At 42.5% G+C, this 57,671-nt stretch carries 53 protein-coding genes and 11 tRNA genes (1 of these 64 only partly in view); 40 read left to right on the forward strand and 24 right to left on the reverse strand.

Going from position 1 to position 57,671, the window contains the following annotated elements; genetic code table 11:
• The 15 genes from HRU23_00965 to HRU23_01035 all read left to right on the forward strand — a co-directional run.
• Positions 1 to 534, forward strand: partial view of an FAD-dependent monooxygenase gene (locus tag HRU23_00965; GenBank protein ID NRA52699.1) — the 3' end only. It extends 633 nt beyond the left edge of the window; only the last 534 of its 1,167 coding nucleotides appear in the window; its start codon lies off the left edge, out of view; the stop codon is at positions 532 to 534.
• Positions 535 to 719: 185 nt separating this feature from the next.
• Positions 720 to 804, forward strand: a tRNA-Leu gene (locus HRU23_00970).
• Between the two features lie 47 nt (positions 805 to 851).
• Positions 852 to 926: transfer RNA gene (locus tag HRU23_00975), tRNA-Gln, on the forward strand.
• Positions 927 to 1,001: 75 nt separating this feature from the next.
• Positions 1,002 to 1,078: transfer RNA gene (locus HRU23_00980), tRNA-Met, on the forward strand.
• Positions 1,079 to 1,125: 47 nt separating this feature from the next.
• Positions 1,126 to 1,200: transfer RNA gene (locus HRU23_00985), tRNA-Gln, on the forward strand.
• A gap of 79 nt (positions 1,201 to 1,279) precedes the next feature.
• Positions 1,280 to 1,364: transfer RNA gene (locus tag HRU23_00990), tRNA-Leu, on the forward strand.
• Between the two features lie 381 nt (positions 1,365 to 1,745).
• Positions 1,746 to 2,258, forward strand: coding sequence for a paraquat-inducible protein A (locus HRU23_00995; GenBank protein NRA52700.1), 513 nt, complete (start codon positions 1,746 to 1,748; stop codon positions 2,256 to 2,258).
• A gap of 290 nt (positions 2,259 to 2,548) precedes the next feature.
• Complete coding sequence (gene purH / locus HRU23_01000) at positions 2,549 to 4,135, forward strand: bifunctional phosphoribosylaminoimidazolecarboxamide formyltransferase/IMP cyclohydrolase (GenBank protein NRA52701.1); 1,587 nt, start codon at positions 2,549 to 2,551, stop codon at positions 4,133 to 4,135.
• Between the two features lie 200 nt (positions 4,136 to 4,335).
• On the forward strand, positions 4,336 to 5,619 hold the full coding sequence (gene purD / locus HRU23_01005) for a phosphoribosylamine--glycine ligase (protein ID NRA52702.1): 1,284 nt from the start codon (positions 4,336 to 4,338) through the stop codon (positions 5,617 to 5,619).
• Between the two features lie 249 nt (positions 5,620 to 5,868).
• Positions 5,869 to 6,492, forward strand: a complete 624-nt coding sequence (locus HRU23_01010; GenBank protein NRA52703.1) for a 50S ribosomal protein L25/general stress protein Ctc — start codon at positions 5,869 to 5,871, stop codon at positions 6,490 to 6,492.
• A 15-nt stretch (positions 6,493 to 6,507) separates the two neighbouring features.
• Complete coding sequence (pth, locus tag HRU23_01015) at positions 6,508 to 7,092, forward strand: aminoacyl-tRNA hydrolase (GenBank protein NRA52704.1); 585 nt, start codon at positions 6,508 to 6,510, stop codon at positions 7,090 to 7,092.
• Between the two features lie 43 nt (positions 7,093 to 7,135).
• Entirely contained in the window at positions 7,136 to 8,227 is a 1,092-nt protein-coding gene (ychF, locus tag HRU23_01020) for a redox-regulated ATPase YchF (protein ID NRA52705.1), read from the forward strand.
• A 104-nt stretch (positions 8,228 to 8,331) separates the two neighbouring features.
• The gene (locus HRU23_01025) at positions 8,332 to 8,934 is read left to right on the forward strand and encodes a 2OG-Fe(II) oxygenase (GenBank protein NRA52706.1); all 603 of its coding nucleotides are present in this window, start codon (positions 8,332 to 8,334) and stop codon (positions 8,932 to 8,934) included.
• 477 nt (positions 8,935 to 9,411) lie between these two features.
• Positions 9,412 to 9,948 carry a hypothetical protein gene (locus tag HRU23_01030; GenBank protein NRA52707.1) on the forward strand — a complete coding sequence of 179 codons (537 nt, stop codon included), beginning with the start codon at positions 9,412 to 9,414 and terminating at the stop codon, positions 9,946 to 9,948.
• A gap of 640 nt (positions 9,949 to 10,588) precedes the next feature.
• Positions 10,589 to 11,569 (forward strand): hydrolase, encoded by a 981-nt coding sequence (locus HRU23_01035; protein ID NRA52708.1) that lies wholly within the window; start codon positions 10,589 to 10,591, stop codon positions 11,567 to 11,569.
• A 51-nt stretch (positions 11,570 to 11,620) separates the two neighbouring features.
• On the opposite strand, the gene HRU23_01040 is transcribed toward HRU23_01035, so the two are convergent.
• The 3 genes from HRU23_01040 to HRU23_01050 are packed head-to-tail and all read right to left on the reverse strand — an operon-like array spanning position 11,621 to position 14,116.
• Entirely contained in the window at positions 11,621 to 11,941 is a 321-nt protein-coding gene (locus tag HRU23_01040) for an AzlD domain-containing protein (protein ID NRA52709.1), read from the reverse strand.
• Complete coding sequence (locus HRU23_01045; protein NRA52710.1) at positions 11,941 to 12,684, reverse strand: AzlC family ABC transporter permease; 744 nt, start codon at positions 12,682 to 12,684, stop codon at positions 11,941 to 11,943. Before HRU23_01045 ends, HRU23_01040 begins: the two co-directional genes overlap by 1 nt.
• Positions 12,685 to 12,712: 28 nt before the next feature.
• Positions 12,713 to 14,116: a cobyric acid synthase gene (locus HRU23_01050; GenBank protein NRA52711.1), complete on the reverse strand. Its 1,404-nt coding sequence runs from the start codon at positions 14,114 to 14,116 to the stop codon at positions 12,713 to 12,715.
• 168 nt (positions 14,117 to 14,284) lie between these two features.
• Here HRU23_01050 and HRU23_01055 point away from each other — a divergent pair, with 168 nt between their 5' ends.
• Both HRU23_01055 and HRU23_01060 read left to right on the forward strand, forming a co-directional pair.
• Entirely contained in the window at positions 14,285 to 15,169 is an 885-nt protein-coding gene (locus HRU23_01055; protein ID NRA52712.1) for a hypothetical protein, read from the forward strand.
• A 101-nt stretch (positions 15,170 to 15,270) separates the two neighbouring features.
• Positions 15,271 to 16,902, forward strand: coding sequence for a diguanylate cyclase (locus HRU23_01060; protein ID NRA52713.1), 1,632 nt, complete (start codon positions 15,271 to 15,273; stop codon positions 16,900 to 16,902).
• Positions 16,903 to 17,376: 474 nt separating this feature from the next.
• On the opposite strand, the gene HRU23_01065 is transcribed toward HRU23_01060, so the two are convergent.
• The 3 genes from HRU23_01065 to HRU23_01075 form a co-directional block, all read right to left on the reverse strand.
• The gene (locus HRU23_01065) at positions 17,377 to 18,696 is read right to left on the reverse strand and encodes a hypothetical protein (protein ID NRA52714.1); all 1,320 of its coding nucleotides are present in this window, start codon (positions 18,694 to 18,696) and stop codon (positions 17,377 to 17,379) included.
• 72 nt (positions 18,697 to 18,768) lie between these two features.
• Entirely contained in the window at positions 18,769 to 19,077 is a 309-nt protein-coding gene (locus tag HRU23_01070) for an EscU/YscU/HrcU family type III secretion system export apparatus switch protein (GenBank protein ID NRA52715.1), read from the reverse strand.
• Positions 19,074 to 21,770 (reverse strand): hypothetical protein, encoded by a 2,697-nt coding sequence (locus tag HRU23_01075; protein ID NRA52716.1) that lies wholly within the window; start codon positions 21,768 to 21,770, stop codon positions 19,074 to 19,076. The genes HRU23_01070 and HRU23_01075 overlap by 4 nt, the downstream gene beginning before the upstream one ends.
• Positions 21,771 to 21,924: 154 nt before the next feature.
• Between HRU23_01075 and HRU23_01080 the strand changes: the two genes are divergently transcribed.
• The 3 genes from HRU23_01080 to wecC all read left to right on the forward strand — a co-directional run bounded on the left by HRU23_01080 (position 21,925) and on the right by wecC (position 25,203).
• Entirely contained in the window at positions 21,925 to 22,674 is a 750-nt protein-coding gene (locus HRU23_01080) for a VacJ family lipoprotein (GenBank protein ID NRA52717.1), read from the forward strand.
• Between the two features lie 127 nt (positions 22,675 to 22,801).
• Positions 22,802 to 23,932: a UDP-N-acetylglucosamine 2-epimerase (non-hydrolyzing) gene (gene wecB / locus HRU23_01085; protein ID NRA52718.1), complete on the forward strand. Its 1,131-nt coding sequence runs from the start codon at positions 22,802 to 22,804 to the stop codon at positions 23,930 to 23,932.
• Complete coding sequence (gene wecC / locus HRU23_01090) at positions 23,929 to 25,203, forward strand: UDP-N-acetyl-D-mannosamine dehydrogenase (GenBank protein ID NRA52719.1); 1,275 nt, start codon at positions 23,929 to 23,931, stop codon at positions 25,201 to 25,203. Before wecB ends, wecC begins: the two co-directional genes overlap by 4 nt.
• Here the strand turns inward: wecC and HRU23_01095 are convergent, their stop codons facing one another.
• The 7 genes from HRU23_01095 to mutY all read right to left on the reverse strand — a co-directional run bounded on the left by HRU23_01095 (position 25,204) and on the right by mutY (position 28,813).
• Positions 25,204 to 26,538, reverse strand: a complete 1,335-nt coding sequence (locus tag HRU23_01095; GenBank protein NRA52720.1) for a diguanylate cyclase — start codon at positions 26,536 to 26,538, stop codon at positions 25,204 to 25,206.
• Between the two features lie 262 nt (positions 26,539 to 26,800).
• Positions 26,801 to 26,876 (reverse strand) — tRNA-Phe (locus HRU23_01100).
• Between the two features lie 129 nt (positions 26,877 to 27,005).
• Positions 27,006 to 27,081: transfer RNA gene (locus tag HRU23_01105), tRNA-Phe, on the reverse strand.
• Positions 27,082 to 27,156: 75 nt separating this feature from the next.
• Positions 27,157 to 27,232, reverse strand: a tRNA-Thr gene (locus HRU23_01110).
• Between the two features lie 48 nt (positions 27,233 to 27,280).
• Positions 27,281 to 27,356 (reverse strand) — tRNA-Phe (locus tag HRU23_01115).
• Between the two features lie 125 nt (positions 27,357 to 27,481).
• Positions 27,482 to 27,754, reverse strand: a complete 273-nt coding sequence (locus HRU23_01120) for an oxidative damage protection protein (protein ID NRA52721.1) — start codon at positions 27,752 to 27,754, stop codon at positions 27,482 to 27,484.
• Between the two features lie 9 nt (positions 27,755 to 27,763).
• Positions 27,764 to 28,813: an A/G-specific adenine glycosylase gene (gene mutY / locus HRU23_01125; GenBank protein ID NRA52722.1), complete on the reverse strand. Its 1,050-nt coding sequence runs from the start codon at positions 28,811 to 28,813 to the stop codon at positions 27,764 to 27,766.
• Between the two features lie 107 nt (positions 28,814 to 28,920).
• Here mutY and trmB point away from each other — a divergent pair, with 107 nt between their 5' ends.
• The 4 genes from trmB to HRU23_01145 all read left to right on the forward strand — a co-directional run bounded on the left by trmB (position 28,921) and on the right by HRU23_01145 (position 31,397).
• The gene (gene trmB / locus HRU23_01130; protein NRA52723.1) at positions 28,921 to 29,649 is read left to right on the forward strand and encodes a tRNA (guanosine(46)-N7)-methyltransferase TrmB; all 729 of its coding nucleotides are present in this window, start codon (positions 28,921 to 28,923) and stop codon (positions 29,647 to 29,649) included.
• A gap of 103 nt (positions 29,650 to 29,752) precedes the next feature.
• Entirely contained in the window at positions 29,753 to 30,085 is a 333-nt protein-coding gene (locus HRU23_01135; protein ID NRA52724.1) for a YggL family protein, read from the forward strand.
• A gap of 143 nt (positions 30,086 to 30,228) precedes the next feature.
• The gene (locus HRU23_01140; GenBank protein NRA52725.1) at positions 30,229 to 31,002 is read left to right on the forward strand and encodes a DUF2884 family protein; all 774 of its coding nucleotides are present in this window, start codon (positions 30,229 to 30,231) and stop codon (positions 31,000 to 31,002) included.
• A gap of 95 nt (positions 31,003 to 31,097) precedes the next feature.
• A complete protein-coding gene (locus tag HRU23_01145) occupies positions 31,098 to 31,397 on the forward strand; it encodes a hypothetical protein (protein NRA52726.1) in 300 nt (99 codons plus the stop codon).
• A 6-nt stretch (positions 31,398 to 31,403) separates the two neighbouring features.
• Here the strand turns inward: HRU23_01145 and HRU23_01150 are convergent, their stop codons facing one another.
• The 7 genes from HRU23_01150 to HRU23_01180 form a co-directional block, all read right to left on the reverse strand.
• On the reverse strand, positions 31,404 to 33,167 hold the full coding sequence (locus HRU23_01150) for a DUF885 domain-containing protein (protein NRA52727.1): 1,764 nt from the start codon (positions 33,165 to 33,167) through the stop codon (positions 31,404 to 31,406).
• Between the two features lie 70 nt (positions 33,168 to 33,237).
• On the reverse strand, positions 33,238 to 34,383 hold the full coding sequence (gene hemW, locus HRU23_01155; protein ID NRA52728.1) for a radical SAM family heme chaperone HemW: 1,146 nt from the start codon (positions 34,381 to 34,383) through the stop codon (positions 33,238 to 33,240).
• A gap of 6 nt (positions 34,384 to 34,389) precedes the next feature.
• The gene (locus tag HRU23_01160) at positions 34,390 to 35,004 is read right to left on the reverse strand and encodes an XTP/dITP diphosphatase (protein NRA52729.1); all 615 of its coding nucleotides are present in this window, start codon (positions 35,002 to 35,004) and stop codon (positions 34,390 to 34,392) included.
• 173 nt (positions 35,005 to 35,177) lie between these two features.
• Positions 35,178 to 35,564: a DUF4426 domain-containing protein gene (locus HRU23_01165; protein ID NRA52730.1), complete on the reverse strand. Its 387-nt coding sequence runs from the start codon at positions 35,562 to 35,564 to the stop codon at positions 35,178 to 35,180.
• A gap of 296 nt (positions 35,565 to 35,860) precedes the next feature.
• Positions 35,861 to 36,409, reverse strand: coding sequence for a YggT family protein (locus HRU23_01170; GenBank protein NRA52731.1), 549 nt, complete (start codon positions 36,407 to 36,409; stop codon positions 35,861 to 35,863).
• Between the two features lie 22 nt (positions 36,410 to 36,431).
• Positions 36,432 to 37,250, reverse strand: coding sequence for a pyrroline-5-carboxylate reductase (locus HRU23_01175; protein ID NRA52732.1), 819 nt, complete (start codon positions 37,248 to 37,250; stop codon positions 36,432 to 36,434).
• 13 nt (positions 37,251 to 37,263) lie between these two features.
• Positions 37,264 to 37,953 (reverse strand): YggS family pyridoxal phosphate-dependent enzyme, encoded by a 690-nt coding sequence (locus tag HRU23_01180; protein NRA52733.1) that lies wholly within the window; start codon positions 37,951 to 37,953, stop codon positions 37,264 to 37,266.
• Between the two features lie 32 nt (positions 37,954 to 37,985).
• Here HRU23_01180 and HRU23_01185 point away from each other — a divergent pair, with 32 nt between their 5' ends.
• Together HRU23_01185 and HRU23_01190 are read left to right on the forward strand one after the other, a co-directional pair.
• Positions 37,986 to 39,020, forward strand: a complete 1,035-nt coding sequence (locus HRU23_01185; protein NRA52734.1) for a type IV pilus twitching motility protein PilT — start codon at positions 37,986 to 37,988, stop codon at positions 39,018 to 39,020.
• Between the two features lie 8 nt (positions 39,021 to 39,028).
• Positions 39,029 to 40,156 carry a PilT/PilU family type 4a pilus ATPase gene (locus tag HRU23_01190; protein ID NRA52735.1) on the forward strand — a complete coding sequence of 376 codons (1,128 nt, stop codon included), beginning with the start codon at positions 39,029 to 39,031 and terminating at the stop codon, positions 40,154 to 40,156.
• A 49-nt stretch (positions 40,157 to 40,205) separates the two neighbouring features.
• Here HRU23_01190 and ruvX read toward each other — a convergent pair whose 3' ends face one another.
• The 3 genes from ruvX to yciH form a co-directional block, all read right to left on the reverse strand.
• Positions 40,206 to 40,619, reverse strand: coding sequence for a Holliday junction resolvase RuvX (gene ruvX, locus HRU23_01195; protein NRA52736.1), 414 nt, complete (start codon positions 40,617 to 40,619; stop codon positions 40,206 to 40,208).
• A gap of 72 nt (positions 40,620 to 40,691) precedes the next feature.
• Positions 40,692 to 41,255: a YqgE/AlgH family protein gene (locus tag HRU23_01200; protein ID NRA52737.1), complete on the reverse strand. Its 564-nt coding sequence runs from the start codon at positions 41,253 to 41,255 to the stop codon at positions 40,692 to 40,694.
• Positions 41,256 to 41,295: 40 nt separating this feature from the next.
• Positions 41,296 to 41,625: a stress response translation initiation inhibitor YciH gene (gene yciH, locus HRU23_01205; GenBank protein ID NRA52738.1), complete on the reverse strand. Its 330-nt coding sequence runs from the start codon at positions 41,623 to 41,625 to the stop codon at positions 41,296 to 41,298.
• Between the two features lie 660 nt (positions 41,626 to 42,285).
• Between yciH and ftsB the strand changes: the two genes are divergently transcribed.
• The 9 genes from ftsB (at position 42,286) to rpoS (ending at position 48,615) form a co-directional block, all read left to right on the forward strand.
• Positions 42,286 to 42,555: a cell division protein FtsB gene (gene ftsB / locus HRU23_01210; GenBank protein NRA52739.1), complete on the forward strand. Its 270-nt coding sequence runs from the start codon at positions 42,286 to 42,288 to the stop codon at positions 42,553 to 42,555.
• Positions 42,556 to 42,571: 16 nt separating this feature from the next.
• Entirely contained in the window at positions 42,572 to 43,291 is a 720-nt protein-coding gene (ispD, locus tag HRU23_01215) for a 2-C-methyl-D-erythritol 4-phosphate cytidylyltransferase (protein ID NRA52740.1), read from the forward strand.
• Positions 43,288 to 43,788: a 2-C-methyl-D-erythritol 2,4-cyclodiphosphate synthase gene (gene ispF, locus HRU23_01220; protein NRA52741.1), complete on the forward strand. Its 501-nt coding sequence runs from the start codon at positions 43,288 to 43,290 to the stop codon at positions 43,786 to 43,788. The genes ispD and ispF overlap by 4 nt, the downstream gene beginning before the upstream one ends.
• Complete coding sequence (locus HRU23_01225; GenBank protein NRA52742.1) at positions 43,785 to 44,828, forward strand: tRNA pseudouridine(13) synthase TruD; 1,044 nt, start codon at positions 43,785 to 43,787, stop codon at positions 44,826 to 44,828. Before ispF ends, HRU23_01225 begins: the two co-directional genes overlap by 4 nt.
• A 1-nt stretch (position 44,829) precedes the next feature.
• Positions 44,830 to 45,576, forward strand: coding sequence for a 5'/3'-nucleotidase SurE (gene surE, locus HRU23_01230; GenBank protein NRA52743.1), 747 nt, complete (start codon positions 44,830 to 44,832; stop codon positions 45,574 to 45,576).
• Positions 45,577 to 45,587: 11 nt separating this feature from the next.
• Positions 45,588 to 46,220: a protein-L-isoaspartate(D-aspartate) O-methyltransferase gene (locus tag HRU23_01235; GenBank protein ID NRA52744.1), complete on the forward strand. Its 633-nt coding sequence runs from the start codon at positions 45,588 to 45,590 to the stop codon at positions 46,218 to 46,220.
• Positions 46,217 to 46,795: a DedA family protein gene (locus HRU23_01240; GenBank protein ID NRA52745.1), complete on the forward strand. Its 579-nt coding sequence runs from the start codon at positions 46,217 to 46,219 to the stop codon at positions 46,793 to 46,795. Before HRU23_01235 ends, HRU23_01240 begins: the two co-directional genes overlap by 4 nt.
• 14 nt (positions 46,796 to 46,809) lie before the next feature.
• Positions 46,810 to 47,649 (forward strand): peptidoglycan DD-metalloendopeptidase family protein, encoded by an 840-nt coding sequence (locus HRU23_01245; GenBank protein ID NRA52746.1) that lies wholly within the window; start codon positions 46,810 to 46,812, stop codon positions 47,647 to 47,649.
• Between the two features lie 63 nt (positions 47,650 to 47,712).
• Positions 47,713 to 48,615, forward strand: coding sequence for an RNA polymerase sigma factor RpoS (gene rpoS, locus HRU23_01250; GenBank protein NRA52747.1), 903 nt, complete (start codon positions 47,713 to 47,715; stop codon positions 48,613 to 48,615).
• Between the two features lie 86 nt (positions 48,616 to 48,701).
• On the opposite strand, the gene mutS is transcribed toward rpoS, so the two are convergent.
• Positions 48,702 to 51,284 (reverse strand): DNA mismatch repair protein MutS, encoded by a 2,583-nt coding sequence (gene mutS, locus HRU23_01255; protein ID NRA52748.1) that lies wholly within the window; start codon positions 51,282 to 51,284, stop codon positions 48,702 to 48,704.
• 209 nt (positions 51,285 to 51,493) lie between these two features.
• On the opposite strand from mutS, the gene recA reads away from it, so the two are divergent.
• From recA to HRU23_01280, 5 genes are all read left to right on the forward strand, one after another.
• Positions 51,494 to 52,534, forward strand: coding sequence for a recombinase RecA (gene recA, locus HRU23_01260; protein ID NRA52749.1), 1,041 nt, complete (start codon positions 51,494 to 51,496; stop codon positions 52,532 to 52,534).
• 440 nt (positions 52,535 to 52,974) lie between these two features.
• Positions 52,975 to 55,569, forward strand: coding sequence for an alanine--tRNA ligase (gene alaS / locus HRU23_01265; GenBank protein NRA52750.1), 2,595 nt, complete (start codon positions 52,975 to 52,977; stop codon positions 55,567 to 55,569).
• Positions 55,570 to 56,200: 631 nt separating this feature from the next.
• Positions 56,201 to 56,389 (forward strand): carbon storage regulator CsrA, encoded by a 189-nt coding sequence (gene csrA / locus HRU23_01270; protein NRA52751.1) that lies wholly within the window; start codon positions 56,201 to 56,203, stop codon positions 56,387 to 56,389.
• Positions 56,390 to 56,613: 224 nt separating this feature from the next.
• Positions 56,614 to 56,705, forward strand: a tRNA-Ser gene (locus tag HRU23_01275).
• A 19-nt stretch (positions 56,706 to 56,724) separates the two neighbouring features.
• Positions 56,725 to 56,801, forward strand: a tRNA-Arg gene (locus HRU23_01280).
• Positions 56,802 to 57,671: the final 870 nt, after the last annotated feature.

A 57,671-nucleotide genomic window follows, 5' to 3' on the forward strand; every position in this document is an offset into this window, starting at 1 on the left:
TTATTGCCTTTAGCTGGCAATAAAGCCTCATTAGTGTGGTATGACAGTCCTGCGACGATCAGGCGTTTATCAGCTTTACCATTGATCCAGCTTAAGCAGAAAATCATTAATGAGTTTCCAGATCGGTTGGGACAATTTGACGTTGATGATCGCGGCTCGTTCCCGTTAACCCGTCGTCATGCACATACTTACTATAAAGATAACTTAGTCTTGTTGGGGGATGCCGCTCATACGATTAATCCGTTGGCCGGGCAGGGTGTCAACTTAGGCTTTAAGGATGTCATCAAATTAAGTGAGCTAATTCATCACGCTCATAGCCAAGGTAAATGCTGGTGGCATGTCGATACACTAAATGCATATCAAAAATCGCGTAAGCCAGACAATTTGTTGATGCAAAGCGCGATGGATGTATTTTATTTAACCTTTAGCAATCACCGTGGCCCAATTAAGTTACTGCGTAATACTGCTCTTAAGCTGGCTCAGCAGTCACACTGGGGTAAAAAACAGGTAATGAAGTACGCAATGGGCCTATAATTGCTTTGTTATGGCACGTTTTATGTGCGTTATGTCTACAAAATGGACAGACGGTAACAAAGTCGATAAAAAGCGAAAAAAAACTATTGACGGTTGCGTGCTTCATCCGCATAATACGCCGCACTTAAAGAGAACGGCGCAGCGATGTGGTCTTTGACCTGTTGAGCTCTATCTTGAAGTATTGTGCGGGGGTGGCGGAATTGGTAGACGCGCTAGATTTAGGTTCTAGTATCCTAGGGTGTGAGAGTTCAAGTCTCTCTTCCCGCACCATTTATTTATTCAAGGTTTACTTTGAATAAGTAGATAAACATTTTAGTTGGGATATAGCCAAGCGGTAAGGCAGCGGGTTTTGATCCCGTCATTCCAAGGTTCAAATCCTTGTATCCCAGCCACTTTTTTAAAGTGGAGTTAACCTCGGTTAACATTAGAATGACGACAGCGTGAACGGCTGTAAAACGTTTAGTGATGGCTACGTAGCTCAGCTGGTTAGAGCACATCACTCATAATGATGGGGTCACAGGTTCGAATCCCGTCGTAGCCACCATATTTCTTTTATGTTATCTCAACGTATTAGAAATGAATAAGTTTAGTTGGGATATAGCCAAGCGGTAAGGCAGCGGGTTTTGATCCCGTCATTCCAAGGTTCAAATCCTTGTATCCCAGCCAACTATTCTTCTCGTTAAAAGCGAGTGATGTTATAAGAAATTCACCCTTTTTATAATGTTAAGCAGTAAAACTTTGTTATGCGGGGGTGGCGGAATTGGTAGACGCGCTAGATTTAGGTTCTAGTATCGCAAGGTGTGAGAGTTCAAGTCTCTCTTCCCGCACCATTTATTAAAAAAGAACGAACTAAAAGACAGTCGCTTAATTGCGATTTTTTTTGGTCTATAGAAAAGTAACTTTCTCAAGTAGCTTAAGTAAAGAAAGGCGAAACGAAGTTTTGCGAACACCCTCAAGTGATCGTAAATGCTACCGCGACGCGTGAGAGTTCAAGTCTCTCTTCCCGCACCATTTATTACAAAAGTACGAACTAAAAGACAGTCGCTTAAATGCGATTTTTTTTGGTCTGTAGAAAAGTAACTAATACGGTTGATATGTTATACAAGGCTCCTTTGTGAAGACTAAGCCGTGCTTAGGAATATGCTACTATTCGTCTATCGACAGCTAATCTAAGATTAAGTATGCAGGACGCCAAGAAAACAGGGGCCAAGATGAGCGATATTTTACCAAGTGATAATCAGGCGCTCGAGATCCCTCAAAGACAGGCAAGATGGTTGCTATTTTTATTATTGCTAGCGAGTGTCTTTTTTGCATTCGGCATATTCTTGCCGATGATCTCTATTACTAAATTTATGATAATCAGTAATGATTTTTCTATCATATCGGCAATACTCGAGCTGTGGCGAAATGGTCAAATACTGTTATTTATTGCAGTTGCTGGGTTTAGCGTGGTGCTGCCAATAATGAAAATTATGGTGCTGTTTAAATTACTCTCGATAAAATTAACCAACAACCTCAAAACACAACGTTACCTCCACTTAATGCATGAATACGGCCGTTGGGCGATGTTAGATGTCATGGTGGTGGCGGTTTTAATTGTGACTGTAAAACTTGGGCCTATTGTTAGTATAAAAGTACATTCTGGCTTGTTTGTGTTTGGCGCCGCCGTTTTATTAATAATGCTAATTACCCAAAAAGTAGTGGCCCTAACAAAGCAGCGATAGCCGTGACCATTGAAAATGCTGCAACGGTGCTATCAGTCACGCAACGCAGCAATAATCTAGGCTCCTAATTTTTAGGTTAATTATCCTCAAATAAATTTATTCTTAAATTAATGGTAATTATTTGCCACTTAGATCACATTTTCTTGTAAAATGTCGGCCTTAAATTTGAGTTACATCACAATCAAAATACTTAATGAGATGGAACGGCTGCTTGCATCCGGTTTAACTCGAGATTTTACTCTTTAAACTATTTTAATTATTACTCTTTAACTATGAGGCTTTTGCATAATATGTCAGCATCAAGACCTATCAAACGCGCTTTATTAAGCGTTTCAGATAAAAACGGTATCGTCGAATTCGCACGTTCACTAAGCGAGCAAGGCATTGAAATTCTTTCAACGGGTGGTACCGCCAAACTGCTGGAAGCAAACGGAGTTAGTTGTATCGAAGTGTCTGATTACACCGGACACCCAGAAATCATGGATGGTCGCGTTAAAACACTGCACCCTAAAATTCACGGTGGTATTTTAGCCCGTCGCGGCGTTGACGAAGACGTAATGGCGCAAAATAATATCAACCCAATCGATATGGTTGTGGTTAACCTTTACCCTTTTGCCGATACCGTGGCTAAAGAAGGTTGTTCACTGGAAGATGCGATTGAAAATATCGATATCGGTGGACCAACAATGGTGCGTTCAACGGCTAAAAACCACAAAGATACGACTATTATCGTTAATGCTAGCGATTACGATCGCGTATTAAGCGAAATGAAAGAAAATGACGGTTCACTAACTTATCAGACTCGTTTTGATCTCGCGATTGCCGCTTTTGAGCATACCGCAGCTTACGACGGCATGATCGCCAACTACTTCGGCACCATGGTGCCATCGCACGGTGAGCCAAGTGAAGACGGGTCTAAATTCGCTCGTACTTTCAATAGCCAATTTATTAAGCAGCAAGACTTACGCTACGGTGAAAACAGCCATCAAAAAGCGGCATTTTATGTTGAAGAAAACCCAGCTGAAGCGTCGGTATCTACCGCTAAGCAACTACAAGGTAAAGCGTTATCATTTAATAATATCGCAGATACTGATTCGGCCCTTGAGTGTGTTAAAGAATTCGATCAGCCAGCTTGTGTTATCGTAAAACACGCAAACCCATGTGGCGTTGCGATTGGCGATGATATTTTGTCAGCTTATGAACGTGCTTTTAAAACGGATCCAACGTCAGCCTTTGGTGGCATTATCGCTTTTAACCGCGAATTAGACGCAGCAACGGCCCAAGCCATTGTTGATCGTCAATTTGTTGAAGTTATTATTGCACCTGCTGTCAGTGACGAAGCACAAAAAATTGTAGCGGCTAAGAAAAATGTTCGCTTGCTAGAATGTGGTGAGTTTACCGCTAAAGCACCTGCCTACGATTACAAACGCGTTAATGGCGGCATGTTAGTGCAAGACAAAGATTTAGGTCAGGTTACCCTAGCCGATCTAAAGATTGTGTCTAAGCGTCAGCCAAGCGAGCAAGAACTAACGGATCTTATGTTCTGTTGGAAAGTCGCTAAATTCGTTAAGTCGAACGCGATTGTTTATGCCCGTGACGGCATGACCATTGGCGTTGGCGCTGGCCAAATGAGCCGCGTTTACTCAGCAAAAGTTGCCGGTATTAAAGCCCAAGACGAAGGGCTAGTTGTGGAAGGTAGCGTAATGGCTTCTGATGCATTTTTCCCATTCCGTGATGGTATCGATGCAGCAGCTGCTGCAGGCATTAGCTGTGTTATTCAGCCGGGTGGTTCAATTCGTGATGAAGAAATCATTGCCGCTGCAGATGAAGCGAACATGACCATGATCTTCACTGGCATGCGTCACTTCCGCCATTAAGATTTTTTGTTGAGCTAATCTCGGACTTTGTGACGAACCAAGCTTGAGGTTATCTATACCAAAAATCATTGAAATTGCAGTGAAGCCGTCAAACATTGAATAGCATGAGCTTATGTTTTATAAGTGATTGTTATTCTAAGCGAAGACAATAAAGCTGCGGTTTCAAGGATGACGGGTATATACATATTAAGGTATTACAGATGAATGTATTAGTTATCGGTGGCGGTGGTCGCGAGCATGCATTGGCATGGAAAGCGGCACAGTCGACTAAGGTTAGTAAAGTTTTTGTTGCTCCGGGTAATGCGGGCACTACCTTAGAATCTAAGCTTGAAAATATCGCGCTTGATGTTAATGACATCGAAGGCTTAATCGCCTTTGCAAAATCAAATGACGTAACAGTGACTATTGTCGGCCCAGAAGCGCCGTTAGTGATTGGCGTGGTTGACGCGTTTGAAGCGGCCGGACTTAACTGTTTTGGTCCACGTCAGGGCGCAGCTCAACTTGAAGGCTCTAAAGCTTTTGCTAAAGACTTTTTAGACCGTCATAACATTCCAACCGCTTGGTATCAAAATTTTACCGAAGTTGAGCCAGCTTTGGCTTATGTTCGTGAAAAAGGTGCGCCAATAGTAATCAAGGCCGACGGCCTAGCTGCTGGTAAAGGCGTGATCGTTGCAATGACTTTGGCTGAAGCTGAAGACGCGATTGAAGATATGCTAGCTGGCAATGTTTTTGGTGATGCTGGTAGTCGTGTAGTCATTGAAGAGTTTCTTGATGGTGAAGAAGCGTCATTTATCGTGATGGTTGACGGTAAAAACGTATTGCCAATGGCAACTAGTCAAGATCATAAACGTGTTGGCAATGGTGATACGGGTCCAAATACTGGCGGTATGGGTGCTTATTCTCCTGCTCCTGTTGTAACGGCTGAGATTCATGATCGTATTATGAACGAAGTTATTTACCCAACCGTAGAAGGCATGGCGGCAGAAGGCAATACTTATACTGGCTTCCTTTACGCTGGCCTAATGATCATGAGTGACGGCACGCCAAAAGTTATCGAGTTTAACTGTCGTTTTGGTGATCCAGAAACTCAACCAATCATGATGCGCTTAAAGTCAGATTTGGTTGAATTGGTTGAAGCGTCTTTTGCGCAAAAGCTAGATCAGGTTACTGCTGATTTTGATAGGCGACCTGCTGTTGGTGTCGTGCTAGCGGCTGGTGGTTATCCTAGCGATTATGCCAAAGGTGATGTTATCACTAACATTCCTAGTGCGACTGCTGATACTAAAGTATTTCACGCCGGCACTAAGCTTAATGGTAGCGACGTGGTAACAGCCGGTGGTCGAGTGCTTTGTGCAACAGCACTGGGCAATACGGTGACGCAGGCGCAGCAACGTGCTTATCAAGTTGCAGAGCAAATTCGTTGGGATAAAGCTTTTTATCGTACCGACATTGCTTACCGTGCTATCGCGCGCGAACAGTCTTAGTTTGACTGATACTCAGGTTAGCGCCTTGCTAACCTGAGTACTTTATCGAAAGTTATCCCGCTTAAATACCTACGCATAAATTATCTGTTTTGAGTTCACGATTCTAAGTCTCAGTCCAATTCTTTTAACCCGCTTTACTTGCTCTATTTTTATCCTCTGGTTATAATGCCGCTCCGAATTTTTCGGAAACGCGGGGATTTTGGTCGCAAAAATCCTCAACCTTAAATACATTTATTTGGAGACATTAACATGTCTAATATTATTCTTGATGCAGAACTTCGTACAGACCTAGGGAAAGGTGCGAGCCGCCGCCTACGTCACGCGAATCAAATGCCTGCAATCATCTACGGTGGCGAAGCTGCTCCTATTTCGATCACGCTAGCTCAAAACAAATTCTTCAAAGCTCAAGAAGAAGAAGCATTTTACTCTTCAATTCTTACTATCAAAGTTGACGGTAAAGAAGAGAAAGTAATCGTTAAAGCTATGCAACGTCACAGCCACAAGCCAATCGTTAACCACGCTGACTTCCTACGTGTTGACGAAACTCACGAAATCCACACTCAAGTGCCTGTACACTTCCTAAACGAAGATACTAACGCAGCACTTAAAGCTGGCGGCGTTATCTCTCACAACATGAGCACTGTTGAAGTTGCATGTTTGCCTGCTAACCTTCCTGAGTTCATCGAAGTTGATGTTGCTGCTCTAGAAGTTGATCACACTATCCACCTTTCTGACCTAGTTCTTCCTGAAGGCGTTACTTCAGTTGAACTTGCTAAAGGCGCTGATCACGATCAAGCAGTAGTTACTATCCACACGCCTAAAGGCGCAAGTGTAAGTGACGAAGAAGCTTCTGAAGAAGCTGCTGCTGAATAGGTCTGAGATAAATTCTTGGAAGCTATTAAGCTAATCGTGGGCCTGGCTAATCCAGGCCCCGAATATGCCCAAACACGGCACAATGCGGGTGCTTGGTATATTGAACAACTCGTAAACTGGCACAACACCTCTTTAAAACCAGAAAGTAAATTCTTTGGTCATACCGCTCGACTTACTATCGAAGGCAATGATGTTAGAGTACTTATTCCAACAACCTTTATGAATCGTAGCGGTCAAGCCGTTGCAGCAATGGCTAAGTTTTATCAGATCCCAGCAGAAAGTATTCTGGTGGTTCACGATGAACTCGACTTAGATCCAGGCATTGCCAAATTCAAACAAGGTGGCGGACACGGTGGTCATAATGGCCTTAGAGATATTATTAGTTGTCTGGGCAACAATAAAGACTTTCATCGCCTGCGCGTTGGCATTGGCCACCCAGGACATAAAGATAAAGTCACAGGTTATGTGTTAGGAAAAGCACCATCGGATCAACAAAATACGATGGACGGTGCAATAGACGAAGCTGTTCGTTCAACCAGTCTGATCTTTAGTAAAGATCTTAACGCCGCAAAAAATCGACTACACACCTATAAAGGTTAATCACCTTAGGGTAGTCACACTCAATAAATTTTAAGGAATCACCATGGGTTTCAAATGTGGTATCGTCGGCTTACCTAATGTCGGTAAATCAACACTATTTAATGCTTTAACCAAAGCAGGTATCGAAGCGGCTAACTTTCCGTTTTGTACCATCGAGCCTAATACTGGTGTGGTTCCTATGCCTGATCCTCGTTTGGATCAGCTAGCAGCTATTGTTAATCCAGAGCGGATCTTGCCAACGACAATGGAATTTGTCGACATTGCAGGTTTAGTAGCTGGCGCATCTAAAGGTGAAGGTCTAGGCAACAAGTTTCTAGCTAACATCCGTGAAACAGATGCTATTGGTCATGTTGTTCGTTGTTTTGAAGATGACAACATCATTCACGTCAGTGGCACCATCGATCCACTAGCTGACATTGAAGTGATCAACACTGAACTTGCATTATCTGATATGGATACGGCTGAAAAAGTCATTTACCGCCTGGCTAAAAAAGCCAAAGGTGGTGATAAAGATGCCAAGCTTGAAATTAGCGTGTTAGAAAAAGTTACCGCTCATCTTGATGAAGGCCTAATGATCCGTTCGTTAGAGCTAACTAAAGAAGAAAAAGTAGCCATTAGCTATTTAAACTTCTTAACGGCAAAGCCAACCATGTACATTGCTAATGTTAGTGAAGAAGGGTTTGACAATAATCCATTACTTGATCAGGTGCGTGAATTAGCCCTGACTGAAGGTTCTGTTGTGGTTGCAGTTTGTGCCGAGCTAGAGTCTCAAATTGCTGAATTAGACGCTGAAGATGCGGCTGAGTTCATGGAAGACATGGGCATTGAAGAACCAGGTCTTAACCGCGTTATTCGTGCTGGTTACGACTTGCTTGAACTGCAAACATACTTTACTGCAGGCGTTAAAGAAGTTCGTGCATGGACTATCTCGATTGGTGACACTGCGCCACAAGCTGCTGGTAAAATTCACACTGACTTCGAGCGTGGCTTTATCCGTGCTGCTGTTATCGGTTATGACTCGTTCATTGAGTTTAACGGTGAAGCTGGCGCGAAAGACGCAGGCATGCTTAAAGTAGAAGGCAAAGACTATATCGTTAAAGACGGTGATGTTATTCACTTCCGCTTTAACGTTTAAATAGCAGTCTAGTAATAAAAAAGCCGAGATATTATTCTCGGCTTTTTTGTTTTTGATTTGATTACTTTTGCTCTATTTGATCCAGCCTAAAAGGAAATTTGCCGATGGACAACATTCTTAATGGTATCGCTGACCATGGCTTTGTGGTGATTGAAAATGCATTACCCGCTAACGTCATTGCTGGTCTGTTAACCGACTGTCAGCACAACCAGCCGCAATTTAAACCCGCCGGTATTGGTCGCCAACAGGGCACGCAGTTAAATGACACAATCCGCAAAGATAAAACCCGCTGGTTTGATGGTAGCGATCCTGCGCAGGCCGACTATTTAGGCCAAATGGATCAATTGCGATCATCGATTAATCGGCATTTTTTCATGGGATTGTTCGATTACGAATGTCATTACGCCAAATATGAAGCCGGCGATTTTTACAAAAAACACCTTGATGCCTTTAAAGGGCGATCCAATCGAGTACTGACTACTGTTTGCTACCTTAACTCACCAGCAACAGGCGGCGAGTTAATAATCTATGCTGAAGACTCGACCACTATTCTAGCCCAAGTAAGCCCCAAAGTAGGCACGCTAGTGGTGTTTGAAAGCGAGCGTTTCCCCCACGAAGTATTAGCGGCACAATCGATTCGCTATTCCATTGCCGGTTGGTTTCGAACCAACAACTCACTAGCAGGTACTATTGACCCTGCGCGATAAAGCGGTAGCTAAGTGATCTACTTTGTAACTTGCTCTCGCGCAAAAGCGATTTGCATAAAGCTTGAGTGATTGTGTCGCAATGTTCAATTTACCATGATGTTTTCTAATATGTTCAGTGTCGTTTTTGTTGATTGTGCTTATAGCCAAGACTTGAATATATATTTCGTCGCGCGTTTATTGGCGTAATGACTTCAGCTCAGCTCAGCTCAGCACACTTTGTCATAATGTTATTCTCAAGCGGCTAATATTAATCAGTTATTGTTACCACGTCTTCGAAAGTGTGCAAAGGGGTTTGAGATAACGAGCATGCTCACTTTCTTTTTAAAAACACTTGCAACCTCACTGCTAACGTAATAATTTAATTGCATTAATTATTATGGTTACTGACTTTTCTAAAGTTAGATAACGAGCATGCCGCATATACAAATGTTAGGTTGCATGTGCATCTAAGCAACATACAGGGAGATCTGACTGTCCGTGGAAATATCAAACCCGACTTACATTGTCGCAGAACTAGAGGGAAAGGTTGCTGACTGGATTCTCGCTGTGCGCGAAGAGATCGAACCTTGTATTACCAACTTTCCACAAGAGATTACTATTACAGGTTCGTCAGGGGTAGGTTCTGTTACAGTAGGTCAAAAGCTAGATTACGTTATTTCTAGGCTTGAGAACCTATTTGAAGGTATACCGGCTTTTTCTTTCAAGTTTAGGGGCATTAATAACTTTCCTAATACGGATATCTACTTTGTTGAACCAGAACGAGAACTATTTGAGCAATTACACCATTTGCTAATAGGTACGGAGATTGCCTTTGATGATAATCCATTTCCGTATAACCCTCATTGTACGCTTAAAGCCTTTACACCATTAACCTTAAAGGATTCACAGTATTTGAATAGCTTACAAATACCAAAAGGGGAACACAAAATTAGTAAGGTAGCACTATATGAAAAGGATGGTATGATCCCCAAAAAGATTTGGGAAAAAGGCCTATCTTCGCATGTAGCAACCTAATAACTATAAGGTAATTCAACAAGGAAAAAACAGTTGGTCTTTGTTCCTTCGTCGCTATTTTAACCAACTATTTTTAGCCTGTTATTTGGGCGTTAATTCTCGCGATTACCTATACAAAACCTAATCCCAAACTCAACATTGGCACAACTATTCCAAGGCGATTTGTGCCCCTTAGCGCCACAGCTGAGAAAGGCAAGTTGATTGGACTAATCCTGCTGTTACTGGGAGCGAAGGTAGAACCTTTATATCTTTGATATGAAGCAGTCCGCTGTAGCAGTGATGCCAGCCCAAGCCCCTTGGATGGGTTTACGGCGTGCAGAGCGTGGTCAATTAACTTACCTTGGGCGCCTAGTATCTAAAGCGTTCATTAAAAAGTGAATCCCTAATCAAGCGGTCAGAGTAACTTGATACTGCGCCAAAAGAGGCTGGCATGCTTAAAGTTGAAGACTACATCGTTAAAAACGGTGATGTTATTCACTTCCGCTTTTTAATGCTTGATAATGCCAAGAGTAAACTAACCAACTTGAGTTTTTTATAATAGCAACCGGCCACTCACGAGGTTTCAAAATCAACAACCCCGACCCCTTGATTATGACCCCTTGATTACTAATATGACAAATTCTCACTAGCGAATATTTAAATGAAAAAATTTAAAGCGGCCACAGGTCTTCAAAATAGACACTTACAAACCTTGTACCCGACGTTGTTACGCCAGTGCCCAGCCATTGATTTTACGGTACAACAGTTTGAACTTGAGGATGGCGATTTTGTTGACTGTCACTGGTATAAGAAACCTGCAATGGACAGTAAAAAACCGATCGTTATTCTATTTCACGGCCTAGCGGGATCATCTAAATCAGCATATATTAAAGGCATGATGCAACACTTACACAGTAACGGGTACAGCAGTGTTTTAATGCATTTTAGAGGTTGTTCCGAGCGGCTCAATAGAACGGCAAGAGCTTACCATAGTGGTGACACCGCAGACGCTAAAGCTTGGATAGCTCACCTTAAAGAGAGTTATCCCGCAAGCCCGCTGTTTGCTATAGGCTACTCCCTAGGCGGTAATATGCTACTGAAGTTGCTGGCTGAGTATAGTCATTCATCACCACTGAGCGCCGCGGTTTCTGTCTCTGCGCCTATTCAGCTGGCCAGTTGCTCTGCAACAATGCAGCATGGTTTTGCCAAGGTTTATCAACGGTACCTATTACGACCACTAAAAATATCTTTGCTGAAAAAGTTTTTATGCCACGACTACATGGCGCTAATTGGTTTGAGCGTGCAAAGTATTAAAAAGATTAATAGCATTGAACAGTTTGATAATTTATACACCGCTAAAATCCATGGTTTCAGGGATGCAAAAGAGTATTACAAGATTTCGAGCGCGGGTCAGTACTTGCCTAACATTCAGTGTCAAACGTTGATTATTCAAGCGCTTGACGACCCATTTATGGGGGCGAATATAGAGGAAGAATTCAGAGAGTTGCCTATCAATATAAGTATCGACACCCCAGAAAACGGCGGTCATTTAGGATTTGTAAGTGGTTCTTTGTTCAAACCTAAATATTGGTTAGAACAGCGTATCAGCCACTATTTTTCGACCACAACAGCTCAGCAATAGTTTTTTTCACTGTAATAATTACCCTGAAAACGCGATCTAAAACCTATTGCACTAAGCCAAAATCAAATGTTTATAGACAAAAAAACAGCTCATGCTTACCACTATGGTCAGCAAGATATTACGTTTCCATAGCGCAATGCCTAGTGCGATAATCGCACCGATTAAATACGGGTTTTGTAACGTAATTGCCAGCTCGCCTTGGGGCATTAATACCGCGGGTACCCAGATTGCTGTTAATACACAAGGGGCGCTGAATTTAAGCGCCTGCTCGAGTTTTGCCGGTAATGTTATCGCATTGGCTTTGGCGTATAAGGCATAACGAATGCCAAAGGTAACGAGCGCCATCAGTAAGATCAGTAACCAAATTTCCATTATTTTTTACTCTGTAAGCGTTGATCTAAATAATAACCGACCGCCATGCCTGTGACCGACGATAATACTAAGCCTATTTTGTGTGGCCAATGAAAAGTTAGCACCGCTAACAAACCACTGGTTAATACTGCGATTACCATCGGTTTATTGATTAGGTGAGGTACCACCATGCCAATAAAGGTCGCAGACATTGCAAAGTCTAGCCCCCAGCTGTCAATGCCAGGAATAGATTGGCCAAAGAATATGCCAATAAGCGTGGCGATATTCCAGCTGATATAAAAGGTAAAACCAGCACCGAAATAGTGCCAATGGTTGTTTTTATCATCGAGGTTATTGATATGGCGAGGGTAGGTCGCAGCAAACACTTCGTCTATTAATAAAAACGCCAACACAATGCGCCAGCGCTGTGGCAAGTGCTTAACATAGGGCAACATGCTGGCGGCATAAATTAAGTGGCGTAAATTAACGATTAAGGTCGCAGCAACGATAAAACCAATTGAGGTGCCAGCAGCTAACATGCCAATTGCGACAAACTGGGCTGAACCCGCAAATACAATGCTCGACAAACCAACTGTTTGCCAAATATCGAGACCGGCATTAAGGGCTAAGGTGCCAAAAATAATGCCAAACGGAATGCCACCAATAATTAATGGTGTTGCGTCCCAAGCGCCTTGCCGGAAAAGTTGATAAGCAGACTTGGTGCTCTTTGCTGTGGTCGCTGTTGTATTAGTTACGTTGCTCATTGCTTGACCCATTGGCTTTGTTTAGTTATTAAGATTGCTGCAGTCTATCAAGCAGTTGCTCGATAGCTGGGTGAGCACTTAGGGTATCGAGTTGCTTATTAATAAATTTATCCCAATCGATACAGCGACCTTGCCAACCTAAGGCGGTTAAAAATTGCTGGCGGTAAGCCGTATTATTAAAAATATTGTGAAGATAAGTACCGCTGATATTTTTATAACGCCAGCCAAGATCACCAGTATGCGAAATTAGATCATCAGATGTTGCATGGCTTATGCCGCAATGGATCTCATAACCGGTGACGTCAAAACCAAATTCAGTGGCAACGGTTGTTTGCTGTTTGATCTTTTTTATTTTTAACTCGGTTGTTAACGGGATCAAGTTGAGTCCCTGATGATCGCCATCTTCAATCTGATGAGGATCGGTGATCGCTTGCCCTAAGATCTGTAAACCACCGCAAATACCTAAAATTGTTTTACCACTGTGTGCAAAGTCGATGATCAATTGATCTAAGCCTGATCGCTCTAAATAAGCGAGGCTAGCACCGCTGTTTTTACTGCCGGGTAAGATCAAGGCGTCAAGTTGACTAAGATCACTAGCACTTGAAATAGGGATCAAGTTAACACCTGGCTCGTTAAACAAAGGATCAAACTCGTCCATATTGCTGGCCCAAGGGTAGCTGATAAGTCCAATATTTAGATCCGTGCCAGTAAAGCTGGCTTGATAGTGCAGTTGATCTTCTTCTGGCAATTGGTGGCTTAATTCGGGAATAACCGCGACAACGGGGACTCCGGTTTTCTGTTCGATCCACTCATTAGCTGGCGCCAGCAGGTTTTCGTCACCACGAAAGCGATTGAGAATAAAGCCTTTAATTAAGCTTTGGTCTTGCTCGCTTAAACACATGTAAGTGCCCAGCAAGTGGGCATAAGCGCCACCACGGTTTATATCAGCCACGATATAAACATCGGCATTCGTTTCGATCGCTACGGCCATATTAACAATGTCGCTGTTACGCAGGTTAACTTCGGCTGGGCTGCCTGCACCCTCAATGATCATCGTGTCATGATGATTAAGCGATGCCAGTGCTGCTTTAACATGTGGCCAAAGATGCTGGCGACGCTCACGCCAAGGTAACACGCCAATGTCAGAGTTAACTTCACCATTGACGATCACTTGGGAAAATGTATCGTTAGAGGGTTTAAGCAAAATAGGATTCATTGACACGCTAGGCACCAGTTTTGCCGCGATTGCTTGCAGCCATTGCGCGCGGCCCATTTCTTTGCCATCGCTAGTGACCGCTGCATTGTTACTCATGTTTTGAGCTTTAAACGGCACCACATCTACTTTGCGATTGACCAAACCTCGACACATTAATGCCACTAAAAAACTCTTGCCTGCATCGCTCGTGCAGCCCTGAAACATGATAGAACGCATGACACCTCATTGAAAATAGCTTCACCGGCTAAGTAGCTGGCTGTTTAAGCTTGAAATTATAAGCTATTGGCGAGTTATGCCATAGGGTAATAACCGCTGATTTAAGTTGAATTAACAGAACACTGCTAAACTTAATCGGTAATTAGCTCACCTTTGAGGTCGGATTTTATGCTCTATAGCTTTAGTGAACTTCATTTGGACGTCGCCAGAAACTCCACGGATGATTTCAATTTGTTTCATGATAAAAATAAATGGCAGCAAGTTGTGAACAACCCGTTTACTGGGCCTATTTTACTGGGGTTTCAACTAGAAATGCTAATTGAAGGAGCTATGCGTGCTCACCGGTTTGAACATAATGAGGCCGATTTAATTGCTCAAGAAAATTTAATGTTTAGTAATTACCAATTTTCATTTGCTAATGCGGTGTCACCAGGCCAACAAGTTGATGTCTCCGTCAAAAAATCTTTATTTAAACCCGATTCAATTAATCCAGTTTTAGGTAACCGCATTAGTATTAAAGCCGATGGTAAGTTGTGTTTAATAGGTTATAAAAAGGAGTCTCGATTACCGCTTTTTTTAGCTGATCCGCAGTTGCCTGATTTCGCCCAATTAAAAACGGCACCAGATCGGAGTTTTTTACCTGATAGTGGATATTTTATCAAACGAAAATTTATGACCACCAGTAATGCTAAAAACTTTTTATGTAGTTCATTGCAACCCCAAGCTAACTTCTTTGATGAGGTTGAGGGGAAAATTGAATTTCCAGAGATATTTCCATGCGCTTTATTGTCGAGTGCGTTGTTAGAGAAAGCGGTTAAAGAGCAACTCGACTTTAAACTTGATCCGCTGATTTATACGTCGCATAAGCTTAGTGTTAATCGTAGTCATATGAAAAACCTTAAAAGTAATGATTGTTTGCAGATATTAGTGCGCCAGACCGACGTTAGCCGCAATAATCCTAAAGACGATTTACAACAAGAATTTGAGTGCTACGGGGTGATCAACCAGCAGCATTTATTATTCCGCGGCTTAATTAATTTAATTCCAGTGTAAATTACCTATTAATTTGTTGTTCAATCACTTACATAGTATGATGTTGTTCATTATTTAACCTTGTCGCACGGATGCGAGGTTTGTTCATTAGGATTGAGAGCATGGTTATGGTCAATTTTAGTTCAGGAAAATTCCAAGTAATTATTATCATTTTTGGCTGTTTTTTTTCCGGACTTGGTAGTTGGTTTTTTTATGATTTTGAGCAAAAATCTATTATTTCTTCATTTCAAAAAGAGGTCAATGAGCAAGTTGTATCCTTACACCGTGAATTGGTCTTAAGCCTCGAACCGTTATATTCCTTAAGTATCTTATTTAATAGTAATGAGCACCCAAGCATGGTGCAGTTCAATCGTGAAGCAAAACGGATGCTCAGTCGTCACGAAGACATTCAGGCGTTAGAGTGGATCCCGAGAGTTTCGCTATCTCAGCGCCAGGCTTATGAGAAAAGACACCAAGTTCAGTTTCCAGGTTTTGAATTTTCTGAAAGAAAAACCCAAGGAAAAATGATTCGTGCTGGCGAGCGTGCTGTTTATTATCCTGTGTTTTTTATCGAGCCTATTACTGGCAATGAGGCCGCTATTGGCTTTGATCTTGGCTCAAGCGCTAGCCGATTAAATGCGATTGAAAAGGCAATATCTAGTGCTAAACCGCAACTTTCAGCAAGTATTACTTTGGTGCAAGAGCGCGCTAAACAACACGGAATTCTTGCGTTTCTTCCGGTGTATCATGGTGTTAACTTCACCGCTGAGCAGCGCCAGAGAAACTTTGTCGGTTTTGTTGTTGGTGCTTATCGCGTTGGTGACATTTTTGTTAGCTCGGCGCTAGAAGATAAATATTTAGGTATTGAGATGCAGCTTATTGATCAAAGCCAGCCTGATGCCCCCAAAACGCTTTATCTGCATCAACCTAGAACAGCTGGTGCTGTGCACGAGTCGATTGTTTATGAAAAACAGCTGCCAACGATTTGGGGGCGCCAGTGGAGTATTATTGCGTCTCCTACGACTGAGTATATGGAGGTTCGGAGGGGGGCTTTACCTATGGTAGTCGCTATTGTCGGTTTTTTATTCACTTGCTTTATTGTTGGCTATGTTAGGGTTATTTCACGTCGAACTAAGACTATCCAAAAATTGGTTTTGCAAAAAACATTCGCTTTAAATGAGGCAAATAAAAATTTAGAAAAGTTATCACGCATTGATGGTTTAACAAATATAGCTAATCGACGTTCGTTGGACGAGTACCTGAGTAATGAATGGGAACGAGCAATCAGGCAAAGCCGACCTATTTCGTTCATCATCATCGATGTTGATTATTTTAAACGCTATAACGATAACTATGGTCATGTAGCCGGAGATGAATGCCTTAAAAAAATAGCAGCTCAATTAGAAAGCTGTGTCAAACGTTCTGGTGATTTGGTGGCACGCTACGGCGGAGAAGAATTTGCTATTGTGTTGATTGATACCCAGCAAGCTGAGGTGGTTGCTAATAGGTGCTGCCAAGCAGTATCCGATCTAGATTTGACCCATAAACACTCTGATGTTACCGACAATGTTACGGTTAGTGTTGGCGTATGTACCGCATTACCACTACAAGGTACTCACCCTAATGTTATTGTAGAGCTCGCTGATCAAGCGCTTTATACCGCAAAAAAGATTGGCAGAAACACCGTAAAAATCTGTGATTATACTAGCGAGATTAATGACGCTAATATAAATATTAGTACGTGTGTTAGTTAATATTTGCCTGATGTATTGTTAAGCACCATGCCTGATTGTTTGCTAGCAATGTCGTTAATTGCTGTGGTTTTACGAGGCAGAATGTTCGAATTAACCTATTAACCTATTAACCTATTAACCTATTAACCTATTAACCTATTAACCTATTAACCCATTAAGCAGTGGGCTACAAAATTTACTGCGTTGGTATATACCGACATCAAGACACCATTTTTCACTGATTAAGTTGCTGATTATGTCTGGTCATTTCTCCAGTGAAAGTCTCTAAATTCCGCGACAGCTTCCGTTATATCTTTGGGTTGTAATGGTACGTCCTTAACCTGTTCCTCATCGTAATAACCGCAGTAAGTATCGTTGATTGTATGATTGCTTGCGTGATACCAATTGCGATAACCAATTGATCTTTAATCGTGGTTATACACATAAATAGGCCACTAAATTTGCGGGTTTTCGAGTAGCTAATTACAGCGCTGGTTAAGCGCTACGGTGATCTATTTGCGGACTATTATCATCAAGAAATACTTGCTGTAATTGCTCGATACTTGAAATAGATAGTTGGGATAGTTGCTCGAAACTCGCGTGATCTAACGTGCTTAACTCTAACTGCAATGCCATATCTGCTAGTTGCTCTAAACCGATAGTGTCAGCGAGTGTTGCTAGCTGGTGCAGTTGCGATTTTGCTTGAACAGATTGATTGGCTACATGTGATTTTTTAGCATCAAGAATTAAGTTAGAAAATTGCTGCGGCAATTGCTCTATTTGTTGATTAAACTCAGCGGCTGGCGATTTTTTTTGATGTCGCTGTAACAGCTTAAGATTGATTAGTTGAGCTTGAAATGGTTGGCTCTTGGGCAGTTCCGGTTCGATCTGCAGCGCTGGCTCATTATTGGTGGTATCGCTTGTTGCTTCAGCGCAGGGGGCCAGCGTTGGTTCTTGCTGCTCGGCTACTGTTGGCTCAAGCGGATCTTGGTTTATTGTCGGCTCAATTCTGACTGCATCATCCGATTCGTTGGCCGCATGAGTTGCTGGTTGTGCTAGCTCTTCAATGTGCAGTGCCGGTTCAGATAATTCAAATTCTGCTGCTGGCTTATCGTCGGTCGTACTATTATCAAAGGCCATCTCTAGTTTGGACTCAGCTAAAAGGAATTGGCTTTTTTCATTGCATAAGATAATACAGCATAAGGTGAAGCAATAATGAGCAATAAACAAGGTGGAGATAATAACTAAGCTGATCGTATAATCAGAATTAGACAACATCGAGTTTTGCGGGCTCACCAGACTATGTATTTGTAAAGAAAATACACCAATCAGAAAAATACATAGGCTACCCATTAAGGTTCGGCCCTTGTTATGGTTAGGCAGTCGGGGGGAAATAGAAACTATTAGAATAATAAAGCAGGCGGTGATCGCGACTGTTGCCATAATCAATGAACGCAGTTCTATGTTGGGTTTTGTGAAAGTAAAATAACCGACAAATAAACTAAATGGGACAAACAACAATAAGGCTATCAAATTGTTATTTTTATTAAACTGAAAAAACTTCCGGCAACCAACTACTAATAATACAGTGGCGCAAATGGCAATTATATTGGCACTAAAGTGGGCGTATATAACCTGTGAGCTATCTGAAAAATAAATTAAATAACAACCGATGGGAAAACATAACGAAGCAGCCATCCACTCTTGCAACCCGGCATATTCTTTATTTAGGCGCCAAATACACATAAAAAAGACGGCATTTAATGCGGCAATTAAGCCAGACAATGTCGCCAAAGTTACTAGATCGAATTTCATAATATCTTCCATAAATTTATTAATATCCGTTAAGTGTTAAGTATAGATAACTTTATAAAAAATCTATTAAAATTAACTTTTTATATCTACTCGTTGGTGGCTGTTCTGCCATTTGTCGGGGAACTTTCCTTGCAAAACAAAGGCAAACGCAATCAGTTCTGCTATCACAATATAGAGCTCACGCGGGATCTCTTGACCAAGTTCCAGTGAGCTAAGAAATTTACTTAACTGGGCATCTTGGTGGATCAGAATGTCATTCTCTTTGGCGATAGCGATTAGTTCTTCGGCCAACGCACCATATCCCTTGGCGATTACTTTAGGAGCAGACTTTTGGTCATACTTTAAACCGATAACGCGTTTTTCTTCTGGCTTTTTGGTCATATCACTAGCTCGACTAATTGATTTGGGCGTTGTAATAGCGATTTAGGCAATGGCGCATGTTTGCAGCTAATATCATTAGCTTTTAAGCCTAATGTCTCTAATCGCTGACGGAGAAAGTCGGAAAAAAACTCCGCTTTATTTAATATTTCATTATTTTCACAAGTTAACTCAATCTCAACGTTACTACCTTGTAAGTTAGCGCTCGCTTGCAGCTTTTCGGTTGGTCCTATTGGTAACAGCAGGGTTAATTTCCATGACTTTTTATCTGGTTCGTCTGGATCGCACTGTTGTTCAATTTGACCTTCTACTTGCGGTACTGCGGGTTCGGATGTTGGTAAGGTGAAGAAAAAGATTTGCTGGTTGGTGCTAGTTTGCTCTTGGCTTTGGTATTGATACAACTGAATATGACCGCTTAGCGTTACTAATACTTCCTCGAGAGACTTAAAGCTCGGATGCTGACTTAACTGGGCCAAACTTTGGGCTAAATTTTGCGAGGTTGTTTGCTTGTTTGAACTCAATATCTTTTTTAATTGTGCGCTTAATATAGGCCCTAAAGGGGTCGTTGAGTTAGCTGCGCGCCCACCAAGTAAAAGCTGTAAAGCGCCGGCTAAGGGCCCCAGACTGGTAAGATTAATGCTAGACGGTGACAAGGGATCAAAGCGAACAAATTGCTCAATTAAGTTCGGTAATATTGGCGCCGTCGTCAATTGCTGCATATTGGGCAAGGAATGTTGGAGCTGCTTAGTTAAGCTCTGTAACTTAAGAATAGCTTGAGATTCAACAGGCTGAGTTTCTGTGGTCGCTATTTGCTTCGTTTGGGATGGAGCCAATGGTGCTTGAGACATATTAATTGAAGCTAACAAGGCGTTAAGTTTTTGCAATGATAGATGATTTTTTAGCTGTTTTACTGGCTGCTCTGTTGTCGCGATCTTTTGTTGATTAGCAGTTACTTGCTTGGCATCAATGCCAGGCGTGTTATTAAGGGCATTATCAGTCGGCTTAGCTGGCACAGAGTTATTTGTTGCAGCAAGGGGGCTAGAGACACGCTCCTGACTCAATGCTATTTTTGTGGCTAACTCAGCTGGTGAAACCTTTTCATTGGGCGCTGTGGCTGTGGCTATGGTTGGAGTTGTAGTTGGAGTTGTAGTTGTAGTTGTAGTTGTAGTTGTAGGTGTAGGTGTAGGTGTTGTGGATGATAAAATCTGTGAGCTACTTTTCGTTATAAGATCAATCATTGGCGAAGCAACTTCAGCATGCGGTAGCTTTTGCTGAATTGGCGCTGGGCTGACGACTGGGTTTGAATTAGCAATAGCAGCGGGTTGTAGCTTGGACGAATTGATTAGCGTTTCTTTGGTCAGTGATTGCGCTAATTCCGTAGCCGCTGCAACATTGCTATGTTGTATTTGTATTTGTGGTTGTGATTTTTTTTGGTGGTTTAATTCTGGTGTTATTAATTCTGTTGGTGGCGCGCTAATTACTCTGCGCTGAGCTGCTTGGCTGCTAGAAGAGTTGCTAGAAGAGTTGCTAGGGAGGTTACTAGGGGGGTTGTTGGGTAATTTAATTGTCTCGCTAGCAGGTTGCGTGATTAAGCTTGGCTGATATTGGGGGGTAACTTTGCGCGGGGTAGCCGTTGCGGATTCAGTCGCTATGCTTGGTAATTTTTCCAGTGACAGGCTTTCAGCCTTTGGTGCGATTGAATTGCTGATTATTTGCGAGGGTGGTTTATTTAATTTTACAACATCTTGGTTGGCACTAGTGTTAATAGGCTGTTGTGGCGTAATTATCGATGGGGCCACTTTACTCTGCGTGATGACATTAACACTTAGTGGTAACTTTAGTTGGGCAACGTCCTTGGTGGCTTCGGTGAGCTGACTCATTACTTGAGATAGCGGTTGATGTTTTAACCACAGCTGGATCCTAGGCGATGACATATCTATCTTTGGTACTTTAAGCGCTGGAATTTGAGCCGTTGTTTGTTCCGCAGAGTTCATTGCTGGTAATTTATTCATTACAGCCGCCGACGGAGTGCTGATTAGTTTGCTCAGATCTATTAGTGGCGACTTTTTGCTGATGTCAGTTAAAGAGCTTAGAATAACAATCGGCGCTTCTTTCGCTGGCAAGGGAGTAAATTGCACAAAAGCACTATTATTTTTCATCACAATTAATGTTAGCGAGTAGGTTTGGTTTAAACCGACCAAAGAAGCGCCAGGCAACGAGGCGGTTATGTTGACTAAATTTGGGGTAATAAGTTTGAGCGTCTCGTTGGGCAGTCGTCTTGCCTGTCCGATATCGAGCGGGCCTTTTGCTTCGATATAGCGTAATTGCTCGCTTAACTGGCTTGGCAGATTGGTGCTTGCTGCCAACTGTAATGCCAGATCTCGGCTAAGAGGTATTTCTGCGACAGGTGCCGAGGTCGGGTTAACCTTGCTAAGCGTAATTATTAGTTGCTGCTGGTCGATTTGCTTGATCGAAACCAGAACTTGTTGACCCGTTGTCAGTTGTTGCGATAGCTTGTTATCTGTAATATCAAGTAACAATACCGGTTGGCCTGGCAAACTCAATGAAATTATGTGTTGATCGTTGCTCAACACATGGCCAAGCATCGGCGGCATTGTCGATAATTTTTGTGGCTCGACAGGCAGCACATTAGGGCTGGAAACAGCGCTGTTTGGTGTTGTTGGAATTTCTGGCATAACAGATACTAGTTAGCAATTTAAATTAAGCATAACCATTTAGGGGTTAAATAGCCATTAGCGCTCTTAATTGAGGATGGTTTGCGCAATTAATCTAATGTTATAATTTAAAACATCACATTACTAACAAATGGACACCATATTGAATAACCTTATCAGAGCTATTTTTGTCTTGGGTCTAGCCCTAGCACTAGGCGGTTGTGCCAATAAAATTGATGACGCTGCGCCAGCCACCATAATTGATCAAAAGATTTATGATCCTTTAGAGCCAGCCAACCGAGTATCATGGGATTTAAACTCCAAGGTGTTTGATAAGTATTTATTAAGACCTGTGGCAGTATTTTATCGAAATTATATTCCTAACCCAGTTAAAAATGGCATTTATAATGTTACTTCAAATTTAAATGAACCATCAGCGATGGTCAATAACCTATTACAGGGTAATGTAGCCGATGCTGGCAATGCTTTGGGGCGACTATTGATTAATTCGACCATAGGTATTCTTGGTCTGTTTGATGTTGCATCAGAGATTGGTTTAGACGCCAAGCATGATGAGTTTGGTGAAGTGTTAGCAATATACGGAGTGCATGCCGGACCTTACCTGATGGTGCCCGCACTTGGACCAACCACTGTGCGTAAGGAAGTGGGAGATGTGGTTGATGATCTTTACATTCCTGGCACATTGATTGGTTTTTTACCTGGCCTGGGCATTAAGCTGATTAAAGGAATTCATCAGCGTGCTCAATTATTAGAACAAGAAGCGGTATTAAAGAGCTCACTTGACCCTTATATTTTTGTCAGAGAAGCTTATTACCAATACAGAACTAATGATATTTATGATGGTAACGTCCCTGAAATTGAAGACGAAGATGAAGATTTTGGTGACGATTTCGATCTAGACTAAAATCTCATTTTAGCCGTCCCATTAAATAGCTTTGGTGCGAGCAGTTAAGATTTTAGTTTAAATAAAAAGTTAAATATCTCTTGGTTAGCTATGCTTAGTTGAATAGTTAAACTAATAGGGATATTACGTGAAAATATTGACTGTGTTTGGGACTCGTCCTGAAGCCATTAAAATGGCGCCATTGGCCTTATTATTAAATGAAACGGAGCAAATTGAGCATCGGTTATGTGTAACCGCTCAGCATCGAGAAATGTTAGATCAGGTGTTAGAGTTATTTGAACTCACACCTGACTATGATCTTGACATTATGAATGCCGGACAGTCTTTGTCCGATATCACTACACGAATACTAACAGGCTTACAGCAAGTTATTGACGACTTTAAACCTGATGTTATTTTAGTTCACGGCGACACTACTACTACCTTTTCTGCTAGCCTGGCGGCCTTTTATCAGCAAGTACCCATTGCCCATATTGAAGCGGGATTGCGCACTGGCAATCTTTATTCCCCTTGGCCAGAAGAAGCAAACCGTAAGCTGACTAGTGTCTTGTGTAATTATCATTTTTGTCCAACCAGTATGGCTCGCCAAAACCTGCTAGATGAAAATGTCAGTCCAGATAAGCTGTTTGTTACCGGTAATACCGTTATTGATGCGCTATTACAAGTACGAGATAGATTAGATAACACACCTGAGTTACAGCAGAAATATAGCCAACAATTTTCTTTTCTAAATCCAGATAAAAAACTGATATTAGTGACAGGTCATCGCCGCGAGAGCTTTGGTGATGGCTTTGAACGGATATGTCAGGCATTAAAAGCGGTGGCAACAGCGCATCCTGAATGCGAAATTCTTTACCCTGTTCATTTAAATCCTCAAGTGATGGAGCCGGTTAATCGCTTACTTAGCGATATAGAAAATGTTTTTCTAATTGATCCGCAAGACTACTTACCCTTTGTTTATTTAATGAACCGAAGTCATATTATTATTACAGACTCTGGCGGAATTCAAGAAGAAGCCCCGTCACTTGGCAAGCCGGTATTAGTGATGAGAGATACCACTGAGCGCCCTGAGGCGGTGCAAGCTGGAACGGTAAAGCTAGTCGGCACCAATATTGATGTCATGGTGCAACAGATAAATAACTTGCTCAGTAGCCAAGATGCTTACCGGCAAATGAGCTTTTCTCATAATCCATACGGTGATGGCCAAGCATGCCAGCGAATCATTAGCACTCTATTAGCACAAGGAAATGTATCATGAGTTTTGGAACGATTTCAGTTATTGGTTTGGGTTATATCGGTTTACCGACCGCCGCAATTTTTGCTTCTCGTAAAGTTAAAGTGCTTGGGGTCGATGTTAATAAGGTTGCTGTCGATATTATTAATCAAGGTAAGATCCACATTGTGGAGCCCGAACTTGATGCAATTGTCTATAAAGCGGTGCAAGAAGGCTACTTGCAAGCATCAACTAAAGTAGCAGCTGCAGAAGCGTTTTTAATTGCGGTGCCAACGCCATTTATTGCCGATAAAGAAGGAAATCACCCCGATTTGTCTTTTATCGAACAATCAGCCCAGGCCATTGCCCCGGTATTAGAAGCTGGAAATTTGGTTATTTTAGAATCTACGTCACCGGTTGGTGCTACCGAGAAATTAGCGCAATGGTTAAAAGATTTGCGACCCGACTTAACCTTTCCGCAAGACGCTGGAGAAGAAGCTGATATCAATATAGCGCATTGTCCGGAACGAGTTTTGCCTGGTAAAGTGGTGCGTGAATTGGTTCACAATGATCGGGTTATTGGTGGCATGACCGCTAAATGCTCCCAGCGTAGTGTCGAGTTGTACAAAATCTTTGTCGATGGCGAGTGCATTATTACTAACGCGCGGACCGCTGAAATGGCAAAATTAACCGAAAATGCATCGCGTGACGTCAGCATCGCTTTTGCTAATGAGCTATCAATTATTTGCGATGAGTTAGATATTAATGTTTGGGAATTAATATCGTTAGCCAATCGTCATCCACGAGTGAATATATTGCAACCTGGACCTGGTGTTGGTGGGCATTGCATTGCGGTCGATCCATGGTTTATTGTTTCAAAAACCCCAAAACAGGCCAAATTAATTAGCATGGCGCGTCAGGTTAACGATAATAAGCCGTTGTGGGTCATTGAGCAGTTTAAGCAGAAATTAGCTGAGTTTTTAATTGAAAACCCCAATAAAACCGCGCAAGAGGTAAGTGTTGCTTGTTTAGGTCTTGCGTTTAAACCCGATATTGACGACCTGCGTGAAAGCCCCGCCTTGGATATTGCACGAGAAATTTCAAACCTTCATTTGGGACGTTTATTAATTGTCGAGCCAAATATTGGCCAATTACCAGCCGCCTTTGAATCTTCGGCCCAACTATGTGCGCTTAATGATGCAATGATTGAAGCTGATATAGTGATGTTATTAGTCGACCATAAACAATTTAGAAACTTTGATGCCAACAGAATCAATATTCCAAAATTAATCGATACCCGAGGCATTTGGAGTTAATCAATCACAGGCCCTTTTTTTAGAGGGCTGTTCTTTTTCTTGGTATATCATTACACAATTTCGGCCCTGTGACTTAGCCAGATATAAAGCTGCGTCAGCATTTTTTAGCAATGACTCTGCGGTCTTTTGTTGGTTGGGGACTACGGCAGATACACCAGCACTAATAGTAACGACCCGCTTAGCACGAGCGTATTGATGCTCAATCGCGGCGATTTCAATCTTTTTTCGGATAATGTTGGCTACGTAAGCCGCGTCTGCCGCATTTGTATGAGGCAATAATAAGACAAACTCTTCTCCACCATAGCGCGCCATTAATTCCGAGGCTCGTCGTACTGAAGTCGCCATTATTTGTGATAATTGCTGCAAAATGAGATCCCCAGCTTGGTGGCCGTAGTTATCATTGAACGCTTTAAAATCATCGACATCAAATAACACAATAGCCAGACTACTATGGGTGCGCTGAGCGCGTTGCCATTCAAGGTGGAAATCTTGGTCAAAACGGCGACGATTTGCAATGTTGGTTAAACTGTCAGTCAATGAAATGGTCAATAATTGTTGTTGTGCCTTTAGCGCTTGATTGGTGCGTAATCGTAATTGTTTTATAATTATTCCGATCCCTAATAGTGCTAGGACTAAAATGCCGATTAATACGTAAAGAGTGTGTCGTACCATTTGATTGGCTAAATTGAAATTCTGGTCTATCGGAATGTTAATTTCTAAAATGCCACGTAAATCTCCGGTCCCCCAGTCATTTTTTGGCGTATCAGGGTGAGCATTGTGGCAGTTAACGCAACTTGCCCGCATCATGTCTGCGCTGGCATAACGTAACGTACGGCGGCCATTTACCGCTTCAAATTGATAATAAGGAGTCGCTGGGTCCTTGGTTAAGGCGGTCCATGCTTTGTCAGAGAAGTCATCGTTCAACCCCCCGGTTTTTAGTCGCCACGGAAATGGGTAAGGGCTATAAAGTCGACTCGATACGCTGTGTTCATCGTTTCCTAGCCTATTGCCTAACATCATCGCTAATGTGGCAGGCAGCGGAATCGCGTTATGTTGCTCTTTGTAATCATGGGTGACAGCTAGGCCACCTCTTTTAACCGTATTGACCACTTCAGAGCTATATAGGGTTCTAAACAGTGTTAGGGTTTCGGTGTATAAGGCGGCTGTTCTAAGGGCGTTAGTTCTAATTTGTTCATTGGAGAGCTTACTAAGGTAGATAAAAATAATCAGCGACAGCAGAGTGAAGACCAAGATAAGCACCTTGAGGCTGTGATTGATTATTAAATCAAAAAAAGATTCTTTTGTTATCGGTTTAGTAAATACCTGTCGAAACATTATTATCCTTGGCAGGGGAGATCATGGTACTAGAGCTGGATCGGCAAGAGAATACTACTTTATACTACTTTATGGCTGAGTAGCTATAAAGTAAACACTTAATGTAATGGAACTAAAACAATGTTTGTAATGATCGATCTAAATTAACTGATTACAGGCTTGGCTGCTTTGCGGGGAATTGATAGGTATATTTTCGTGCTTTAAACTTTTTAGGGCTTAAACGAAAAAAGCCAACCCGAAGGTTGGCTTTTCTCTAGAATGATGGTGCCTCGACCCGGAATCGAACCAGGGACACGAGGATTTTCAATCCTCTGCTCTACCGACTGAGCTATCGAGGCATGACTTATAAAAGTCTGCACCTGAATTAACAGGATTTTTTAAATCAGATAACTCGGTCTAAAACCTAAATTATCAATTTATTTCATATTTCAAATTAATGAATACAAAAAAGCCGTTAGGCTAAATGATGGTGCCTCGACCCGGAATCGAACCAGGGACACGAGGATTTTCAATCCTCTGCTCTACCGACTGAGCTATCGAGGCATAACTTTAAAAATAAAGTCTGCACCTGAAAAACAGGATTTGTTCATTTCAATAAAATGAAATGTAAATTTTAAATGGTGCCGACACCAAGAGTCGAACTCGGGACCTACTGATTACAAGTCAGTTGCTCTACCAACTGAGCTATGTCGGCACGTATTTAAAACTTATTGTTGCAAGCACCTTTATTATAAATAATAAATGGTGCCTCGACCCGGAATCGAACCAGGGACACGAGGATTTTCAATCCTCTGCTCTACCGACTGAGCTATCGAGGCAACGGCGGCTATTAAATAGATTTTGGCGGTTTAAGTCAACGTTTATTTATAAAATAAACGTTGAATCGCATCGGTTGCTTGAAAACTGCTCGTATTGATTAAAATAACGCTAGTTAACCGGTTAATTATTTACTTGGCGGGGTATAACCGTCAATTTGAACTTCTTTGCCTTCAAACAAAAAGGCGACCATTTGCGCTTCAAGAAAACTGCGATCGTCGGTGCTCATCAAGTTTAATTTCTTTTCGTTAATCAGCATGGTTTGTTTTGACATCCAACGGCCCCAAGCTTCTTTAGAGATATTGTTAAAAACTTTCTTGCCTAAGTCGCCTGGCAGTGATTGAAAGTCAAGGCCTTCAGCCTCTTTGTCTAGGTGGATACAATAAATAGTACGAGCCATCGGGAACCTCTATGAAGTAATAAGTTGGTTTAATAATGATTGAGTCACAGCGGCCAAACCGACCTGCTGCGGATGCGCTAAGTTATACCAGAGAGCCTGTTGTGATTCCATGACAATATTATCAGGTAGGCGTGCTAATTTTAAATGGTACGGCGTTATATCTAAATGAAAATGACTAAATGTATGGCGCAGGGGGGCAAGCGCTGTCAGTTCCCCTTGCTCAATTAAGTCGCCGAGTGAATCATTCATTAATTGGGCTGACTCAAACTCAGGGAAGCAATGCAAAGAGCCCCAAATTCCCGTCGGTGGTCGTTTAATTAAATGAACCTGACCCTGGGCTTCAATAATCAGCATGTTGGTGATTTTTACTGGGGTTTTCTTTTTCGGTTTTGAGTGGGGAAACTCTTTAGTACGATCTTCAATATGGGCGATGCAACTTTGGTGAACCGGACACAATGGACACTGTGGCTTGCTGCGGCTACACAAGGAGGCCCCAAGATCCATCATCGCTTGATTATATTGACTGGTGGCATCAGCTGGTGTCAGCTCGGTACTTAATTGCCATAGCTCTTTTTCGACCTTGCTTACTCCGTACCAGCCTTCTACCGCATAGTGACGGGTTAAAACTCGTTTTACATTGCCATCAAGGATCGGGTGGGGCTGACCAAGCGACAGTGATAACACAGCGCCTGCGGTTGAGCGACCAATACCGGGTAAATCTAATACCTGTTCAAAGGCCGTCGGAAATTCGCCTTGATAATCATCACGAACTATTTGCGCCGTTTTATGCAAATTACGCGCTCTGGCGTAATAACCTAGCCCTGTCCATAGATGCAAAACTTGATCACTTGGTGCATTGGCCAAGTCAATAATGGTTGGGAACTGCTCCATAAACCGCTGGTAATACGGGATCACAGTAGCAACTTGGGTTTGCTGCAGCATAATCTCAGACACCCAGACTCGATATGGTGTTTTGTTGATTTGCCAAGGCAGTGTTTTGCGACCGTGCTCTTGATACCAAGAGATAATTTTTTTAGAAAATGTATTTGTGCTCGACATTGTTTATAATTTGGCTTTTAGAGTAAGTGGCAGGTGATGGCGCTGAGTTTACCGTCGCCGTAGCACTATTACCACTGATTAACCAACTAAGGGTAGGTCGCATTAGTATGACTGAGCACAGCAACAACGATATCGTCGAGCAAAAGATTAAAGAGGGTGTCTATATTCGCACCGTACGTAGCTTTGTGAAGCGAGAAGGACGATTAACCAAGGGCCAGGAAAATGCCTTGGAAAACCAGTGGCCAATCATGGGCCTAGAGCATAAAGACGGTTTAATCGATCTGGTTGCAGTTTTTGGTAATGATAACCCAGTCGTGGCCGAAATCGGTTTTGGCATGGGTAAGTCATTAGTGGCGATGGCTAAAGCAGCGCCTGAAAAAAACTTTATTGGCATTGAAGTGCATACACCAGGTGTTGGTGCATGTTTATTAGAAGCAGCAGAACAGGGTGTAACCAACTTAAGACTTTATTGCCATGATGCGATTGAAGTACTGGCCGACTGTATTCCTAAAGACAGCTTGTCTTGCATGCAGTTGTTTTTTCCAGATCCTTGGCATAAAACTCGTCACCATAAGCGCCGAATTGTGCAAGCCGCGTTTGCGCAGAACATCCGCAGCAGTTTAAAGCTTGATGGCATATTTCATATGGCGACCGACTGGGAAAATTATGCTGAGCACATGGTAGAAGTCATGAATGCTCAGGAAGGTTACCTTAATATAGCAACTAAGGGTGATTACATTGAGCGTCCTGAGCATCGACCGTTAACTAAGTTTGAAGCGCGCGGCCATCGACTAGGTCATGGCGTGTGGGACATGATGTATCAACGGGTTAAGTAGGTCAAAAGCGGATTTTTTATCCTAGAGCACTGTAAACCTGAATGAATCAGGCTACAATGGTCAATAGTTATGATTTAAACTTGGTTTTTATTAAGGAAATATTATGAAAGAGAATGCAAAGCGTAATGCCCGTTTACGTAAGAAATTACGCGTTGATGAGTTTCAAGAGTTAGGATTTGAAGTGACTTGGGCGTTCCCTGAAGGCACTAATAATGAGCAAATTGATACGTTAGTTGATGAGTTAGTTAATGACGTTATCGAAGTTAATACGCTAGGTTTTGCTGGCGGCGGCGATTTGGTTTGGGAAGGCCTAGTTTGTACTCAAAAGCTTGGCAAGTGTACTGAAGAGCATCGCAGTGCAGTACAAAGCTTCCTAGAAAGCAAAGGCATGGAAAAGATTGAAGTTACAGAATTATTCGATCTTTGGTGGGGTTAATTTAACGATTAACTACCTCGGCCAATGTTAGTTTACTGATGTTGGCCAGCTATTCCCTCTTTTTATCCCCTCAGCTTGATCTTGTTCTGTTAGCCTCTACACTCTTACTCAGTTTATTTATTAGCTAATTTGAGGGCTGTATCGTGAAAATACCATTGGTTTTGGCACTGAGTGCGTTTGTCTCATTAAGTGCATCTGCTGAAAGTAAGCCGGTAAGCGTAACTAATCTGCGTTGCCAAGTTAGCCTTGAGCATAGTGTAAAAGTCACTCCGCAGCAGATCCAAATATTACGTAATAGCCAATCTCTTTATCGCGTGACAGATAGTCGCCAATTATATATTGATGGCGTTAAAATCCATTTAACCAAGCAACAACAGTCACTGCTCGATCAATACTACCGCTTAATTCAAGAGTTAGCCCCGCAAATATCTGTGCTTGTCAGCCAAGGGCTTACTTTAGTTAAGCAAGCCATTAGCAGCTTATTAAATGGCTTAACCGATGATAATAAAAGCGCCAGTCAAGTTGAATATATTGCCAATCAGCTCGAACAGCGCTTGGCGCCATTAATTAACCAACCAGCTGGCCAATATCTGCTATCAACCGAGTTGACAGGCAGCAATCCTGAAGAGTTTAGCAAGATAATGGCGCAAGAGTTAAAGCAACTCGCTAGCGTCGCTACGGCAGAGATACTGGCTTTACTGGGGCAAATGATCGTGACAGGCCAAGCAAGCTGGCAAGACGCTCAGAAAAAACTGCAACAGTTCAGTCAGCAGCTAAACCTGCAAGGCGCCGAACTAGAACAACAAGCTAATCAGCTGTGTCAAAAAATTGAGCAACTTGATGCGTTAGAGCATCAGTTACATCAGAGTATCCCTCAATTAGCTGAATTTAATGTGGTAAATATTAAATCGATATAATGCGTTATCGCTGGGATGCTCGAAAGTGGGTCACTGGTAATTTCCGTGCCTAATCGCGTATAGTAACTTTATAGGTTTTTTTTAAAGGAAATTCAATGTCTCGATTATCACTAGTCGTTAGTTTGTTGTTAGGCGCTCTACTTATGAGTGGTTCGGCATTTTCGGCGCAGTCGGTCACTGCTTTATATCGGGTGGCTAAAGTTCAGCATGTTCTCAAATTAATTGATGATAAGTGTGTTGAAGAAGAAAAAAAGGTATGCCCTAAATCGCAGCACTGGAGGGTCTACTACCGCGCCCTCAGCCTTAACGTTTCACCGCAGAAGCATCAAGAATTACTCGACGAAAACCCGCCGCAGATAGGCGCGGTTATTCAGCTGACAATTACAATTAGCTAAGCTAAGTCACTTTGAAGATTTGATATAAGCTTGAATCTGTTGGCGTAACAAAGGAAGCGGTAATTGACCATTTTGTAACAGCGCATCATGAAATTTAACTAAATCGAACTTTTTGGCTAAAGCGTGTTGCGCCGTTTGGCGCAGCTCGGTAATCGTTAACATTCCGAAAAATGGCGCTGTAGCTTGTGCTGGTGCGACAATTGAGTGTGTTACTGTTTTAATTATCGCTGCAACAGGCGCCGCAGTATTGAGGGTTAAAAACTCAATTGCTTGTTCTCGGGTCCACTGCTGAGAGTGGATGCCTGTGTCTATCACCAACTTACTGGCGTGCCATAATTCAAGAGTGAGTCGACCTAAATTATCATGCGGCTGACTATACAATTTGAACTGTTCAGCTAAGCGTGCGCTATATAATGCCCAGCCTTGGGAGTAAGCCGGAAAATTTATTGATTTTCTAAATTTAGGTAATTGCTGTTGCGTATTCGTGACGATCGTTTGCAAATGATGACCAAGGAAATTACGCTGAATAAGCGATGCCGCTAACTGATATTTCGCCACTGAAGCACTATTATATAGATCGTTATTAGCATACTGACTGCTGACGTTCGCTTCCACTGGCCAACTCACTAGTGCTGGCAACATCGGTGGCACTATTTTATTCAAGTGGGCTGTGGTGGTTGCAATAGCGGCTTGATGTTGGCTTGCGCGGGTAAAGTTAAATTTCGGATCGGTGCGAATATACTCAAAAAACTGACTAATATCACCAGTAAACCCCATATTTGCCATGATATTACGTATTTCACTGTGAATACTAATAATCTCAGCTTGTCCGAGATGATGAAGCTCAGTAGCGCTTAAAGTACTGGTGGTCGCTTGTTGCAACAATTGCTGATAGTAAAACGCACCGCGTGGAAATTTCCAAACGCCATCATCGTGACTAGCGCGTGACTGTTGCGCGCGTAAGTAACTAATTAACGTTGAATAGCCTGATTTAACCTGGGTTGTTAAAGCGACTTCTGCTGCACTAATTAACCGCTGCTGCTGATCTGGTTCAATGGTGAGTTGAGATAGTTTATTCTTGAAATCATTTAATAATAGGCTGTCATCGCCTTGGTCAAAAGGGGCGCCAGTGATGATAGCAACCGATTCATCAATTAGCTGCTCAAACACAAAATACGGCAGCATAACACCGGCTAACTCTCGGTCTCTTAGCGTTTGAGTCAAGCTTAACATTTGTGGTTTGATACGTGTCAGCTGCTTAATGTAATTATCGATGGCACTTTGGCTGGTGAGCTTTTTGAGTAATAACTGATTAATTGGCCGCAGATGGTCTTGGTTTGCTGGGCTCAGCGGGTAATTATAATTAGACCAGCGTAATGTAATGTATTTTAACTCAAGCGTTGTTTTTATTAGCTGGTAGCTTAACTGTGTTGGTTTATTTAATAATTTAGGATTAATTTGGCTTAAGCGCTGTAAATGCTTTTTAAGCACTGTTGTGTTAACTGAACGATTGAAGCTCTGCTTAGCTATGTTATTAAATAATTGATTGGCTTTAATCGATGCTTGCTTGATGATTGCTAGTTTGTTGTTAACCCGTTTAGTGACCGTTTTCTTGGGCCGCTTATTCGTTGTTTTAGGTGCCGTCAGCGAAGTCTCAGATTTAGACGAAGCTTGCTCTATTGATTGCTCTGGCGATGTTGGGGTTTGACTGCAACCGGCCAACATCAAGGCGCCGCTGACTATTGCTGCAATTAATCTGTTCAATCTCATTTATTTCACCTGTGCAGTCACAACGATTAATTTAAATATTAACGGGTTAACACTAACAATAAAAGTTTAGCTATTGATCCATAAAAATATTGAGTAATGTATTTAAAAATCGCTGACCCAACGGGGTAACTTGCCAATGGCTTGCTGATTCAGTTATCAGGCCTTTACGGATTGCTACTTCTAACGGCGCTCTGACCGATGACTCATCTAAGCCAGTGAAATGACAAAAGTCTTGCCGTGGGCATGGTTCAACTAATCTAAAGCGATTCATAAAGAACTCTAGCGCGAGATCTTCGGTCTCGATGTGCCAACTTTTATAGCGATAATCTTGCTCTGGATCTAAATAACCTTTGGGGTGTTTAACTTTTTCACCGCGTAAAATTTTGCCAGAACTAACATCGGTGATCTTTGAGTGGGCACCACAACCAATGCCTAAATAGTCGCCAAAGCGCCAATAGTTGAGATTATGCTGGCACTGAAATCCGGGTTTGGCGAATGCTGATATTTCGTATTGTTGATAACCAGCGGCCGTTAATGCGTCACGTCCGGCATCGTAGATATCGGCCAGCACATCGTCTTCGGGTAAGCGAGGCGGTTTTGAATGGAACTGAGTATTGGGCTCAATGGTTAATTGATACCATGACAAATGCGGCGGAGCTAATGCTATTGCCTGCTTTAAGTCACCCAATGCATCGGTCACTTGCTGGGCTGGTAATGAGTGCATTAAATCGATATTAAAGGATTGCAGGTCAAGAGCTTGCGCTTGTTTTGCCGCATTAATAGCTTCATTGCTATCGTGAATACGACCTAAAATTATCAGTTTATCCGCCTGGAAACTTTGCACACCGATAGATATTCGGGTGATGCCTGCCGCTTGAAATTGGGCGAAACGGCCGCTTTCAACTGTGCCAGGGTTGGCTTCCATGGTAATTTCTAGCTCATTCGAGCTGGGAATTAATGCCTTGACGCCATCAAGCAAGCGTTTCATTTGTTTGGGCTCGAGCAGGCTCGGGGTGCCACCACCAATGAATATTGAATACAATTTTCGACCCTGCACATGAACTAAATCTTGCTCGAGATCTTCCAATAATGCATCAACATAAGCAACATGTGGCACTTCGCTTTTTAAGGCATGGGAATTAAAATCACAATAAGGGCATTTTTGCACGCACCAAGGAATGTGAATATAGAGACTAAGTGGTGGTAATGAGAGCATGTAAAACTAACCTTGCTGTTGTGCTATTTGTAACTTTAATTGTGGCAATAACTGCTGCAATGCTTGGGCGCGATGGCTGATCTGATTTTTAGTGGCTTTACTCAGTTCGGCACTGGTGCAATCATGATCGTTAACCGCAAATATTGGATCGTAACCAAAGCCAGATAATCCCTGCTGATCACGCGTAATCGCACCATCCCAAAAACCTTGGCAAATGATCGGCGTAGGATCATTTTCACTGGCCATATAAACCAATACGCAAACGAATCGCGCTTGGCGTTGAGCGTCTGGGGTATCTTTAAGGCGCTCAAGCAGCTTATCTATATTGGCTTGATCGCTGGCGTTTTCACCGGCATATCGAGCTGAGTAAATACCTGGCGCGCCACCTAAAGTCATGACTTCAAGACCTGAATCGTCAGCAATGGCAGGTAGCCCGGTAATTTTTGCGGCATGGCGCGCTTTTATGATCGCGTTCTCAATAAAGGTGGTGCCGGTTTCAGGCACATCTTGCACATTGAAATGACTTTGGGGCAAAAGCTCAATGTCTAAAGGGGCTAGCATACTTGCTAGTTCTGCAACTTTACCTTTATTACCAGTAGCTAAAACAAACTGTTTCATAATGTGAAAACCTAATTAATTTAATTGATCGCTGGCGATGTGCCGGATCACTATCTTGATAGCGCCGATTATAGCAATTCTTTAGTCTAGAATGCATCTCATACCAATTCTGATAATTAACCGACCATTTAACGGAATTGGTATCAATCACTACCGAGCGACACCGCTTGCTATTTTTACTCAGCGTAGAATTGTTGTTTGAAACTAATTTTACTGTTGAGGCCATCTTTATTGGTTAGATTGACAGAAATAGTAAAACGTTCTTCATTACGAAATTGCAGCTCGGCAATATAATAAATAGCATCGCCTTCGATAACTTCTTTAAAGTCGAGGGTGCGAGTATTGCCCGTTAAGTTAACCGCTTTACCCGTTAACTTACCTGTTACTGCTGGATTGCCATCGAGCAAGGTATCAAGAATTGAGATATTGACAAAAGCATTATATCTCGAACGTTTTATTTTGTACGTTTTTGATATTTCAGGGGTTAAAAAGGTTGAAGTTAAAGCGATATAGTGAATTTGATAACGCCCTGACTGTTGATATTGACCTGCTGAATCGGCCATTGTTAGCGAGGTGCTGGCAATAAACAGCGCGAATGCTGAGAGTATTTTTGATAATGACAACATGGAGTAGTCCTCAATTGTAATGGTAAATGATAGCGGGAGCTTTGCTTGGTATTAGTATACCAATTTGTGATTAGTTTAACCCGCTTATGAGATTATTGCCGCAGGTGAATAGTTAATTAATGATGTTAGTGGGGCTAAATGGATGATTAAACGCTTGCTTCAACGACTGTTTTAATCCCAATTACGATTGGGATTAGCCTTTAAAGCAAGCATTTTACTTGATATGGGCGGGGTTAAAGTGCTGCCCAAAATGGAATGTACTGACCTAATAAGATATTAAGAAAATTTAAGCCAACAAATAATACAATCATCGACAGGTCTAACCCGCCTAACGCAGGCATAAAGCGTCTGATAGGTGCCAATAATGGCTCACTTAGTTGCGCCATTAGATGCTCAATTGGATGGCCGCCTTGACTAACCCAGCTTAAAATTGCGCGGATAATCATCACCCAAAAAACCATAGTGCCGGCAGTTTTTAACACTAACACCAACGCTAATATTGGTAACGTCGCCATGGTAATACTGCCGCCGCCGAGGCTAATTAACGCGGTAAATTTAGCGGCTGCAACGATAATAGCCAACACAACACCAGCCGTGTCTAAGCCACCGATTGCCGGAATTATGCGGCGCATCGGAGCCAATAGTGGGTTAGTCGCTTTAACCACAAACTGGCTTAGCTGATTGTAAAAATCAGCCTTAGCTAATTGCAGCCATACCCGCAGTAACACGATCATTAAGTAGGTATCAAACACGAAATCGATTAAGAAGCTAAATGCATTCATTAGTAGTTATATTCCTATAAAGTTAAAACTGTTTTGCCATTTCTTGAGCGCGGCTTACGGCACTTTTCATCGCGTCATCAATGGTCTTCTCTAGGTTGTGCTGCTTAAATGTTTCGATTGCGGCATGAGTAGTACCTCCTTTTGAAGTCACTTGTTGGCGTAATTGTGATAACTCCAAATGGTTATTATGACGAACCATTTCGGCTGCGCCTAACGCTGCTTGTTGTATTAACAGTCGAGCTTCTTCGCCGCTTAAGCCCATTTTTATGGCACTTTGCTGCATATATTCCATCATCAGAAAGAAATAAGCGGGTGAGCTGCCAGAACAAGCAATAACAGTATCAATGTGTTGCTCTTGTTCAACCCATAAAATTTCACCAACCGCACTCATGATTTGAGAGGCAATGGCCCGATCGTTATCACCGATGCTGGCAGGCGCGTAAAGACCCGTCATGCCTTTACCAAGCAAAGAAGGTGTATTAGGCATGGTTCTAATTAATCGAATAGCTTGACCAAAATAATCTTGGTAGCGAGATGATTGTACTCCAGCAATAATCGAAATAAACAGCTTGTCGTTGAGGTTGTCGTTGCTCATGTCGGTCGCAACTGACTCGATTAAATTAGGTTTAACGCCTAATACAATGACATCTGCCCACTCGAGTGCGTGATTGTTATCATTGGTGGTTAAAATACCAAAGTCATGTTGTAGTTGGTCTAATTTACCTTGGCTCGGGTTGGAAGCCATGATCAGTGAGGCTGGGTAGTGCTGTGTGCACAAACCACCAATAATGCTGCGCGCCATATTTCCGGCGCCAATAAAGGCTATTTTTTTTTGTTCCATCTTAGATATACACCTATTTTATGTCGCGCTGGCCAAAAATGGCACTGCCAATTCTGACGAGGGTTGAGCCGTGTTGTATCGCCAACTGAAGATCGCTACTCATGCCCATTGATAGGGTATCTACTGTAGCAAACTCTTGTTTTAACGTCTCAAAAAGTTGATTCATTTGCGAAAACTCCTCGGCGATCAAATCGAGATCATCACTTTTATGGCCAATGGTCATCAAACCTCGTAGTGTCAGTTGTCCTAGCTTGGATATTTCTTGAGCCAGTGGCATCAATTGCTCTGGACTGATACCTGACTTGTTCGCTTCACCGCTAATATTTATCTGAATACATACGTTCAGTGGTGGCTGTTGCTGGGGGCGCTGATCATTAAGACGCTGGGCTATTTTCAAGCGGTCGATGGTATGAACCCAATCAAAGTTTTCCGCCACTAACTTGGTTTTGTTTGATTGTAACGGCCCAATAAAGTGCCAGCATAAACTGTCATCATTAAAGTGTTGGATTTTCTCAACACCTTCTTGCACATAATTTTCCCCAAAAGCGCGCTGACCAGCAGCCATCGCTTGCTCTATTGCGTTGATAGGTTTGGTTTTACTGACCGCCAGCAGGCTGACCGTGCCATGAGCTATTTTGAATTTTTTTTCGATTGATTCGATCGTGTTGATTGCTGAACTTATATGTGATGATATGATATTCATAATAATTAATTTGCTTAAGGTTGCTACATAATATGGATATTACAGAATTATTGGCGTTTAGTGTCAAGCACAAAGCGTCCGATCTACATCTATCAGCGGGAGTACCGCCAATGATCCGCGTCGATGGTGAGGTAAGAAAACTTAATATCCCACCACTAGATGCCAAAGAAGTGCATGGTCTGGTTTACGACATCATGAATGATAAACAACGAAAAGACTATGAGAAAGACTTAGAGTCAGATTTTTCGTTTGAAGTCCCAGATTTAGCGCGATTTAGGGTTAACGCCTTTGTTCAAAATCGTGGCCCTAGTGCCGTGTTTCGTACCATCCCTAGTGAAGTCTTAACGTTAGAGCAAATAGGCGCGCCAGAGATCTTCAAGAAAATATCCGATTTCCCCCGTGGTTTGGTATTAGTGACTGGGCCGACAGGTTCGGGTAAAAGCACCACCTTAGCCGCAATGGTTGATTACATTAACGAAACTCGACGAGAGCACATTTTAACCATTGAAGATCCGATTGAATTTGTTCATCAAAATAAACAGTGTTTAGTCAATCAACGTGAAGTACATCGAGATACTCACAGTTTTGATAATGCATTGCGCAGCGCGCTACGTGAAGATCCTGATATTATTTTAGTCGGTGAAATGCGAGACTTAGAAACGATTCGTTTAGCCTTAACGGCGGCAGAAACAGGTCATTTAGTCTTTGGCACCTTGCATACGACCTCGGCGGCCAAAACCATTGACCGTATTGTTGATGTATTCCCGTCGGCGGAAAAAGATATGGTCAGAACGATGTTATCGGAATCGTTGCAAGCAGTTATTTCGCAAGCCTTAATTAAAAAAGTAGGTGGTGGACGTGTTGCAGCTCATGAAATCATGCTGGGCACTCCTGCTATCCGTAATTTGATCCGAGAAGCTAAAGTCGCTCAAATGTATTCAGCGATTCAAACTGGTATGTCGCACGGCATGCAAACCTTAGATCAATCATTATCTAATCTGGTTAACCGTGGGGTGATCAGTCGCCAAGATGCCGAACTAAAAGGTTCAGGTAAAGCAAAGATATAGGTGAAATGATGGATATTAACAGTCTGTTACAAATATTAAGCGATCGCGAGGGCTCTGATTTATTCATTTCAGCTCACGCCAAACCTAGCATAAAATTACATGGCGAACTCGTGCCAATTGATCCGCAAGCATTATCTGAAGATCAAGCGTTAGCTATTGTGTATAGCGCGATGAATGATAAGCAGCGCGACGAATTTAATAATACCAAAGAGTGTAACTTTGCGTTAGCTGTCGACGGGATCGGTCGTTTTAGGGTGAGTGCCTTTTGGCAGCGTAATATGGCGGGGTTTGTCGCGCGGCGTATCGAAACGGAAATTCCAGAAATGGATGCGTTAAAACTACCGCATATCTTAAAAGATGTGATGATGAGCAAACGTGGTTTGTTAATCATGGTAGGCGCAACGGGTACAGGTAAGTCGACCTCGCTGGCTGCAATGATTGGCCATCGTAACCGTCATTCTGGTGGTCACATTTTAACGATTGAAGATCCTGTAGAATTTGTTCACGAACATCGAAAAAGCATTGTGACTCAACGTGAAGTTGGTATTGATACCGAGTCATTTGACGCGGCGTTAAAGTCGGCCTTGCGCCAAGCACCCGATGTCGTCTTAATCGGTGAAATTCGCTCGCAAGAAACGATGGAATTTGCGTTAACCTTTGCTGAAACTGGTCACCTATGTGTCGCGACCTTGCATGCTAATAATGCCAATCAGGCGTTAGAGCGTATTATGCATTTAGTGCCTAAAGAAAAGCACGCCCAATTATTGTTTGACCTGTCGCTAAATTTGCGTGGCATTGTCGCACAGCAATTAGTGCCAACGATTGATGGTAAAGGTCGACGTGCCGCGATTGAAATTTTATTAAACTCATCTCGTGTTTCTGATCTTATTGCTAAAGGTGAATTACACGCGTTAAAAGAAACCATGGCCAAATCTAATGAGCAAGGCATGCAGACCTTTGACCAAGCGTTATTTAAGCTATATCAGGATAGCGAGATAGGTTATGACGATGCACTCCATCATGCGGATTCGCCAAATGATTTACGTTTGATGATTAAACTTCATGGTGAAAAAGAAAATGATAATGATACCAGTAGTAGTTTACTCGATAATATCACGTTAGACATGAGTGAATAATAGGACTAAGCCGCCGTATTAGTGGCGGCTTAATTGCTGTTATTGTTACTTAAAACTGGGTTTCAAACCAACTCTCTAAGATTAATACGGCTGAAACACTATCTATTTTTCCCTTGGTCAGTTTTTTGTAACCGCCCAGTTCAAATAATCTTTCTTTGGCAGCTGCGGTGGTTAAACGTTCATCGTGAGTAACCACTGGTATCTTGAAGCGGGCGTAAATTCGTTGACTAAATTTGCGCGCGCGCAGCGTCATTGGTTGCTCGGTGCCATCCATATTGGTTGGCAAGCCGACTATAATTTGGCTTGGTTGCCATTCTTTAATTAATTGCTCAATTAGATCCCAATTGGGGATGCCATCTTGGGCTTTTATTGCGGCCAAGGGACTGGCCGTGGCGGTGATTGTTTGACCGATGGCAACCCCAATACTCTTGGTGCCAAAGTCAAATGCTAACATCGTTGTCATAGCTATATTTTGCTCATTTTTTAGATTGTAATTTAGATTGTACCCAAAGCAGGCGTCGACATCGTGTCGCGCCTAGCCATGACCTGCTTGAGAGTTTAGTTGCCATATTTCAAACCCCAGCTGCTTAGTGGCATGTTGCCAGCGTTCGTCAGGGGAGACATCAAAAATAATGCTTGGATCGGCAGGCAAGGTTAACCAAGAATTATCTAATAGCTCTTGCTCTAGTTGGCCCGCGGACCAACCCGAATAACCCAGTGCCATTAAGTATTTATTTGGAGAGGCGTCGGTACCCATGACTGCTAAAATATCTTTTGATGTCGTGACCATCAGATCGTCAGATAACTGAACGCTACTGCCCCACGGGATTTGCGGACTGTGTAATACAAAACCACGATCAGGACTGACAGGTCCGCCATTGAATGCATGGCTATTGAGGTTTTGTGGCTGCAATACGTCGCTGGCTACTTCTATTTTTTCTAACAGTTGCTTGACGGTTAGTTGGGTAATTGGCTGATTAATAATAAGCCCCATTGCCCCTTGTTCGTCGTGTTCACAAATATAAATAACGGCGCGATGAAAGTAAGAATCGTCAAGACTTGGCATCGCAAGTAAAAAATGATTTTGTAAGCTTTCCATGGGCCTAAACTCAGTCTGTTTTTAAAGTAATGAGAGACAATTAGCCGCCTGCGAGTTTTACGGTAAAGTTTTTCTTTTCAAGAAACCCTTTAATGACCTCGCGATTGTCGCCTTGAATTTCAATAATGCCATCTTTAACCGAGCCACCGCAACCGCAAAGTTTTTTTAAATCTTTAGCGAGTTTCTTTAACGCACTCGCATCAAGAGCCAGACCTGAAATAGTGATAACACCTTTTCCTTTACGGCCTTTAGTTTCGCGGCGAATTCTTACAATACCATCACCGCTTGCGATTGGATTTGGTTGTGTGGTGGGTGTTATCCGGCCGCTGTCGGTTGAAAATACTAATACCGAATCGTCGTTGAAGTTCATAGTGGTCAGTCCTAACGTAATTAAATTTAAAGTGTCGAGCACAATATAGAATATAGTCTAACAGAGCTTAATCTAGAGATTCACAATATTTGAAGCCTCGTTGGTTAGAGTTTGTCATTTAGTGCTTGGCTTTTGCATGATATTAGGCGAGGATCACAATACAGTGCCTATTGCATAAATAAGTTGAATGTATTTCATGGTCTAAGCAAATAATAGCTGGATTATTTATGTTCTATAGTGCGACCACGTAGGTGCGCAAAAATCGGCTAAGGCTGAAGAGTCTTGCCGTAAATAGTTATACCAGTGACTTGGTGCTGGCGCTTTATATATAAATAAATGCCTCGCCGATATAGATGTTGGTGCTTAAGTTCAGTCAGGAACATCAACCAGTGTTTCATCTGTTTATTCTTGTTACAAAATAGCTCACTTCATTAATACAATGAGTATTAGGAACATTGGCAGAAAATTTAAGAGCGACGCATTATTGGATAATACCAATTACAATAAATGTATGATCTTGTTGTGCGTAGAGAAAACTAATTTAGACAAGGCGCTCGATTAAGTAATAGCTAGCTATTAGGAATGAGAGCAACGCAGGATTAATGGGTTTAATCAAGCTCAAGAGATCACTTAATTAATGGGATTGGTATAAACTTATTTATGAAAATTTTTACTACCATCTTAGTTGTCTTATTCGTGTTATTGCAGCAACGCTTATGGTTCGGCAAAAACAGTTGGCCAGACTATGTTACTTTAAAGCAAGAAATAATAAGCCAGACCGATGCGAACCAAGCACTAGAACATAAAAATCAGCTGCAATACCGAGAAATTGCCGATCTTAAAGATGGCTTAGCGGCCATAGAAGAGCGGGCACGCAATCAACTGGGCTTAGTTAAAGCCGACGAAGTTTTTTTCAGAATTATTGAGTAGTAAGATAGTAAAATATATGACAGCACAGCCACATTCCAACTTAGCACTTTATGCAGTAATGCCTGCGGCAGGCATCGGTCGTCGCATGGGGGCTGCATTGCCTAAACAATACCTAACGATCGCTAATCAACCAATTATTCATTATAGCCTTGAGCCGTTATTAAACCATCCGTCGATAGAGCGTGTTGTGGTGGTATTGGCGCCTGATGATAGCTGGTTTGAAACATTGACCATTGCTAAGCACCCAAAAATAACCACAGTAGTTGGTGGCGGTGAGCGGGCTGACTCGGTATTGGCAGGGTTGCAAGCGCTGCCAGCGCAAGGGCGAGTATTAGTGCATGATGCTGCTAGGCCGTGTTTGACACTCACTGATTTAGATCGGTTGATAGCTGCGCAAACCCAAAAACGTGGTGCTATTTTAGCCTGTGCGGTTCGTGACACCATGAAACGAGCCAACAGTGATGGCACTATTGCTCAGACAGTTGACCGACAATTGCTATACCATGCACTTACGCCGCAGTTATTTGATCTCGATAGTTTACGTTTGACCCTAGCACGTGCATTAGAGCAGAAAGTAACCATTACCGATGAAGCTTCAGCGATGGAATGGGCCGGATATCAAGTGACACTAGTGGACGGGCGCAGTGACAACATCAAGGTTACGCGCGCGGAAGATTTAACTTTAGCCGAGCTCTTTTTAGCTCAGCAACAACGTATTACCCAGGAAGTAAAATGATAAGAATAGGTCATGGTTTTGACGTGCATAAATTTGGTGGTCCAGGACCGATAGTGATCGCCGGTGTTAACATTGAGCATAGCGAAGGGTTAGTGGCCCATTCAGATGGTGATGTTGCACTGCATGCCTTGTGCGATGCCTTATTAGGCGCGTGTGCGTTAGGCGATATTGGACGTCATTTTCCTGATACCGATGCTGAATTTAAAGGCGTTGATTCGCGTATTTTATTGCGCCATGTGTGGCAGTTAATTAGTGGGCAAGGTTACCAATTGGCTAATTTAGATCTCACTATTGTTGCTCAGGCTCCTAAAATGGCACCACACATAGAGGCAATGCGGCAAACGATAGCACAAGATTTAGCTGCTGATATCAGCCAAGTCAATGTTAAGGCTACGACCACCGAGCAATTAGGTTATGTTGGACGTAAAGAAGGTATCGCCTGTCATGCCGTGGTCTTGTTAATTAAAAACTCAGCTACTCAAGGCGCTTCGCAATGATACTTCCACAATGGTTATATTTACACGGTGAGCCTGAAGTTGAGGCGACTATTCGTTCACAGCCAAGTGATTTTCAGGTCAATGAAAACTTAGGTTATGGTTTTGACGGTCTCGGTGAGCATGTCATTCTTCACATCGAAAAAACCAATTTGAATACGACGGCGGTGGTGCGTGAATTAGCGCACTGGGCCAATGTCAGTAATAAAGTGATTGGTTACGCCGGTCTTAAAGATCGCCATGCGATCACCCAGCAATATTTTAGCATTCAATTACCCGGTCTTGAGTCGCCCGATGTCGCGTTACTTGAATCGGAAAACATTCGGGTCTTGTCAAGTGAGCGCAACAGCAAAAAGTTGCGCCGAGGCGCCTTAAAAGGCAATAAATTCAAGCTTATATTAAGAGGTCTCAGCCTAGAACAGCCCTTGATTGAACGATTGCAGCAGATTAAAAGCCATGGGGTTCCCAATTATTTTGGCCAACAACGTTTTGGTTTTGACGGTTATAACATCGATGCGGCATTAGTGATGTTTGGCGGTAAAAAAGTAAAAAATAGAGACAAACGTTCAATCTATTTATCTGCGGCACGATCATTGATATTTAATGATATAGTGAGCCAAAGAATCGCCAGCGCGCAGCATAAGAAGTTACTTACGGGTGATACGCTGATGTTAGCGGGCAGTAAAGCCTCATTTACGCCAGAGTCAAATGATCAAACGATTATCGAGCGCTTTGCCGCCCGTGATGTCATATTAAGCGCGCCGATGTGGGGCAAAGGCCGCTTGTCGTCGCATGACGAGGCTGCTGATTTTGAGCAAAGCATCGCGCAAACTCATAGCGAGTTAACAGCTGGTCTTGAGCATGCAGGCCTCAAGCAAGAGCGCCGAGCTTTAATGTTATATCCTGAAAATATGGCATGGCGAGCACTTGATAACGCCGTGGAACTTGAGTTTGAGTTGCCAGCGGGATCATATGCGACCAGTGTTTTACGTGAAATATGTCAAGTTGTTGATTACTCTCAACTAAGTAAATCTAGGAGTTAATGTGAGAATATTGGTTAGTAACGATGATGGCGTTGACGCCTTAGGAATCGAGGCGTTACATCGTTGGTTGGCCCAATTATTTGACGTTAGTGTGATTGCACCTGATCGTAACTGTAGTGCCGCAAGTAGCTCGTTGACCTTGGTTAATCCATTACGCACCAGCACTCGAGCGAATGGTTTTGTGGCGGTAAACGGCACGCCTACAGATTGTGTTCACCTGGCGCTAAATATGTTGCTGGAACAAGATCCTGCCTTGGTTGTGACCGGTATTAACGCTGGCGCTAACTTAGGTGATGATGTGATTTATTCAGGCACGGTTGCGGCCGCCATGGAAGGGCGTTACATGGGGCTGCCAGCCGTGGCGATGTCGCTCGCTGGTAAAGCACTCATTCATTATGATAGTGCCGGTTTTTACGCGCAAAAAATTGTCAGTCATTTAGGGCAATGCCCATTACCGGCCAACCAAATTCTCAACGTTAATGTACCTGATCTGCCGCTTGATCAAATCAAGGGCATTAAAGTGACTCGACTCGGTGCTAGGCATCGAGCAACGACTATGGTAAAAACCCAAGATCCTGCCGGGCGTGACATTTACTGGGTTGGTCCATTAGCCAAAGAAGACGATGCAGGAGAGGGTACCGACTTTCATGCAATAGCCCAGGGCTATGTGTCGATAACACCGATTACGGTCGACCTTACTGCACATCACCGGATTGAAAAACTAAGGAACTGGGCCGCTGAGTTATGAATAAAACCGGATTGAAATTTAATATGCAAGGCGAGCGACTCTCTGCTCGCTTGAAAAATAATGGCATTAACAATCCTGCGGTGCTCGGCGCAATAGCGGCGACCCCGCGTCATTTGTTTCTTGATCCGGCGTTGGAATTTAAGGCCTACGAAAATACCGCTTTACCTATTGGTTACGGCCAAACCATATCTCAGCCTTACATTGTTGCTAAAATGACCCAAATATTGTTGGCACGGGGACCATTGAGCAAGGTACTTGAAATTGGTACGGGTTCTGGTTATCAGTGTGCAATTTTGGCTCAGTTGGTTGATAAAGTGTTTACGGTCGAGCGTATAAAAGCATTGCAACGCCTAGCTAAGCGCAGGTTAAGGTTGATAGACTTACATAATGTCGCGATGAAACATGGCGATGGCTGGCAAGGTTGGGCAGCTAAGGGGCCTTTTGATGCCATTATGGTTACTGCTGCAGCTGCCCAGATCCCAACCGAGCTGCTAGCGCAACTGCGTGATGGCGGTCAGCTCATTATTCCTGTTGGGGAAAGTAACCAAGTGTTGATGTTAATTACCCGAGAAGGAGATCGTTTTAGTCAGCAACAGATTGAAGCGGTTAAATTTGTACCATTACTTGCTGGAGATCTTTGTTGAAAATTTTTACCCGTGTATACGAATGGACGATGAAAGCTGCTCGTCATGAAAAGTCACCATATTATTTAAGTGCGATGAGTTTTGCCGAGTCGGTATTTTTTCCGATCCCGGTTGATGTGATGTTGGCGCCAATGTCTTTAGCTAAACCGCATCGCGCAATGTACTACGCGTTATTAGCGACGATTTTTTCGGTGGCTGGCGGCGTTATTGGTTATTTGTTGGGTTATCTTGCTTATGACTCTCTGGTGATGCCAATGATTGAAGCGGTGGGTTACCAAGATAAACTAGCGACAGCAGAACGTTGGTTCGATGAACGAGGGATTTGGGTTATTTTTATCGCGAGTTTCACCCCAATACCCTACAAAGTTTTTACGATCACTGCCGGTGTGATGCAAATGGTCTTTTTGCCTTTTATGCTGGTATCGCTAGTTGGTCGAGGGCTGCGTTTTTTCCTGGTCGCATCATTAATGAAATGGGGCGGTCCCAGAATGGAGCAACAGCTTAAAAAATGGATTGATGCCATTGGTTGGACAGTAATGGCCATTATTGTGGCAGCGCTTATTTATGTTCAGTAACGGATGACATTATCATGGACGTATCCCGTTTTATTAAGGTAGTTATTTGTAGCTTAGCTTTTAGCTACCTTGCGGGCTGCGCCAACAACACTGGTCCAGCACCTGTCTCATCTATCTCAACGTCAAAAAAACTAATAAGGCCTGGTCACTTATCTGGCACTCAATATAAAGTCATTAAAGGTGACACCTTATATTCGATATCTTTCGCGGCCGGAATTAACCCTAAGTCATTGGCTAGATTCAATAATATCCCATCACCTTATGTCATTTATCCTGGTCGTTGGTTAACGCTAACGGGTAAAAAGAAACCTGTCCCTATAGTAAAAAAACCTCCAGTGTCAAAAAAATGGCGGAAAAGTGTTGATAGTCAAAAAAAAGACAGGTATTCTAAGGATGTAGCTAAGCCAAAACGCTCAACCAACAAGCAAGAATATTCGCCACAACAATATTCGGCTTCGAAGCTAAGTAGCAAAGCCAAAAAGATTTCCAAATGGATTTGGCCAGCGAAAGGGCGTGTAGTATCGGCGTACTCTGCACAAGAGCAGGGCAACAAAGGGATAGATATAGCTGGATTGAAGGGCAGTAACATTGTTGCTGCCGCCACAGGTAAAGTGGTTTATGCTGGGGCTGCATTAAGAGGTTATGGTAAGTTAGTTATTATTAAACATAATGACGATTACCTTAGTGCATATGCTCACAATGACAAAATATTTGTCAAGGAAAAGCAACGAATTAAGCAAGGGCAGGTTATTGCGACTATGGGGCAAACGGGCACAACTCGTGTAATGCTTCATTTTGAAATTCGGTTCCGTGGAAAATCAGTCAACCCATCTAATTATCTTCCTAAACGATAACTCGACATCAATGGACAATGAAGCACTCTATTTACCATGTGCTTTATTTAGGGAGAACATATTATGGGACGCAAAGTTACTACAACTGCTGGCACTTCAAAAGTCGCTGAAAAAGAAAGCTCAAAAAGGCTGGATGCCACACAAATTTATTTAAGTGAAATCGGATTCTCTCCACTGCTGACTGCAGAAGAAGAAGTCTACTATTCACGACTTTCATTACGTGGTGATGCTGCTGCACGGCGTCGAATGATTGAGAGTAATTTACGTCTAGTGGTTAAAATATCTCGTCGTTATATCAATCGCGGTTTAGCATTGCTCGATTTAATCGAGGAAGGTAACTTAGGTTTAATCCGCGCTGTTGAAAAATTCGACCCGGAACGAGGTTTCCGTTTTTCAACTTATGCAACTTGGTGGATCCGTCAAACTGTTGAGCGGGCTATCATGAATCAAACTCGCACTATTCGGTTACCTATTCATGTTGTTAAAGAGCTAAATATTTACTTACGTACTGCACGTGAACTGGCTCAGGAACTTGACCATGAACCAACGGCAGAAGATATTGCTCATAAACTCGATAAGCCAGTAAGTGATGTCAGTAAAATGCTAAAGCTTAATCAGAAAGTCGCCTCGGTTGACTCGATGGTTAGTACTTCAGGTGATAAAGGTTTACTTGATATTATTGCCGCTGGTGATCATTACTCACCAGAACCAACGTCAATAAACGATGATCTTAACGAAAGTTTGGTTCGCTGGTTAAATGAACTTAATACCAAGCAGCGCGAAGTACTAGCACGACGTTTTGGTTTGCTTGGCCACGAGCCTTCGACATTAGAAGTCGTCGGACGTGAAATTGGCTTAACTCGTGAACGTGTTCGTCAAATCCAAGTTGAAGCACTAAAACGGATGCAGGATATTTTGAAAAGTCAGGGATTATCAGTGGAATCACTGTTCCCTGCAGGTAGTTAATCCCTGCGGTTAACCCGCCATTTGATGATAAAAAAAGCCCCTTAACTATTTAGTTAAGGGGCTTTTTTTGCAATTATTAGTTTAGATTAGCTTATCTTCATACTTTGTTTGAGCATGTACAATGCTTCTAATGCTTGCTTAGGGCTAAGCTCATCGGGATCTAAAGCGGTTAATTGCTCAATGGTTACTTGATGATTCAATATTGGCTGCGAAGCAACTGGCTTGATTTTTTTCTGCGGTGTCGCGGGAGTATGTGACAGTTCTAGCTCTTGCAGTTTAGCTTTGGCGGCGTTAGTTACAACCTTGGGTAAACCGGCTAGTTGGGCCACTTGAATACCGTAACTCTGATTAGCGGCTCCCTCTTCAACATGATGTAAAAAGGCAATGCTATCTTCATACTCTATCGCGTCGAGATGAACATTAATAACTTGCGGCAACTGCTCGGTCAGTTGGGTTAGTTCAAAATAATGAGTTGCAAATAAGGTTAACGCTGAGCGTTGCTCTGCGAGGTAATGGGCACTGGCCCACGCTAGCGACAAACCATCGAAGGTACTGGTGCCACGGCCAATTTCATCCATCAACACTAAGCTATATTGAGTCGCATTATGTAAGATATTGGCAGTTTCAGTCATTTCAACCATAAAGGTCGAACGGCCGCTGGCCAAGTCATCGGACGCGCCAATGCGAGTAAATATCCGGTCAACTTTACCAATGGCGGCTTCTCGGGCTGGGACATAACTACCAATATGAGCCATTAAACAGATTAAGGCTGTTTGGCGCATATAAGTCGATTTACCGCCCATGTTGGGGCCGGTAATAATTAACATTTGGCGCTGTGATGTTAACTCAACTGGGTTAGCAATAAATGGCGCAGACATGACTTGTTCAACAACCGGGTGACGACTCTCTTTTAGGCTAATACCAATACCATCATGCAAACTCGGACAGTGATAATTATGGGTTTGTGCTCGTTCGGCAAAGTTAGTCAGCACATCTATTTGCGAGATCGCGGCTGAAGTTCGTTGTAAATTTGCTAGTTGCGGTAATACCTGATCAAACAGTGCTTCGTATAACTGTTTTTCGAGTGCCAAAGCGTTACTTTTACTGCTTAAGACTTTATCTTCATGCTCTTTTAGTTCAGCAATGATAAAACGTTCGTTGTTTTTAAGTGTTTGGCGACGGATATAATGAGCCGGTGCATTAACCGCCTGTGCCTTACTAATTTCAATAAAGAATCCGTGCACCCGGTTGTAGCCGACTTTAAGTGAACTTAAGCCTGTTTCTTCGCGTTCTCGTAACTCTAATTGCTCAAGATATTCGGTGGCACCTTGGCTTAAAGCGCGCCAATGATCAAGTTCTTCATTATAACCTGGTGCGATCACACCGCCGTCGCGAATTAAGGTCGGTGGGATCTCAACGATGGCACGTTCGAGTAATTCAAATAACTCGGGATATTGGTTAATATCGGTTTGTAATTGGTCAAGGCGGCTGCTGTCGTTTTCATTGAGTAGCTGGTGAAACGTTGGCAACAAGCCCAAGGCATTACGTAGTTTTGAAAAATCGCGTGGTCGGGCAGAGCCCAGTGCAATTCGGCCCAATACGCGTTCAATATCGCCAACGTGTTTTAATACATCATGCAAGGCTTCGAAGTTTTGTTGTTCAAGCAACGAGCCAATCGCCTGATATCTACCATTTATTAAGTGATGATTACGCGAAGGCTGATGAATCCATCGTTGCAGCAAGCGGCTGCCCATTGGAGTTGCCGTGTTATCTAAAACCGAAATAAGGGTATTGTCATAACCGCCAGCAATATTTTGAGTTAACTCTAAATTACGACGCGAGGCAGCATCTAAAATGATGCAATCATCGAGATTAATCAGTTTTATTTGGTTGATTTGCGGTAATGAAACCAACTGAGTATCGTTGATATATTGCATGAGGCAGCCCGCAGCAATTAAAGCTATCTTAGCCGTGTCGACGCCAAACCCGGTTAAATTGTCGGTCGAAAACTGGCGGTTGAGCAGCTTAGTGGCGGTCGACAAATCAAACTCCCACGGCGGGCAAGCTCGCAGACCACTGCGTTTCTCGATTAGTTCAATCTTGTGCCACTGCTCTGGATGTAATAATTCTGCAGGATTAGTACGATGAAGTTCTGATTCAAAGGCTTCAACACTGGGCAGTTCTGAGATCAGGAACTCACCACTGGCAATATCTAATGTCGCGTACCCAAACACCTCATTGTGTTGATAGACACAGGCGACAATATTGTCTTTACGGTCAGACAATAAGGCCTCGTCGCTAATGGTGCCAGGAGTGATCACTCGTACGACTTTACGCTCAACCGGGCCTTTACTGGTCGCAGGATCGCCAATTTGCTCACAAATGGCAACCGAAACACCGAGGTTTACTAATTTAACCAAATAATTTTCTACGGCATGATAAGGCACACCAGCCATCGGGATAGGCGAACCACCGGCTTTACCACGTGCAGTCAAAGATATGCCTAATAAAGTCGAGGCCTGTTTGGCATCGTCAAAAAACACTTCATAAAAATCACCCATCCGGTAAAACAGTAAGGTGTCAGGATACTCAGACTTTATGGTCAAATACTGCCTCATCATCGGCGTATGATTGGCCAATGATTCAGGTGTTAACGGTGCTTTTTGCATGCTTTATTCGCTTAAATGATATCGGGTAAAATACTGTGCAAGGATACGTTATTGTCGAGTTAAGCGAAAGGCGAAATAAAGCAAAATAGCCGATATCATAGGCTTGTGATCGCACTGGTTAAAAAAAAACAACTAAACACTTGATACTGTATGATCGTACAGTATACTAGGTCGCATAAACTATTAATCGAATGCAGACGGAGCCATCAATGGACAGTAATAAGAGCAAGGCGTTAGAAGCCGCACTAGGCCAGATCGAAAAACAATTTGGTAAAGGTTCAATCATGCGTCTAGGGGAAGCTAAGGCGCTGAACATTGATTCGATCTCTACTGGTTCATTGGGGTTAGATATTGCGTTAGGCATAGGCGGTTTACCAATGGGGCGTGTGGTTGAAATTTACGGCCCAGAATCTTCAGGTAAAACTACCTTAACGTTACAAGTAATCGCCGAAGCGCAAAAAGAAGGTAAAACTTGTGCTTTTGTTGATGCTGAGCATGCATTAGACCCAATTTACGCGGTTAAGTTGGGTGTTAATATCAATAACTTATTAGTTTCACAACCTGATACTGGTGAGCAAGCACTTGAAATTGTTGATATGTTGACTCGCTCTGGCGCGGTTGATGTTATCGTTATCGATTCGGTAGCCGCTTTAACCCCACGAGCTGAAATTGAAGGCGACATGGGCGACTCGCACATGGGTCTGCAAGCTCGATTAATGTCGCAGGCGCTGCGTAAACTAACCGGTAATATTAAACGCTCAAACACCTTAGTTATTTTCATTAACCAAATCCGAATGAAAATTGGGGTAATGTTTGGTAATCCAGAAACAACAACCGGTGGTAATGCACTTAAGTTTTATGCGTCGGTTCGTTTAGATATTCGCCGGATTGGTGCCGTTAAAAACGGTGATGAAATCGTTGGTAATGAAACTCGAGTTAAAGTGGTAAAAAACAAAGTGTCACCACCGTTTAAACAAGCTGAATTCCAAATTTTATACGGTGAAGGCACGTCAAAATACGGCGAGCTTATTGACTGGGGTGTAAAAGAAAAGCTCGTTGAAAAAGCCGGCGCTTGGTACAGCTACAAGGGCAGTAAAATTGGTCAAGGTAAAGCGAACAGCATTAAGTTCTTAAAAGAGAACCCTGAAATTTCTGATGAGATTGAAAAACTGTTACGCGATGCGTTACTGATCAAGCCAACTGATGAGCCTGATGCTATCGAGCCAGCCGCTAAAGATGGCGAAAAATAGTTTTTTAACAGACGTGAGTGATATCAGTCTTTAAGTCGAGGCCGCAGCCATTCGGTTGCTGCCTCGGCGTGAACACTCACCGCTAGAACTCGTTACTAAGTTACGCCTACCAAATTTTTCCTGAGCCGCTCTCATTAATAGTCAGGCTATATCGAATTTCGCACGAGTTAATATCTATAAGCATTATAGCCAGCACTATTGAGCGAACAAACCGAAAAACCTGTCAAGAATGATTAACAACTGTCCTAAACCCCTCCTGAGTATTCATCCAAAAATTGTTCTAAATATCTTGCTGCGTAGCTAAATAGACCCTAAGTTAGCTTTTTTACAGGTTGTACTAGCTCAATTGCACATCGGACGTTTATAATAACAAGTATTTTTTATGCTATTAGATTTTACTATTAGCCAGATATAACGATTTTAGGAAAAGCCGCATGCATATGACAACTGCCGAAATAAGAAACGCATTTTTAGAGTATTACCAAAAGCAACAGCACCAAATTGTTGAGAGTGGTTCATTAGTTCCTGGTAACGATGCAACGTTATTATTTACCAATGCTGGCATGGTGCCATTTAAAGATGTTTTTCTTGGCAGTGATACGCGCTCATATAATCGTGCTGTATCATCACAGCGCTGTGTGCGTGCTGGTGGTAAGCACAACGACTTAGATAATGTTGGTTATACTGCTCGTCACCACACGTTCTTTGAAATGTTAGGTAACTTTAGTTTTGGTGATTACTTTAAGCGTGAAGCAATTCAGTTTGCGTGGACGTTCTTAACAGAAGTATTGCAATTGCCAAAAGAAAAATTGTGGATAACCGTCTTTGAAGAAGATTTAGAAGCTGAACAAATTTGGCTTAATGAGATTGGTGCTGATCCAGCGCGTTTATCACGTATTGGTGCTAAAGATAATTTTTGGTCGATGGGTGACACCGGACCGTGTGGTCCTTGTTCTGAAATTTTCTTTGACCACGGTGAAGAGATTCCTGGTGGACCTCCTGGTACGCCTGAAGAAGACGGCGATCGTTATATTGAAATTTGGAACCTAGTGTTCATGCAATTTAACCGTCAGGCCGATGGCACGATGGAAGATTTACCGAAACCTTCGGTTGATACCGGCATGGGCTTAGAACGAATTGCTGCCATTATGCAAGGTGTTCATAGCAACTATGAAATCGACATTTTTGAAAATTTAATTGGCGCTGCGGCAAAGATTATTGGCACTGATGATCTTAAAAATAAGTCACTTCGGGTAATTGCCGATCATATTCGTGCTTGTTCGTTTTTAATTAGCGATGGCGTAATGCCAGCTAGTGATGGCCGCGGTTATGTGTTGCGACGAATTATTCGTCGTGCGGTCCGCCATGGTCATAGCCTTGGCGCACAAGACGTATTCTTCTATAAGTTAGTAGACGAATTAATCGTGCAAATGGGTGACGCTTACCCTGAGCTTGAAAAAAACAAAAGCATTATTGTTAGAATGTTAAAGGCAGAAGAAGAGCAGTTCGCTCGTACTTTAGAGCGTGGTTTGATTATTCTAGATGAGGCATTAAAAACCATTGACGGTAAAGTTGTCGATGGCGAATTAGTCTTTAAATTATATGACACTTATGGCTTCCCAGCTGATTTAACCGCTGATATTGCACGCGAGCGTGATTTTGTGATTGACCAAGCTGGCTTTGATTCAGCAATGGCGGCACAGCGTTTACGCGCGCAAAAGGCCAGTAACTTCGGTATCGATTATAACGAACAGTTAAAGCTAGAAGGCGAAACGGAATTTGTTGGTTACAACCAGATGGTTAATCAATCAAAAATTAAAGATCTAATTATTGATGGCGCAAGTGTTGAGTCTGTCAGTGTTGGGCAAAGCGCGTTATTGATTCTGGATCAAACGGCATTCTACGCTGAATCGGGTGGTCAAATTGGCGACACCGGTATTATTGAAACTGCAAGTGGCCACTTTAAGGTGGCTGACACCACCAAAGTGGGTCATGTTTTTGCGCATCGTGGTGAAATGGTCTCTGGTGAAATTAAGTTGGGTGAGCTTGCCACAGCGACAATCGATACTGCCCGTCGCAATGATATTGCGTTAAATCATTCGGTCACTCATATTCTTCATTCGATATTGCGTCAAGAGTTAGGCGATCATGTTTCACAAAAAGGTTCGTTAGTTGAAGCTGAAAAGATGCGATTTGATTTCGCGCATTATGAAGGTGTTAGCGCCGCTAAATTACAAAAAATAGAGCGCTTGGTTAATGATTACATTCGTTTGAATGTTGCCGTTACCACTAAAGTAACTAATATTGAAGCGGCAAAAGAAGCCGGTGCAATGGCTTTATTTGGCGAAAAGTACGGTGATGAAGTTCGAGTTGTAGATATGGGCGAATTATCGGTTGAGCTGTGTGGCGGTACGCATGTTAGCAATACTGGTGATATTGGCCTGTTTAAAATTATCTCAGAAGCTGGCATTGCTGCCGGTGTTCGTCGTATCGAAGTGGTTACTGGTGCTTATGCCTTCGCGCATGTTCAAGCATTAGAAACCAAGCTTGCTGCGACGGCAGCGGTAATCAAGTCTGATCCAGCCAGCTTAATTGAAAAATCTCAAGCTTTGGTCGACAAGAACCGTCAACTAGAAAAAGAGCTTAGTGAGCTTAAAGCTAAGTTAGCAAGTCAACAGGGCGCAGGTTTGTTAGATCAGGTTAGCGAAATCAATGGCATTAAGGTGTTAGTCGCTCAGCTTGAAGGTGTTGACAGTAAAACGTTACGCGGCTCGGTCGATGAGTTAAAGAATAAACTCGGTTCTGGCATTGTGATGCTAGCCGTTGCAGAAGGCAACAAAGTGAGTTTAATCAGTGGTGTTACCAAAGACCTTATTTCGAAAGTGAAGGCTGGTGAGCTAGTTAACATGGTTGCGCAGCAGGTAGGCGGTAAAGGCGGCGGTCGCCCTGATATGGCAATGGCTGGGGGTTCAGATGTTGCGGCGTTACCAGCTGCTCTTGCAAGCGTTGCTGGTTGGTTAAGTGAAAAGCTATAATTAGCCATTTTAGTGTTTAAAAAGCCCCGAAATATCGGGGCTTTTTTGTTATTAGCCCGTGACCATTGGACAAGCTGAAATTTGACTGATTGCGTGTATAAGCACGATCATAGTGATAGATTTAAGCTCGGTACTGAACTCTGTGCTAGCGAGTCAATTAGTTAGCTATGGATTCTAAATCGAACGATAACGCTGCAGTCATTGCTTGTAGCGATAGTCAAATCATTCATAGCAATACAATTTTCGATATTGTTCTGAGTTAGTTTGGCAGTAATTCTTGTAGTGTTCGTGGTGTTTTGCACGTCAATGTGCTGAATCGTGATTACTTGTGGTCAATAAACGCGCATGCGTGCTACTTTGTTTGCAAATCTTGAGGTTAGCTTATTGCTGGTTCATTAAGTTGCAAGACTGATCTTTTCTACTGTAATTGCATGATATTAATTAATTTATTGTTGATTTATTGTCAAATCCTTTGTGGGCATAGGCTCTGGCGTGATTATTAGATTTAAAAAAATCGTAAAAACTACTCCTTAAGCTCTGATATAGATATATAATTTAGGGCATGGAGTATTGTATACTTCATACGATTTAAAAATCGGGGTCAATCGGAAATTAGTTACAGGAGTCGTTTATGTTAATTTTAACTCGCCGTGTTGGTGAAACTTTAATGATCGGAGATGAAGTTACAGTCACCGTTTTAGGCGTTAAGGGAAATCAGGTTCGCATTGGTGTCAATGCTCCTAAAGAAGTCGCTGTTCATCGTGAAGAGATTTACATGCGAATCCAACAAGAGAAATCATCCGATAGCGAAAACGTTTGATGGTTAATCGAAAAGCACTTTATAGTGCTTTTTTTGTTTTTGGGGCTTTATTGTCCCAGTAGCACCTTTTCTAGGTGTAATTTGTGATTTCCCCAAGTAAAACTCGAATTTTTAGGTGGTATTGAGTGTATTTTGTTCTAAACGTTCAAAATCGCAGCGCTTAGAAAAAACCTTAATAAAAATGTTTGACTTATTTTGGGGATTCCGTATTATACGCCGCATCCGGAGAGGTGGCCGAGTGGCCGAAGGCGCTCCCCTGCTAAGGGAGTATGGGCTTTAAATCCCATCGAGGGTTCGAATCCCTCCTTCTCCGCCATTTGTTTTTTATGATTAGTGCGCATGTAGCTCAGCTGGATAGAGTACCTGGCTACGAACCAGGCGGTCGGAGGTTCGACTCCTTCCATGCGCGCCACTTCCTTTCTTTTTGTATAGTCCCTAGTTATTCTTTATTATCTCTTAGTTATTCCTTAGTTATTCCTTAGTTATACTTTATTCCCCCTGATATACTTTTTATTATTTATAGTTCTCTTTAGTTAATTCTTTAGTAATTATTTCTATGATCAATAATCGTGATATTAATTTTATTAATATTGAGCATACGGCTCGAAATCTCCTATTACAGCACTAATTCCTGATGAGAGGGTATCAACCCTAATAACCCGTTATTAGTCGGCAACGTTCTTCTGCGTTAGTTTTACAAGTACAAGTGGTCAATCATTTAATGCCATTGGTATTGGCTCTGTTGTACTAAAGTGTTGCCATTAGAACAGCAAGTCGCCGTAAATCCATCGCTACTGCTGCGGACTTCCTAATGCCACTGGCATTAGGGTTCTGCCTACGTCCGGGGCTCTGGATCAGCATCTCGGCAATAGCTCCTCGGTAATTGCTCCTGCATTACTCTAATTATGCCCGTCCATGGCCTAAATGCATTGCCCTAATATCTTACATCCATGTAAGAGCATGCTGCTCAAGCTTGCTTTCTCAGGCACATAACTACATTTAAGGGGAACAGAATCATTGATCTTAGTATCGATATGGATGTTTGATGTAAAAACAAATCGAATGTCAGGTATAAATTAATTCTACCCACGCACCACAAGATTATACATTTACTATTATTGGAATAACCGAACTGGCTATTAGCCGTGTTTAATTTGATCCAATGTTAAAATTAATACCTCAACCTCCCTAGGCTTCTACTAATTATTGTCGTTAAGCTCTCTATAATCTTTGGTCTATATCGAAGATAACCCTGATGAATGAAATGGGACATATTGGGTCA

Source organism: Gammaproteobacteria bacterium, assembly GCA_013214945.1.
In the GTDB taxonomy this organism is placed as follows: Bacteria; Pseudomonadota; Gammaproteobacteria; order Enterobacterales; family Psychrobiaceae; genus Psychrobium.

Excerpts from the sequence above, each read along its gene's own strand:
- HRU23_01075 (NRA52716.1), bottom strand. The coding sequence starts at position 21,770 with ATGCCAGAAATTCCAACAACACCAAACAGCGCTGTTTCCAGCCCTAAT.
- HRU23_01045 (NRA52710.1), bottom strand. The coding sequence starts at position 12,684 with ATGAGCAACGTAACTAATACAACAGCGACCACAGCAAAGAGCACCAAG.
- hemW (NRA52728.1), bottom strand. The coding sequence starts at position 34,383 with ATGCTCTCATTACCACCACTTAGTCTCTATATTCACATTCCTTGGTGC.
- alaS (NRA52750.1), top strand. The coding sequence starts at position 52,975 with ATGACAACTGCCGAAATAAGAAACGCATTTTTAGAGTATTACCAAAAG.
- HRU23_01190 (NRA52735.1), top strand. The coding sequence starts at position 39,029 with ATGGATATTAACAGTCTGTTACAAATATTAAGCGATCGCGAGGGCTCT.
- HRU23_01150 (NRA52727.1), bottom strand. The coding sequence starts at position 33,167 with ATGAGATTGAACAGATTAATTGCAGCAATAGTCAGCGGCGCCTTGATG.
- ispF (NRA52741.1), top strand. The coding sequence starts at position 43,288 with ATGATAAGAATAGGTCATGGTTTTGACGTGCATAAATTTGGTGGTCCA.
- HRU23_01035 (NRA52708.1), top strand. The coding sequence starts at position 10,589 with ATGAAAAAATTTAAAGCGGCCACAGGTCTTCAAAATAGACACTTACAA.
- HRU23_01070 (NRA52715.1), bottom strand. The coding sequence starts at position 19,077 with ATGACCAAAAAGCCAGAAGAAAAACGCGTTATCGGTTTAAAGTATGAC.
- ychF (NRA52705.1), top strand. The coding sequence starts at position 7,136 with ATGGGTTTCAAATGTGGTATCGTCGGCTTACCTAATGTCGGTAAATCA.
- ftsB (NRA52739.1), top strand. The coding sequence starts at position 42,286 with ATGAAAATTTTTACTACCATCTTAGTTGTCTTATTCGTGTTATTGCAG.
- yciH (NRA52738.1), bottom strand. The coding sequence starts at position 41,625 with ATGAACTTCAACGACGATTCGGTATTAGTATTTTCAACCGACAGCGGC.
- HRU23_01180 (NRA52733.1), bottom strand. The coding sequence starts at position 37,953 with ATGAATATCATATCATCACATATAAGTTCAGCAATCAACACGATCGAA.
- HRU23_01185 (NRA52734.1), top strand. The coding sequence starts at position 37,986 with ATGGATATTACAGAATTATTGGCGTTTAGTGTCAAGCACAAAGCGTCC.
- HRU23_01040 (NRA52709.1), bottom strand. The coding sequence starts at position 11,941 with ATGGAAATTTGGTTACTGATCTTACTGATGGCGCTCGTTACCTTTGGC.
- csrA (NRA52751.1), top strand. The coding sequence starts at position 56,201 with ATGTTAATTTTAACTCGCCGTGTTGGTGAAACTTTAATGATCGGAGAT.
- HRU23_01165 (NRA52730.1), bottom strand. The coding sequence starts at position 35,564 with ATGGCCGATTCAGCAGGTCAATATCAACAGTCAGGGCGTTATCAAATT.
- ruvX (NRA52736.1), bottom strand. The coding sequence starts at position 40,619 with ATGACAACGATGTTAGCATTTGACTTTGGCACCAAGAGTATTGGGGTT.
- ispD (NRA52740.1), top strand. The coding sequence starts at position 42,572 with ATGACAGCACAGCCACATTCCAACTTAGCACTTTATGCAGTAATGCCT.
- trmB (NRA52723.1), top strand. The coding sequence starts at position 28,921 with ATGACTGAGCACAGCAACAACGATATCGTCGAGCAAAAGATTAAAGAG.
- wecC (NRA52719.1), top strand. The coding sequence starts at position 23,929 with ATGAGTTTTGGAACGATTTCAGTTATTGGTTTGGGTTATATCGGTTTA.
- mutY (NRA52722.1), bottom strand. The coding sequence starts at position 28,813 with ATGTCGAGCACAAATACATTTTCTAAAAAAATTATCTCTTGGTATCAA.
- HRU23_00995 (NRA52700.1), top strand. The coding sequence starts at position 1,746 with ATGAGCGATATTTTACCAAGTGATAATCAGGCGCTCGAGATCCCTCAA.
- HRU23_01060 (NRA52713.1), top strand. The coding sequence starts at position 15,271 with ATGGTTATGGTCAATTTTAGTTCAGGAAAATTCCAAGTAATTATTATC.
- HRU23_01245 (NRA52746.1), top strand. The coding sequence starts at position 46,810 with ATGGACGTATCCCGTTTTATTAAGGTAGTTATTTGTAGCTTAGCTTTT.
- HRU23_01170 (NRA52731.1), bottom strand. The coding sequence starts at position 36,409 with ATGAATGCATTTAGCTTCTTAATCGATTTCGTGTTTGATACCTACTTA.
- HRU23_01010 (NRA52703.1), top strand. The coding sequence starts at position 5,869 with ATGTCTAATATTATTCTTGATGCAGAACTTCGTACAGACCTAGGGAAA.
- HRU23_01025 (NRA52706.1), top strand. The coding sequence starts at position 8,332 with ATGGACAACATTCTTAATGGTATCGCTGACCATGGCTTTGTGGTGATT.
- HRU23_01175 (NRA52732.1), bottom strand. The coding sequence starts at position 37,250 with ATGGAACAAAAAAAAATAGCCTTTATTGGCGCCGGAAATATGGCGCGC.
- HRU23_01200 (NRA52737.1), bottom strand. The coding sequence starts at position 41,255 with ATGGAAAGCTTACAAAATCATTTTTTACTTGCGATGCCAAGTCTTGAC.
- HRU23_01055 (NRA52712.1), top strand. The coding sequence starts at position 14,285 with ATGCTCTATAGCTTTAGTGAACTTCATTTGGACGTCGCCAGAAACTCC.
- HRU23_01145 (NRA52726.1), top strand. The coding sequence starts at position 31,098 with ATGTCTCGATTATCACTAGTCGTTAGTTTGTTGTTAGGCGCTCTACTT.
- recA (NRA52749.1), top strand. The coding sequence starts at position 51,494 with ATGGACAGTAATAAGAGCAAGGCGTTAGAAGCCGCACTAGGCCAGATC.
- HRU23_01050 (NRA52711.1), bottom strand. The coding sequence starts at position 14,116 with ATGCGTTCTATCATGTTTCAGGGCTGCACGAGCGATGCAGGCAAGAGT.
- HRU23_01095 (NRA52720.1), bottom strand. The coding sequence starts at position 26,538 with ATGTTTCGACAGGTATTTACTAAACCGATAACAAAAGAATCTTTTTTT.
- purD (NRA52702.1), top strand. The coding sequence starts at position 4,336 with ATGAATGTATTAGTTATCGGTGGCGGTGGTCGCGAGCATGCATTGGCA.
- HRU23_01225 (NRA52742.1), top strand. The coding sequence starts at position 43,785 with ATGATACTTCCACAATGGTTATATTTACACGGTGAGCCTGAAGTTGAG.
- HRU23_01135 (NRA52724.1), top strand. The coding sequence starts at position 29,753 with ATGAAAGAGAATGCAAAGCGTAATGCCCGTTTACGTAAGAAATTACGC.
- rpoS (NRA52747.1), top strand. The coding sequence starts at position 47,713 with ATGGGACGCAAAGTTACTACAACTGCTGGCACTTCAAAAGTCGCTGAA.
- mutS (NRA52748.1), bottom strand. The coding sequence starts at position 51,284 with ATGCAAAAAGCACCGTTAACACCTGAATCATTGGCCAATCATACGCCG.
- HRU23_01065 (NRA52714.1), bottom strand. The coding sequence starts at position 18,696 with ATGAAATTCGATCTAGTAACTTTGGCGACATTGTCTGGCTTAATTGCC.
- purH (NRA52701.1), top strand. The coding sequence starts at position 2,549 with ATGTCAGCATCAAGACCTATCAAACGCGCTTTATTAAGCGTTTCAGAT.
- HRU23_01120 (NRA52721.1), bottom strand. The coding sequence starts at position 27,754 with ATGGCTCGTACTATTTATTGTATCCACCTAGACAAAGAGGCTGAAGGC.